At 55.3% G+C, this 57671-nt stretch carries 49 protein-coding genes and 1 riboswitch (2 of these 50 only partly in view); of the genes, 19 read left to right on the top strand and 30 right to left on the bottom strand.

Annotated features, from left to right (window positions below):
- On the bottom strand, positions 1 to 272 hold the beginning of the coding sequence (locus tag ABH899_RS16215; protein ID WP_369998096.1) for a S8 family serine peptidase. Its footprint begins 2959 nt before the window's first position; the window shows 272 of its 3231 coding nt (coding positions 1-272); its start codon is at positions 270 to 272; its stop codon lies off the left edge, out of view.
- Positions 273 to 664: 392 nt separating this feature from the next.
- Positions 665 to 2233, bottom strand: a complete 1569-nt coding sequence (locus ABH899_RS16210; RefSeq protein WP_369998094.1) for an NAD(P)H-hydrate dehydratase — start codon at positions 2231 to 2233, stop codon at positions 665 to 667.
- A 246-nt stretch (positions 2234 to 2479) separates the two neighbouring features.
- Here ABH899_RS16210 and ABH899_RS16205 point away from each other — a divergent pair, with 246 nt between their 5' ends.
- The gene (locus ABH899_RS16205; RefSeq protein WP_369998092.1) at positions 2480 to 3487 is read left to right on the top strand and encodes a methyltransferase domain-containing protein; all 1008 of its coding nucleotides are present in this window, start codon (positions 2480 to 2482) and stop codon (positions 3485 to 3487) included.
- A gap of 403 nt (positions 3488 to 3890) precedes the next feature.
- Positions 3891 to 4589, top strand: coding sequence for a class I SAM-dependent methyltransferase (locus ABH899_RS16200; protein WP_369998091.1), 699 nt, complete (start codon positions 3891 to 3893; stop codon positions 4587 to 4589).
- A 357-nt stretch (positions 4590 to 4946) separates the two neighbouring features.
- Here ABH899_RS16200 and ABH899_RS16195 read toward each other — a convergent pair whose 3' ends face one another.
- Positions 4947 to 6386: an NAD(P)/FAD-dependent oxidoreductase gene (locus tag ABH899_RS16195; RefSeq protein ID WP_369998089.1), complete on the bottom strand. Its 1440-nt coding sequence runs from the start codon at positions 6384 to 6386 to the stop codon at positions 4947 to 4949.
- 77 nt (positions 6387 to 6463) lie between these two features.
- Positions 6464 to 6563, bottom strand: a riboswitch (purine riboswitch).
- A 146-nt stretch (positions 6564 to 6709) separates the two neighbouring features.
- On the bottom strand, positions 6710 to 7339 hold the full coding sequence (locus ABH899_RS16190; RefSeq protein WP_369998087.1) for a LysE/ArgO family amino acid transporter: 630 nt from the start codon (positions 7337 to 7339) through the stop codon (positions 6710 to 6712).
- Positions 7340 to 7533: 194 nt separating this feature from the next.
- Here ABH899_RS16190 and ABH899_RS16185 point away from each other — a divergent pair, with 194 nt between their 5' ends.
- The 4 genes from ABH899_RS16185 (at position 7534) to ABH899_RS16170 (ending at position 11797) form a co-directional block, all read left to right on the top strand.
- Positions 7534 to 8985, top strand: coding sequence for an aminotransferase-like domain-containing protein (locus tag ABH899_RS16185; RefSeq protein WP_369998085.1), 1452 nt, complete (start codon positions 7534 to 7536; stop codon positions 8983 to 8985).
- Positions 8986 to 9096: 111 nt separating this feature from the next.
- Complete coding sequence (locus ABH899_RS16180; protein WP_369998083.1) at positions 9097 to 9726, top strand: DUF3298 and DUF4163 domain-containing protein; 630 nt, start codon at positions 9097 to 9099, stop codon at positions 9724 to 9726.
- A 206-nt stretch (positions 9727 to 9932) separates the two neighbouring features.
- Positions 9933 to 10289: a group I truncated hemoglobin gene (locus ABH899_RS16175; RefSeq protein ID WP_369998081.1), complete on the top strand. Its 357-nt coding sequence runs from the start codon at positions 9933 to 9935 to the stop codon at positions 10287 to 10289.
- 191 nt (positions 10290 to 10480) lie between these two features.
- The gene (locus tag ABH899_RS16170) at positions 10481 to 11797 is read left to right on the top strand and encodes a deoxyguanosinetriphosphate triphosphohydrolase family protein (RefSeq protein ID WP_369998079.1); all 1317 of its coding nucleotides are present in this window, start codon (positions 10481 to 10483) and stop codon (positions 11795 to 11797) included.
- 37 nt (positions 11798 to 11834) lie between these two features.
- On the opposite strand, the gene ABH899_RS16165 is transcribed toward ABH899_RS16170, so the two are convergent.
- On the bottom strand, positions 11835 to 12878 hold the full coding sequence (locus tag ABH899_RS16165) for an EAL domain-containing protein (RefSeq protein WP_369998077.1): 1044 nt from the start codon (positions 12876 to 12878) through the stop codon (positions 11835 to 11837).
- A gap of 132 nt (positions 12879 to 13010) precedes the next feature.
- Positions 13011 to 13949 carry a DUF4846 domain-containing protein gene (locus tag ABH899_RS16160; protein WP_369998075.1) on the bottom strand — a complete coding sequence of 313 codons (939 nt, stop codon included), beginning with the start codon at positions 13947 to 13949 and terminating at the stop codon, positions 13011 to 13013.
- Between the two features lie 287 nt (positions 13950 to 14236).
- On the opposite strand from ABH899_RS16160, the gene ABH899_RS16155 reads away from it, so the two are divergent.
- The 5 genes from ABH899_RS16155 (at position 14237) to ABH899_RS16135 (ending at position 22250) form a co-directional block, all read left to right on the top strand.
- Positions 14237 to 15592 (top strand): dicarboxylate/amino acid:cation symporter, encoded by a 1356-nt coding sequence (locus tag ABH899_RS16155; protein WP_009675975.1) that lies wholly within the window; start codon positions 14237 to 14239, stop codon positions 15590 to 15592.
- A gap of 272 nt (positions 15593 to 15864) precedes the next feature.
- Positions 15865 to 18009 (top strand): YhgE/Pip domain-containing protein, encoded by a 2145-nt coding sequence (locus tag ABH899_RS16150; protein ID WP_369998072.1) that lies wholly within the window; start codon positions 15865 to 15867, stop codon positions 18007 to 18009.
- Between the two features lie 160 nt (positions 18010 to 18169).
- A complete protein-coding gene (locus tag ABH899_RS16145) occupies positions 18170 to 18616 on the top strand; it encodes a MarR family winged helix-turn-helix transcriptional regulator (protein WP_369998070.1) in 447 nt (148 codons plus the stop codon).
- Positions 18617 to 18706: 90 nt separating this feature from the next.
- The gene (locus ABH899_RS16140; protein ID WP_369998253.1) at positions 18707 to 20383 is read left to right on the top strand and encodes an ABC transporter ATP-binding protein; all 1677 of its coding nucleotides are present in this window, start codon (positions 18707 to 18709) and stop codon (positions 20381 to 20383) included.
- Complete coding sequence (locus ABH899_RS16135) at positions 20373 to 22250, top strand: ABC transporter ATP-binding protein (protein WP_369998067.1); 1878 nt, start codon at positions 20373 to 20375, stop codon at positions 22248 to 22250. The genes ABH899_RS16140 and ABH899_RS16135 overlap by 11 nt, the downstream gene beginning before the upstream one ends.
- Before the next feature lie 249 nt (positions 22251 to 22499).
- Here the strand turns inward: ABH899_RS16135 and ABH899_RS16130 are convergent, their stop codons facing one another.
- Positions 22500 to 23801, bottom strand: a complete 1302-nt coding sequence (locus tag ABH899_RS16130; RefSeq protein WP_369998064.1) for a hemolysin family protein — start codon at positions 23799 to 23801, stop codon at positions 22500 to 22502.
- A gap of 209 nt (positions 23802 to 24010) precedes the next feature.
- Here ABH899_RS16130 and ABH899_RS16125 point away from each other — a divergent pair, with 209 nt between their 5' ends.
- Positions 24011 to 24598 carry a hypothetical protein gene (locus ABH899_RS16125; RefSeq protein ID WP_369998061.1) on the top strand — a complete coding sequence of 196 codons (588 nt, stop codon included), beginning with the start codon at positions 24011 to 24013 and terminating at the stop codon, positions 24596 to 24598.
- A 50-nt stretch (positions 24599 to 24648) separates the two neighbouring features.
- Here ABH899_RS16125 and ABH899_RS16120 read toward each other — a convergent pair whose 3' ends face one another.
- The 12 genes from ABH899_RS16120 to ABH899_RS16065 form a co-directional block, all read right to left on the bottom strand.
- The gene (locus tag ABH899_RS16120; protein ID WP_369998058.1) at positions 24649 to 27834 is read right to left on the bottom strand and encodes an efflux RND transporter permease subunit; all 3186 of its coding nucleotides are present in this window, start codon (positions 27832 to 27834) and stop codon (positions 24649 to 24651) included.
- Entirely contained in the window at positions 27831 to 28295 is a 465-nt protein-coding gene (locus ABH899_RS16115; RefSeq protein WP_369998055.1) for a MarR family winged helix-turn-helix transcriptional regulator, read from the bottom strand. Before ABH899_RS16115 ends, ABH899_RS16120 begins: the two co-directional genes overlap by 4 nt.
- A 267-nt stretch (positions 28296 to 28562) precedes the next feature.
- A complete protein-coding gene (locus ABH899_RS16110; protein WP_369998052.1) occupies positions 28563 to 30248 on the bottom strand; it encodes a glycerol-3-phosphate dehydrogenase/oxidase in 1686 nt (561 codons plus the stop codon).
- Positions 30249 to 30413: 165 nt separating this feature from the next.
- Positions 30414 to 30971: a glycerol-3-phosphate responsive antiterminator gene (locus tag ABH899_RS16105; RefSeq protein ID WP_009675896.1), complete on the bottom strand. Its 558-nt coding sequence runs from the start codon at positions 30969 to 30971 to the stop codon at positions 30414 to 30416.
- 24 nt (positions 30972 to 30995) lie between these two features.
- The gene (locus ABH899_RS16100; protein ID WP_218230538.1) at positions 30996 to 31679 is read right to left on the bottom strand and encodes an MgtC/SapB family protein; all 684 of its coding nucleotides are present in this window, start codon (positions 31677 to 31679) and stop codon (positions 30996 to 30998) included.
- A 7-nt stretch (positions 31680 to 31686) separates the two neighbouring features.
- Positions 31687 to 32427, bottom strand: a complete 741-nt coding sequence (locus ABH899_RS16095; RefSeq protein ID WP_369998047.1) for a glycerophosphodiester phosphodiesterase — start codon at positions 32425 to 32427, stop codon at positions 31687 to 31689.
- A gap of 328 nt (positions 32428 to 32755) precedes the next feature.
- Positions 32756 to 34114, bottom strand: a complete 1359-nt coding sequence (locus tag ABH899_RS16090; RefSeq protein ID WP_369998044.1) for an ABC transporter substrate-binding protein — start codon at positions 34112 to 34114, stop codon at positions 32756 to 32758.
- Between the two features lie 102 nt (positions 34115 to 34216).
- Positions 34217 to 35041 carry a carbohydrate ABC transporter permease gene (locus ABH899_RS16085; protein WP_009675994.1) on the bottom strand — a complete coding sequence of 275 codons (825 nt, stop codon included), beginning with the start codon at positions 35039 to 35041 and terminating at the stop codon, positions 34217 to 34219.
- A complete protein-coding gene (locus ABH899_RS16080) occupies positions 35038 to 35943 on the bottom strand; it encodes a carbohydrate ABC transporter permease (protein ID WP_009675964.1) in 906 nt (301 codons plus the stop codon). The genes ABH899_RS16085 and ABH899_RS16080 overlap by 4 nt, the downstream gene beginning before the upstream one ends.
- A gap of 362 nt (positions 35944 to 36305) precedes the next feature.
- Positions 36306 to 36992, bottom strand: a complete 687-nt coding sequence (locus tag ABH899_RS16075; RefSeq protein WP_369998040.1) for a DUF1129 family protein — start codon at positions 36990 to 36992, stop codon at positions 36306 to 36308.
- Positions 36989 to 37336: a PadR family transcriptional regulator gene (locus ABH899_RS16070; RefSeq protein WP_369998037.1), complete on the bottom strand. Its 348-nt coding sequence runs from the start codon at positions 37334 to 37336 to the stop codon at positions 36989 to 36991. Before ABH899_RS16070 ends, ABH899_RS16075 begins: the two co-directional genes overlap by 4 nt.
- Positions 37337 to 37472: 136 nt before the next feature.
- On the bottom strand, positions 37473 to 37883 hold the full coding sequence (locus tag ABH899_RS16065) for a VOC family protein (RefSeq protein WP_369998034.1): 411 nt from the start codon (positions 37881 to 37883) through the stop codon (positions 37473 to 37475).
- Between the two features lie 195 nt (positions 37884 to 38078).
- Between ABH899_RS16065 and ABH899_RS16060 the strand changes: the two genes are divergently transcribed.
- A complete protein-coding gene (locus ABH899_RS16060) occupies positions 38079 to 39368 on the top strand; it encodes a hypothetical protein (protein ID WP_369998032.1) in 1290 nt (429 codons plus the stop codon).
- On the top strand, positions 39365 to 39892 hold the full coding sequence (locus ABH899_RS16055) for a hypothetical protein (RefSeq protein ID WP_369998029.1): 528 nt from the start codon (positions 39365 to 39367) through the stop codon (positions 39890 to 39892). The genes ABH899_RS16060 and ABH899_RS16055 overlap by 4 nt, the downstream gene beginning before the upstream one ends.
- A gap of 300 nt (positions 39893 to 40192) precedes the next feature.
- Here the strand turns inward: ABH899_RS16055 and ABH899_RS16050 are convergent, their stop codons facing one another.
- The gene (locus ABH899_RS16050) at positions 40193 to 40957 is read right to left on the bottom strand and encodes an MBL fold metallo-hydrolase (RefSeq protein ID WP_369998026.1); all 765 of its coding nucleotides are present in this window, start codon (positions 40955 to 40957) and stop codon (positions 40193 to 40195) included.
- Between the two features lie 145 nt (positions 40958 to 41102).
- Between ABH899_RS16050 and ABH899_RS16045 the strand changes: the two genes are divergently transcribed.
- A complete protein-coding gene (locus ABH899_RS16045) occupies positions 41103 to 41525 on the top strand; it encodes an Lrp/AsnC family transcriptional regulator (RefSeq protein ID WP_369998023.1) in 423 nt (140 codons plus the stop codon).
- Between the two features lie 93 nt (positions 41526 to 41618).
- On the opposite strand, the gene ABH899_RS16040 is transcribed toward ABH899_RS16045, so the two are convergent.
- Positions 41619 to 41819: a cold-shock protein gene (locus ABH899_RS16040; RefSeq protein ID WP_016423690.1), complete on the bottom strand. Its 201-nt coding sequence runs from the start codon at positions 41817 to 41819 to the stop codon at positions 41619 to 41621.
- A 310-nt stretch (positions 41820 to 42129) separates the two neighbouring features.
- On the opposite strand from ABH899_RS16040, the gene ABH899_RS16035 reads away from it, so the two are divergent.
- From ABH899_RS16035 to ABH899_RS16025, 3 genes are all read left to right on the top strand, one after another.
- Positions 42130 to 42387, top strand: a complete 258-nt coding sequence (locus tag ABH899_RS16035; RefSeq protein ID WP_009675854.1) for a GlsB/YeaQ/YmgE family stress response membrane protein — start codon at positions 42130 to 42132, stop codon at positions 42385 to 42387.
- Positions 42388 to 42578: 191 nt separating this feature from the next.
- Positions 42579 to 43493: a stalk domain-containing protein gene (locus tag ABH899_RS16030; protein WP_369998018.1), complete on the top strand. Its 915-nt coding sequence runs from the start codon at positions 42579 to 42581 to the stop codon at positions 43491 to 43493.
- 202 nt (positions 43494 to 43695) lie between these two features.
- Positions 43696 to 44166, top strand: coding sequence for a DUF4385 domain-containing protein (locus ABH899_RS16025; protein WP_369998016.1), 471 nt, complete (start codon positions 43696 to 43698; stop codon positions 44164 to 44166).
- A gap of 8 nt (positions 44167 to 44174) precedes the next feature.
- Here the strand turns inward: ABH899_RS16025 and ABH899_RS16020 are convergent, their stop codons facing one another.
- The 5 genes from ABH899_RS16020 to ABH899_RS16000 form a co-directional block, all read right to left on the bottom strand.
- Complete coding sequence (locus tag ABH899_RS16020) at positions 44175 to 46718, bottom strand: ATP-dependent DNA helicase (RefSeq protein WP_369998013.1); 2544 nt, start codon at positions 46716 to 46718, stop codon at positions 44175 to 44177.
- A gap of 228 nt (positions 46719 to 46946) precedes the next feature.
- Positions 46947 to 47423 carry a signal peptidase II gene (gene lspA / locus ABH899_RS16015; RefSeq protein ID WP_369998011.1) on the bottom strand — a complete coding sequence of 159 codons (477 nt, stop codon included), beginning with the start codon at positions 47421 to 47423 and terminating at the stop codon, positions 46947 to 46949.
- A gap of 118 nt (positions 47424 to 47541) precedes the next feature.
- On the bottom strand, positions 47542 to 49416 hold the full coding sequence (locus tag ABH899_RS16010) for an ABC transporter ATP-binding protein (RefSeq protein ID WP_369998007.1): 1875 nt from the start codon (positions 49414 to 49416) through the stop codon (positions 47542 to 47544).
- 1 nt (position 49417) lies between these two features.
- Positions 49418 to 51361 carry an ABC transporter ATP-binding protein gene (locus ABH899_RS16005; protein WP_369998004.1) on the bottom strand — a complete coding sequence of 648 codons (1944 nt, stop codon included), beginning with the start codon at positions 51359 to 51361 and terminating at the stop codon, positions 49418 to 49420.
- A 170-nt stretch (positions 51362 to 51531) separates the two neighbouring features.
- Positions 51532 to 52167, bottom strand: a complete 636-nt coding sequence (locus ABH899_RS16000; protein WP_218230548.1) for an NAD(P)-dependent oxidoreductase — start codon at positions 52165 to 52167, stop codon at positions 51532 to 51534.
- Positions 52168 to 53040: 873 nt separating this feature from the next.
- On the opposite strand from ABH899_RS16000, the gene ABH899_RS15995 reads away from it, so the two are divergent.
- Positions 53041 to 54177 (top strand): stalk domain-containing protein, encoded by a 1137-nt coding sequence (locus ABH899_RS15995; protein WP_369998001.1) that lies wholly within the window; start codon positions 53041 to 53043, stop codon positions 54175 to 54177.
- 208 nt (positions 54178 to 54385) lie between these two features.
- Here the strand turns inward: ABH899_RS15995 and ABH899_RS15990 are convergent, their stop codons facing one another.
- The 4 genes from ABH899_RS15990 to ABH899_RS15975 form a co-directional block, all read right to left on the bottom strand.
- Positions 54386 to 55567 carry an NAD(P)/FAD-dependent oxidoreductase gene (locus ABH899_RS15990; RefSeq protein ID WP_369997998.1) on the bottom strand — a complete coding sequence of 394 codons (1182 nt, stop codon included), beginning with the start codon at positions 55565 to 55567 and terminating at the stop codon, positions 54386 to 54388.
- Positions 55568 to 55604: 37 nt separating this feature from the next.
- Positions 55605 to 56030, bottom strand: a complete 426-nt coding sequence (locus ABH899_RS15985; RefSeq protein ID WP_009676027.1) for a DUF1641 domain-containing protein — start codon at positions 56028 to 56030, stop codon at positions 55605 to 55607.
- 587 nt (positions 56031 to 56617) lie between these two features.
- Positions 56618 to 57043: a threonine/serine exporter family protein gene (locus ABH899_RS15980; protein ID WP_218230550.1), complete on the bottom strand. Its 426-nt coding sequence runs from the start codon at positions 57041 to 57043 to the stop codon at positions 56618 to 56620.
- Between the two features lie 15 nt (positions 57044 to 57058).
- A protein-coding gene (locus ABH899_RS15975; RefSeq protein ID WP_369997994.1) for a threonine/serine exporter family protein crosses the window boundary here: on the bottom strand, positions 57059 to 57671 show its 3' portion. The gene runs 149 nt beyond the window's last position; only the last 613 of its 762 coding nucleotides appear in the window; the start codon falls outside the window, past its right edge; the stop codon is at positions 57059 to 57061.

The raw sequence follows: 57671 nt of genomic DNA, 5'->3' as shown, positions 1-57671 counted from the left end.
CCTACACGCTGTTTGTATTTCGAACTCGGCGGATCGGGAAGGTCCGCTTTCTTCTCGGGACCCATCAGTCCCTGCATACTCATCGTATCCGCTTTTTCTTTGTATTTGACGATAACCTGTCCGGGCAGCGCGTCTTTCAAAGCCTGCGGTCTTTCATATCGGGGAGTCGAACCGTTTTTCTTCAAAGAAAGCGAAGGCTCCGCTCCGAACGCCGGGACAGACAGACTCAAGGCCAATAGCGCGGCCAGCACCAGCAGACTTATTTTTCGCATACAAAAAAACCTCCAAACCTCACATCGCGATCCTTATTAGGCATTCGCTTCCGGTTCCCGAATTCCTGCCGCACACCCACTTTTGTAAATAAACGGAATATTAAAAAAAGAATCCTCCCTGAATCTTGCTGAAAACCATGCAATCTCTCTACAGAGACGTCCATATGGGGATATTCTCCGGAAGTTACGTCCTGTCTTGCATAAAAAGTTCTTCCGCTCTTCCTCAGCCTTTGGTAAACGGCCGGCATGTGCCGGCTATCGCCATACAGCGCCGCACCGCGCGGACAGCTCGCGAAGTGCGGATAACACGGTATGCCGCGTGTCTCAGCCGTCTCATCCGGACCTGGGGCCGACAATCCGCAACAAAGTTTCTGAAAGCTGCGGGATAACGGTTAAAAGAAGCGGCCGTCGGGCTTCGGCGCCTTCCCTTCCGCGCCTCCCTCATCTCCATAAATATGCCGGAATGCCGCCGGGATGCTTTCGATTACGTCGCTGGCCAGAACATCCGCAAGGGAGTGGCGTTCCTCCGTCAGCAGACTTGCAGCCAGGCCATGGATGTACACGGCATTGCTGACCGCCTGCAGAACGTCCTCGTGCTGCAAAAGAAACGCCGCCGCGATGCCTGTCAGCACGTCGCCGGAGCCGCCCTTGGCCAATGCGGCGCTGCCCGTCGTGTTGACGTGCTGCGTGCCGTCCGGGGCCGCGACGATCGTATGCGGCCCCTTCAGGACGACATAGGCGCCGGTCTCGGCCGCAAAGCGGGCGGACACGCCGAACCTGTCGTCCTCTACCGCCGCGGCGGTGCTGCCCGTAAGCCGGGCCATCTCGCCCGGATGCGGCGTCAGCACCGTCGGCTTGCGGCGCTTCCGCAGCAGCGGCAGAAGTTCTGCGGCGTGGAACAAGGCGTCCGCGTCCAGCAGGACGGGCGCATCTTGGCGCAGCACCTGTTCCACGACAGCCCGGCCGCCCGGCGTGCGGCCCAAGCCGGGCCCTGCGGCGATCGCGCCGAAGGAGGCGCCTTCCAGAGGCAGCTCGCCCCGGAAGTGACCGTCCTCCGACGGTGAAGGCAGGTACATCGCCTCCGGGTAATGGCCCGCCGCAATCGCGTGGATGCAGTCCGGCACCGCCGCCGTCACGAGCCCGGCTCCGCTTCGGAGCGCCGCACGGGACGCGAGGACGACGGCTCCGGGCATCCGCAGGGACCCGCCGGCCACCAGCAGCCTGCCGTGCGTCCCCTTGTGCGAGGATGCTTCCCGGCGCGGCAGCGTCCTCCGCACATCCGGCAGCGTCCACAGGGAGCGGCGGGGCAAGCCCGCGGCTGCGGCAGGCGGGATGCCGATATCGGCGACGAGCAGCTCGCCGCAGTAAGAAGCGGCCGGGTGCGTGAACGTACCGAGCTTCGGGTACTGGATCGTCACGGTGACATCCGCCCGGACGGCCGCTTCTACGGGGCCCCCGTCCGCGGGAACTCCGCTCGGAAGATCGATCGCGTAAACGGCCGCACGCTGCCCGTTGATCTTCCCGATCAGGTTCCGGTACGGCTCGCGGAGAGGGCCCTTCACTCCGATGCCGAGAAGCGCATCGACAATCGCGTCCGCCCGCTCAAGCCGGCGTTCCAGCTCAGCCTCCGAACCTATGTAATCGGCGGCGGCATAGCCCGATTTTTCATAGACGGACAACGCGGCCGCGGCGGCGCCCCCGATTTTGTCCCGGGGCGGAATCAGCCACAGCGATACCCGTCGGCCGTGCGCTTTCAGGACTCGAGCGAGCACGATTCCGTCCCCACCGTTGCTTCCCGCACCGGAAAGCACGACAACCTCCGCTTCCGGCGGAATCCGCTCCAGCAGAAGGGATGCGGCCGCCCTCCCCGCGCTTTCCATCAACGTGTCGGCGCTTATTCCGATGAGGTTCACGGTATGACGGTCGATTTCGTACATGTCTTCGCCTGATACGATTCGCATCGTTTGGACCTCCTTAAACGGTGGGTTCTGTTCGGAAGGAAAAACCGGTCTTACTCTCTGATTCTATTTAACCCTCTACTAACCAGTATAAGAGGCTGAACCGCAGAATTAAACTTTTGGACCAGAGCAGCGGACTGCCCGGCAAAAAGAAGGGTTTACCTTCCCGTTACGGAAAGGTTTAAGCTAGAAGCGGAGATAGACGAAATTCCGGCGCGCTGCCGGCTGAATTACGGGAGGAAGACCGCTATGCACATTAAAGAAGCAGCCAAACGGCTGGGAATATCGGCCCGGGCTATCCGCTTTTACGAAGAAAAAGGGCTGATCGCACCGGGTAAGGAACTCTCCAGCGGGTACCGCTCTTTTACCGAACAAGAAATCTGGAGGCTGCGGACGATCGTCGCCCTGCGTGAATCCGGCATGTCCGTCAGCGGTATTCAGGCCGCTCTGGAGCAAGTGGAACGGGGCGAGCACGATGAACTGCTCCATTATCTGGAGCTGCAGCGTTCTGTCCTCTACGCCCGTCTGCTGGAGACCAGGCAAACGCTTCAAACGACCGACCATATGATCGGGCTTTTGCAGGGGAGCCGCGGGCTTCCCTTGGAGGACTTTTACCGGCTTGCGCAGGATTCCAGAGAGGTCCGTGAGCTCCGCAACTGGGAGGACCGCTGGAACTTCGACGAGCTGGCTTCTTCTCATGACGAGCGGGTATGGAGCGGGGATTCGGCTTATCCCGGTTACCGCGAAGCGCTTGAGCGGACCGTGGAGGAAATTAATCCGGCACCCGGGGAAACGGGACTTGATCTGGGCACCGGGACCGGCAATCTCGCCGGTTTGTTTATGGAGCGCGGAGCGGTTATGAACGGAGTCGACCAGTCCAAGGAGATGCTCCGTATCTGCAGGTCCAAATTCCCGGGCATGACGGCCAAAATCGGCAACTTCCTGGCCATTCCCTATACGGACGGACAGTTCGATTTCGTGGTGACCAGCTTTGCGTTTCACCATTTATCCGGCAGGCAGCAAAAATTGGCGCTGAACGAAATGGCACGGGTGCTGAAACCGCAGGGCCGCATCGCGATTGCGGGTTTTATAAACCGGAATGCCGATGGAGGAGCCCCGGTTGACAAGCATCGTTCGGAATCACCGGCCGGCGTGTTGGATTTTTGGGACTGGTTTGGTCCGAACGGGTTTGAAAGCAAGTGCCTCAAGCTTTCGCCCGAGCTTTATCTGGCTGCCGCCCGGCGTGGGCTTCCGTAAAACAGGGGCTTCGCCGGAAACGCTGTGCGATCCAGCATCTTCCCGACCTGTACCGGGCGGGATACCGGTATCTTGCATCAGCATACCTGTCAGAGCAATTAGCGGCATTCGGTTTGCCGAAGCGGAGAAGGTTTTGCCTAGAGAGCTTTGCTTGGAGAGCTTTGCCTGAAATAAATTGCTAGAGAATGAAGCGGACAAGGCATGGACCGGTTTTGCGGAACGGCGGAGAATGCATTGCGTGGACTACGGAACGGACAGGGCTGTTCGCGTGAGAACGCCCGTTGAGTTTTTCGCTCGATCAGGAAACGAAAATCCGCTTGACCTTGCCGCTGCGTGAACGCTTAGGGTATGGAGGGAGAACCGATTCCACATTTTAATTCCGCAAAATGGAGGTAAGATCCGCATGCCCGACCATACCGATATTTACCGCAATCAGACTCATCTGTACGACCGGATGATCTCCAGACAACCCGGTCTGGCGGAAAGGATTGACCGCATCCGCCCGCATGAAGGGCTGGATATCGTGGACCTTGGAGCGGGGACGGGCCGCCTGACGGCCGTTTTGGCGCCGAAGGCCGCATCGGTCACCGCCCTGGACGCCTCGTCCGGCATGCTGGAGGTCACCGCCTCCAAGCTCCGGCAGGCGGGGCTGACGAACTGGCGCTGCACAGCCGCCGACCACCGCAGCCTCCCTCTGGCGGATGACTCCGCCGATCTTCTCGTCTGCGGCTGGAGCCTCTGCTACCTCGCCGGCTCGGACGTCCCGGGCTGGGAAGCCAATGTGGCGCAAGCTCTTGCCGAGATGAGACGGGTTCTGCGCCCCGGCGGAACTCTCATCCTGCTGGAAACGATGGGCACCGGCACGGAGGTTCCGGACCCTCCCGCGTTCCTGAAGTCTTACTACGCGCTGCTGACGCAAAAATATGGCTTTGCCCACGAGACGTTCCGCCTGGATTACACCTTCGCGTCGCTGAAGGAAGCCGAGGAAATGGCACGCTTCTTCTTCGGAAAAGATCTGGCTGCGAAAACAACGCGGAACAACTGGGTCACCCTGCCGGAGTGCGCCGGGGTCTGGTGGCTGCATATGCCGGCGGGAGCATAACGGGAACGTGGACTGTCGCGTTCCACGCTTGAAGCTGTCTCCCTCCGCTTATTCCCCGGGAACCGGCGGTTTTCGGCGGTGCGTCCAGTGTGCGGGGCGTTGCCGGCGGCAGCCATCCCCGGACCAATAGCCCGGCAGCGGGCGCACCAAAAAGCCCTGCAGACGATATTCCGTCTGCAGGGCTTCCTTCATTAAACACAGAAAGCCGCACAATCTGGAGAACGCACGCGCCGAGTCCAGCCCCGGATCGTGCGATTCGCGCGTCGTGCGCCCCAGCAATTTAGCGGAGCTCGATGCTTCCCGTTTGAAGCGGCTCGATTACGGCAGGCTCAGCAGCTTCGCTCGCCTAAAGCTCGGTTAACCTTGAACCCGTTCCGCCACAGCGCGGGCGATCCATACGCCCGCCGCCCCCGCCTGGGCCAGTCCACGCGTTACGCCGGCGCCGTCCCCGCCGCAGTACAGGCCGGCGATTTCGGTTTCGAGCTGCTCGGTGAGCTTCGGACGGGCGGAGTAGAACTTCGCTTCCACGCCGTAAAACAGCGTGTGCTCGGAAGCGATGCCCGGTGTTACTTTTTCCAGCGCCTCCACCATCTCCACCAGGCTCTTCATCGTGTTGTAAGGGAGAACGAGCCCCAGATCGCCGGGAACGGCCTCTTTCAATGTAGGCTCAAGAAATCCTTCCTTGATCCGGCCTTCCGTAGAGCGGCGGCCGCGGATGATGTCGCCGTATTTCTGAACGATGACGCCGCCGTTGGAGAGATCGTTGGCGCGTTTGCAAATCTCGCGGGCGTATTCGTTCGGTTTATCGAACGGCTCCGTAAACTGGTGCGAGACAAGCAGGGCGAAGTTCGTGTTCCGCGAACCGAGCGCCGGGTCTTTGTACGCATGGCCGTTGGCCGCCATGACGCCGCTGTGATTTTCCACGACAACATGTCCCGAAGGATTGCTGCAGAAGGTGCGGACGCGGGTGCCGACCGACGTGTTGAAAATAAACTTGCCTTCATACAGATGCTTGTTGATTTCCTGCATCACGACATCGGATGTTTCCACACGGACGCCGACGTCGACCTGGTTGTTGTACATTTTCAGGCGGCGTTTGCGCAGAACGCTCGTCAGCCAAGCGGAACCGTCGCGGCCGGGAGCCACGATTACGGAATCGGCTTCGATCTCTTCCCCGCTGTTTAGCACAATGCCCCGGATTTTATGGCCATCGGCCGTTTTGCTTGTCAGCAGGTCGGCTACTTCCGTTTTGAAACGCATGTCCACTTTCGTTTTCAGGTACGTGTTGATCGAGCGGAGAATTTCAAGATTCTGCTCCGTCCCCAGATGGCGGACCTGCGCCCTTAATAGCTTGAGTCCCGCCGCGTAAGCGCGGTTTTCAATGGAGGACACGACGTCCGTAAGCGGATCCGTCAGCGTCTGCTGGGCACCGTGCTTCAAGTTGATGTCATCCACATACCGGATGAGATCCAGCACGCGCGAAGGCGGCAGATAGTCCGTCAGCCAGCCTCCGAATTCCGTCGTGATGTTGAACTTGCCGTCACTGTAAGCCCCCGCTCCGCCGAAACCGGCGGTAATCGAGCAGGCGGGCAGGCAGCCCGCAAATTCCTTGCGTCCCGCGGCAGGCGGACACAGCTTGATTTTCTCTTCCAGAATCGGACAGCGGCGGCTGTCGATGTCATGCCCTTTATCTACAAGCAGCACTTTAAGGTGCGGTGATTTTAACGAAAATTCATAGGCAGCGAATATCCCGGCCGGTCCGGCCCCCACAATAATGACATCGTAACGGTTGCTCATGATCGTATCCCCCAGTCAGTTATGAAAGGTATCAGGCTTAAGCCGGGCACGCAAAAAAATCCCGGCCTTCGAATGGTACGGTAAAACCGTCCATTCGTAGCCAGGAATTTTCGGTTCCTTGTAGAGACCTCTGGCCCGTATTGCCAAAGATATACGAATAGGTAAAACGCAAATTTAGTTGGTAACGGAGACGTTTGCCCCTTAAACAGGTTAACGAAAATTATGTTCGAAGTCAACCTAAATCCTATTAAACATTCGGTTTATTTTTTCTAAAAGAACAATTTACATAGAAATCAAGCGATTTATCCACCAAAACACGAACATTAAAAGGAAAGCGCGATGTAGCCCGCCGACAGCCACATCACAATCGCCGACACCTTGCCCAGAACCGCCGTAAACCGGGCGGACCCGCTTATCCGGCCCGTCAGCCAGCCCAGCGCGGCCAAACCGAAGAACCAAAGCCAGGAAACAAGGATGCACGCCAGGGCGAACACCCATTTATGCGTTCCGGTGTACTGCAAGGAGCTCGTGCCGATGACACCGACCGTATCCAGGATGGCATGAGGATTCAGCAGGGAAACCGAAGCGGCGAATGCGATTTGTTTGCGTGCGGGGTAACGTGTTTCATCACCCGCTGCGGGTTCGTCCGTGTCCTTGCGTGAAGCGCTCTTCCATGTTGTCCAGCCCATATAAGCGAGAAAAATCACGCCTGCCGTCATAAGCGCGGTTTTGATCCACCAGATTTTCAGTACGAGAACGGAAACGCCGAAAACCGCCAAACCGATCAGAAGCGTGTCGCAAAACGAAGCCGTCAGAACGGCCGGAAGCGCCCGGGTATATGTTTTGTGCAAAGCTCCCTGATTGAAAATAAATACGTTCTGCACCCCGAGAGGCAAAATAAGCCCCATAGCCAGAATTAGGCCGTGCAGGGCGGCCGCAGCCGTTAACATCATGCCGGTTCCTCCATCTCTGCCGTTAGTCTCTTTTCTTACTTCCTCATGATATAGAAAGATAACCGTTTGTCTCCATCCATTTGGATGGATCGCGGGCCAACCAAACGTTATACTGGAACAAGCGATCCAGGACCGGCTACATGCAGAGGACCGTTCAGAAAGCCGGACATACTCCAAGAAAGCAGGAACCCTTCATGCAGGACAGCAGCTGGAAACCCGACAAGGCTTCTTCCATCCCCTTATCCGTTCAAATCAAACAGTATATTAAAAGCAAAATCGAAAACGGCGAGTGGCCCGTAGGCACGAAAATCCCTCCTCAGCGCGCTATGGCCGCCGTCTTCGAAGTCAACCGCAGCACCGTCGTAGCCGCCGTTGACGAGCTGATCGCCGACGGAATCCTGGAAGGCCGCAGCGGAAGCGGCACACGGGTCGTCAACAATTCCTGGACGCTGCTCACGCCGTCGGCCGTTCCGGACTGGACCTCTTACGTGCAGTCGGGCGTCCACCGGCCCAACCGGGCGATGATCCAGGAGATCAACCGGGCGGAGTTCACCCCGGGCATGATCAGGCTGGGAACCGGCGAGCTTTCTCCCGCTCTCCACCCCCACGAAATGACGAGAAAAGTGCTCGAGAGGCTGCCGGGCCGCATGACTTCGCTCGGCTACGAGGAGCCGAAGGGGCTTCTCTCTCTCCGGGAGAGGATTAGCGCTTATCTGAGCACAAGCGGCATCCATGCCTCACCTTCGTCCATTATGATCGTCTCGGGAGCGCTGCAGGCGCTCCAGCTCATTTCCCTCGGCCTGGCACAGCCCGGCTCCACCCTGCTGCTGGAGAAGCCGTCTTACTTGTTCTCGCTCCATATGTTCCAATCCGCCGGGGTCCGCCTGTGCGGTCTTCCGATGGATGAGCGCGGAGTGGTGACCGGACGCATTCCGGAGCTGGCCAAGCGCGCCAAGGGAGCCATGCTCTACACGATCCCCTCTTTTCATAACCCGACCGGCATCCTGATGCCGGAGGACCGGAGAAAAGAGCTGCTGGAGGTGTGCGAGACAGCGCAGCTTCCCGTCATCGAGGATGACGTGTACCGCGAGTTGTGGCTCGACGAGCCCCCGCCTCCGCCGCTGAAAGCGATGGACAAGAACGGGCTTGTCCTGCACCTCGGAAGCTTGTCCAAGACATGGAGCCCCGGCCTGCGCATCGGCTGGGTGGTCGGACCCGAAGCCGTCATCGACCGGCTGGCCGACCTCAAGATGCAGACGGATTACGGCTCCAGCTCGCTGTCGCAGTGGGCGGCCGCCGAACTTCTCTCCGGCGGGTTGTACCTGCGGCATCTGGAGACGGTCCGTGCGGAGATGCGGAGGCGCCGCGACCGGACCCTGGAGCTGCTGGACAGCGGGTTCAAGGATATCGCCTCCTGGAAAGTCCCGTCCGGGGGCTTTTACATCTGGCTGAAACTAACCCGTTCTCTCTCCATGAGAGAATTGTTTGAGAAAGGGCTCCAGGCAGGCATCCTTCTGAATCCGGGAAGCCTGTACGACCCTCTCCCCGGCCCTTATCTCAGACTTTCGTACTCCTACGCTTCGCTTGAGGATCTGGAAAAGGGGCTGCTGAAGCTCTCCGCTCTTATCCGCCGGCTTGCCCGCTGACACGAATGCCGGGATGCCGAACTTTGGAGCCGGTTTGCCGGACCGGACGTCTAAAAACCTTTTTCCCGCAATAGGTTAAGCATGAGACGGCATCCGGAAAGGAAGAAGAGCATGACCTCCTTATTTCAGCTTCCCGTGCAGGTGGAAACCGAAACCGTCACATCTCCGGGTGTGACGATCTATACGCCGAGACTTTCGGGCCTTCAAAGCCCTGCGGTTCAGAAAAAGCTAAACGCAGCATTCTCCGGCCTTACGGCTTCGCTCGTTAACGAACAGAAGAAATACCAGACCGGCACTCTCCGTGAGATGACGGGTCATTATGAGGTGAAAACGAACCAAAGAGGGCTGCTCAGTCTGATCGCCACCAACTATGCCTATTCGGCCCCCATGGCCCACGGGTATACCGTTGCGGAATCTCTAACATGCGATGTGAATTCCGGGAATTTTTTCACCCTTTCACAGCTTTTCAAGCCCGGAAGCGGCTACGTGGAACTGCTTTCGCAGCACGTAAGGGTACAGCTTCAGCGGCGGAAACTGCCCCTGCTGAACCCTCCGTTCAAATCCGTCTGGCCCGATCAAAACTTCTATCTGGCGGACAAAGCGCTCGTGTTGTATTTCGATCTGCTTGAAATCACTCCCTATTACGTCGGATTTCCCATGTTTCCGATCTCGGTGTACGATCTGCTTCCCATCGCGGCAGAAGGAGGTCCCCTGGACATCCTCGCGGTAGACGTCAGCTAGTAAAATCCCCGGCCGGTTATCGGACGAAGCGGCAGCCTCTCAAATGGAGGCTGCTTTTTCTCTGTTTCCGTTACAATCGGGAAGGAAGCCGAATCTGCACGACTTTAATCCCTGTCCCTGATTGACGGACAGGGATTTTTTGAGATTTTAGCGCTCCGAAGGGTAATATAAAGAGCAGGATCCCATACCTAGGAGGCGGATAACCAATGGAAACCAACTTATACGAAAAGCTTGGCGAAAAAGACGCAATCGGAAAAGTCGTAGAGGAGTTTTACAAGCGTGTCATAGAGGACGAATCGGTCAATCATTTCTTCCGGGATACGGATATGGCGAAACAGCTGCGTCATCAGACGGCTTTCATCAGCTATGCGCTCGGCGGCGCTCCCTACACCGGCAGGTCTATGGCTGCGGCCCATACGGGACTGAACCTGCAGCCCGAGCATTTCGACAGCATCGTCAACCATTTGGAAGCCTCCTTGACGCATTTCGGAGTCACGGGAGACGATATCCGTCAAATCACGGAGAAGGTGGAATCCCTAAGGGGCGATATCCTTTACAAATAAAACGGATACGGGCATCACCCGCCGGAACTCCCGTCGATAACTGCCTCTACCCCGCCCGCTGCGGTCTGGACGAAGGTCCTCCTGAATCTTTGTCCTCTTTTCTCGCGGGGACCGAATGTGCTACAATTTGCAAAACGTCTTCACGTGTTAGGATTATTCACATATAGAGAAGGTAGAAAGGGGGGAAACGGATGGATATGCGCAAGTACCGTTTGGATGAACCCGCACTGGGTACATTCAGCGAGGAACGGGACGAATACGAGCGCGATTACGCCCGTCTTATTCAGTCTCCGGTGTTCCGCCGGCTGCAGGGCAAATCGCAGGTATTCGGTGCGGGGACCGGGGACTATTACCGGACGCGGCTTACCCATTCCATAGAGGTTTCGCAGATTGCCCGCGAGGTTGCCCGGCGTATGAGAAAACAGTACGCGTTTTGCATCGGCGGGGAGCATCCCGGCTTGATGATCGACCCTGCCGTCGTGGAGTGCGCATCGCTCGCGCATGATTTGGGACATCCTCCGTTCGGCCACAAAGGCGAGGAAGTGCTCAATCATCTTCTCGGGGAAGAGCACGGCCTCTCCTACGAAGGAAACGCCCAGAATTTCAGGATTCTGACGTTTCTGGAGAAGCGCGCCGGCAGCGACAGCGGCCTGGATTTGACGGCCGCCGTGCTTCTGGCCATCAACAAATACCCGTACAGCCTCGAAGAGCCGGGACGGCTCAAAGGCGTGTACGGGATGGAATGGGAGGGCATCCGGCAGCTCCGGGACATGTGGAACATGCCGGAAGGCTGTCCGACGCTGGAAGCCCAGCTGATGGATTTGTGCGACGACATCGCCTACTCCACGCACGATATCGAGGACGGCATCCGTGCCGGCAAAATCCAGATGAACCGCTCCTTCTTCGAAGACGACCGGCTGATCGGGCACCTCGTTCAGGAAATCGTGAACGATCAGGGCAACCTCGAGGTCGGCTGGGAGCAGGTGGACATCGCCGCGATGGTGAAGCAGGTGCTTGCCTCTTACCTCGAGCAGTGGGAGCTCATCTACGCCCAGTGCGACCGGGAAGCCTCGCGCACGCGCAGAGAGATGAAAGCCCGCTGGGTCAGTTCCTTCGCCGGCAAAGTCGGCATCATCGACGACCCGGACAAAGGCTGGAAGCGCGTCACGTTCGTGCGTGAAGGCCGCCAGGACCTGGATCTTCTCCGTACGATGGAGATTATCAAGAAGCTGGCCTGGGTCACGCTCGTCAAGGACTTCCGCGTCCAGAGGCTTCAAAAGCGCAGCGAAATCATCATCCGCCGGTTGTGGGACAGCTTTAAAGTGCCGGATCACGGACAGCTCATTATTCCGCCGGACTGGATCGAGAACTACGAGCTGCATCGCTCCGTATGGTCTTGGCCCCGGCTGGTCGCCGATTATATCTCCGGCATGACCGATGCGTACGCGGAGAAAGTCGCCGCCGAGCTTTACGCGAGCAAGTCCGGCTCGATTTACGAGATGGACTAAGGCGGGATGCCTGTTTTTTAGAAGAAAGCCTGTATATTTATGCAGGCCAAGACGGCAGAACCCTCAGCGGCTGCGGCTCCGGCTTGCCGAAGTAGTAGCCCTGAAACCATTCATAACCGAGATCCCGGAGACATTCCAGATCGTCGCGGTCTTCGATTCCTTCCGCGAGCGCACGGGAATTGAGCTCCTGGGTCATTCTTGCCACAGCGCGTGCCACGCGCTGTTTTCCTTTGTCCTTACTGACGCCCCGGCAAAATTCAAGCGCCAGTTTCACGACGTCGGGCTCCAGCTCGGAAAGAACCTGCAAGCTGTTAAAACCCGTTCCGACATCATCCAGTGCATAGCGGAAGCCATGTTTTTTGTAAAAAGCCAAGATGCTTCTCAGATGGTCCATATTGTTGATTTCTTCGCTCTCCACCACTTCGAAAACGATCGATTCGGGGTTTACCCCCGTTCTCTCCACCATCTCAACCGTCGATTTAAGACAATGAACGGGATTATAGATGGAAGTCGGGAGGAAGTTGATGAAAATCAGCCCGTCATCCAGACCGCCGGCGTTCCGGACAGCTTCCAGACGGCATGTGCGGTCCAGTGCGAACAGACGGTCTCTCGCTTTAGCGGCCTGAAACAGCTGCACCGGCGGAATCAGCCCGCCGTCCCGCCCGGCTCCCCGCGACAGCAGCTCGTAACCGATAATGGAACTATCCACGCCGTCAAAAGAAACGATCGGCTGGTAAAAAGTCCGGATAGAGCGGTTCGTAATGACATCGTCAATCCAATGGGCGTCTCGTTCTTCCTTGAAAAATTGGACGGGCTTGAGCTTGTCCAGCCCCTGCAAGGGATCATGCTTGTCCGCCCGCACGGCCCGGATATTGGCATATTCCAGATGCGCGGTCACATAATCGAGCATGGCGTTGAACAGAGATTCGTGCATCCAGTACAGCCGTGAATCGATTTTATCCCACTGATCCGCCGGGTATTCCGGCAAATAGGCATCCAGAAACGAGGAAGTTTCGCTTCCGCCAAAATAGACCGTGTAGCCGCGCTCCCCAACGAAGCATTTCGAACAAAAGTTTTGCATGAAAAGCGCTCCCTATGTCACATAATGGATGGATTTACGTCTATCTTACTTAATAAAGGTTCTAATTTACAACCTTTAAGGATAAAATTTCATTTTATCGAGCAATTCAGACTTGAAAACGGTTTTTACTTCCTAATTCTCCTGAAATCTCCTCAAGCTATTTTCACCGAATTCCCACTCCGGCGTTTTCAGACCGCCTCCTTCTTTAAGCGTGTACCACGGGCTTTGAGCGGAATTTGCCGGATTCGCCAAAATTTGCGTCTCCTGGGCGGGCGTGTAGCTTTGCGCCAACATAAACAAGGTCTCCCCCGTCGACTTATTCACCGCTGTATCCACGACAATGACCGCATGTCCCGGCGATCCTCCGATAATGAACACATCTCCCGGCTTCACTTCGCTTTTTTGTACCGGCACCAGCTCTTTTTCCAACGACAACGTTCCCGCATAGGCGAAAACCACATCCATAAACTTGCGGAATCCCTCCTGGCTGTTATCGGCTCCAGCATTTTTTACCCACGATGCCTGATTTCCATTCATCTTAATTCGATATCCGTTCATCCATTTTGAATATTCGGCCTTGAACCCGTTCACAAAGTTAAAATGAATTTTCCCGTACTGCTTCCGGTCGAATAAATATTGGGCCCGCAGCAGCATAACCGCATCGGCGCACTGATGAAGATCGCGGCTGCCGATCGGGATATCGACCACCGCCTCGTAGACCCCCGGCTTGTTTTTCTCACGCCCGTCGAACAAATGAACGACCGAACCGGCCGGCTTCAGCTTCAGCCCCCGTAAAAACGCCGCAAAGCTTCCCGGCTCGGCCGCCGTGCGTTCAAACCCCTTCGGCGCTTTGAACCGTTCCTGCAAAGTAACGCCTTCGGGCGTCACGATGGCGGCGTTCTTTGCGGCCTTCTGTCCGGCTGCGGATTTCTCGCTCCCAGCCACTTTCTCCGCCTGCTTGGCAGCCGGATCGGAAGAACCGGTCGACTCACACCCGGACACTCCCAACGAAAGAACCAGCAGGCCCAGCAGCGCGCTTTGTCTCCATTTATCGCTATATAAGAAGGACATGTTCGCGGTCTCCTTTGAACTCTTTTCTTCATTATAATGGATATTAGAATTTATTTACAAAAGATGAAATGAAATCTAGTCTTTTTTGGCGTTGGCTCCGCATTACCTTAAACCCCGCAAAATATTTTCCCCCGCCCGCCGCTCTCTACCCTCTTCTATTCCGATGAACCCTTACATAGATTTGAAAACAACTTGAAAATTGACGCTTGACGTTTAGGAGATCCGGTAGTACGATACATATCATTAATCCCGACTAAACTTATGAGCATTGAGGGGGAACAGGCTCCATGAATAACAACTTGATCAAAGCTTTCGAGACCAACTGGATTTCCCTGGTTGTTTCTCTGGTTATTATCGGCTTTCTTTATTTCTTAGCCAAAAAACGCGTCAGCTTCGGCTACCGCGTCCTGATCGGTCTTGGTATCGGTCTTATCGTAGGGTTCATCTTCAATACCTACAAAATCGACGCGAAAAGCGTCAGCACGATCGGTACGATCTACGTCAATCTCATCAAAATGATGGTGATTCCGCTCGTAGTCGTGCTCGTCATCAACAGCATCGCCGGTCTTTCCAACCTCGGACAGCTCCGCAAAATCGGGCTGAAAACGATCGGACTGTTCCTCGCGACCACCGGTATCGCCGCCTTGATCGGGCTGCTTGTCGCACTCGTGTTCGATCCGGGTTCCGGCATTCCGCAAGGCACGCTTAAAGATTTCAAACCGAAAGAAATCCCGACGTTCTCCCAGGTTATCCTGGATCTCGTCCCGTCGAATCCTTTCAATGAAATGGCGACCGGCAAAGTCGTTCCGGTTCTGGTCTTCGCGATCTTCGTCGCCGTTGCCATCGTCCATATCGGTTCCAAGAAACCCGACGCAGTCAAGCCCGTGAAGGACCTGATCGCTTCGCTGGCTCAAGTGCTTCACCAAGTGATCAAGTACGTCATCCGCCTGACTCCATACGGCGTATATGCGCTGATCGCAGCTATGGCCGCCAAATACGGCGTGGATACCTTGAAGCCGCTGATCATGCTCATTCTGGCCACGTACACGGCCCTTCTGCTTCACTTCATCATTACGTTCGGCGGTCTGGTTACGTTCGTAGCCAAGGTCAACCCGTTCAAGTTCTTCCGCAAGGCTTACCCGACGATCGCCGTTGCTTTCACGACCCGCAGCAGCTACGCGACACTCCCGGTTAACCTGGAAGTCCTGACGAAAAGACTGCGCGTATCTCCGCGTATCGCCAGCTTCGTGGCTCCGCTCGGCGCGACGATCAACATGAACGGCTGCGGCGGCGTATGGCCCGCTGTCGTTGCGATCTTCGTCGCAGGCGTCTACCACATTCCGCTGACCGTGTCCGATTACATTCTGATCGTGCTCGTCAGCATGATCTCCTCCGTCGGCGTTGCCGGCGTACCCGGACCGGCTGCCATCTCGACGACGGTCGTTCTGACCGCTCTCGGTCTGCCGCTCGAAGGTCTGGGCCTGACCCTGGCTATCGACGCCATCGTCGACATGGGCCGCACGGCGGTAAACGCGACGGGTACTACGGTATCCACGCTGATCGTCGCCAACTCCGAAGGCGAATTCGACCGCGCGTCCTTTGACCGCGACGAAGAAGACGAATTGGAACTGAACCCGGCTTAAGCGGGACGTTAATGAAGGGCAGACTCCGGTCTGCTCTTTTTTTTTTGCCCCTTTCGCATCAAATCGAGAGAGGACGCCCTCCGCCCGGTTCTTTTTTGTCCCCCTATGTTCCTCTTGGCCGCTTGCAAAACCCGCCCGGTGTTGTTAACATCGTAATTCCCTGTTTAAATATACAAAAGAGGGAGCCTTCGACCGATAATGGGTATGTCTGGGAGGCAGCTAAGCAATACTAACATCAACTCTGTATAGAGACAGGAGACACAGAACCGCTTATGAGAAAAATTGGGTCCATCTACGCCCGTGACATCCGAAACATCGCGACCAATTGGGTGGCCGCTGTCATTATTTTGGGACTTGTATTTCTGCCCTCGCTTTACGCGTGGTTTAATATCGAAGCTTCTTGGGATCCGTACGGTCAGACCGGGGGCATTGCCATCGCGGTCGCCAATAACGACGAGGGGGCCACGCTGCGCGGCAAGCAGTTGAATCTGGGGAACGAAATCGTAGCCTCGCTCAAAAAAAACGAAAAGATCGGCTGGACCTTCGTCGACGAGAAAGAAGCGATGAAAGGCGTCAACCACGGGGAGTATTACGCCAGCATTATCATTCCCGCCGATTTTTCCGCCAAAATCGCTACCGTGCTGACCGATGATCCGCAAAAAGCGGACATTCTCTACTACGTGAACGAGAAAATCAACGCCGTCTCGCCGAAAATCACGTCCAAAGGGGCCACGGGCGTCATTGACGAGGTCAGCCGCAACTTTATCAAAGTGGCAAACGGAACGATCTTTCAGATCTTCAATGAGATCGGCGTCGAGCTCCAAAATGAATTGCCGACAATCGAGAAAGTGAAAACGCTCGTTTTCAAACTCGAAACGATGTTCCCGGAGCTCAATCAGGCTGTCGGCGTTGCACTTGAAGATGTACATAAGTCGAATGACATTGTAAAAAAAGCGCAGGATAACCTGCCGATCGTGACCCAGCTTGCCAAGGACGGAGAAGCATTCACCAACAAGCTGGGCGACTTCCTCGGCAAAGGCTCGGAAGCCGTCGAAGCGCTCGGTCCGAACATCAAGCAGGACCTCCTGCTGCTCCAGCAGACGGCAACGGCCACGCAGGAGCTGACCGGCATTCTGAAGGACGCCAACTTCGACCCAGCCGTCGCCAAGGCCGCGATCGACCGGGTTTCGCAGCGTCTCACGGTTGCGGTCGATGTGACGGACCGGATGATCGGCTTGTTCGAACAGCTGAACAAGTACACCGGCGGCAAAGTGATGCCGCTGGTGATCGACCGGCTGAAGTCGGTCAAGGACCGCTTCCAGCAGCAGCTGACCACGGTCGGCAAGATCAGGGACGCGATCGACAAAGGCGAGAAACCGGCGCAGGAGCTGGTCGACAACCTGAACCGTCTCTCGAAGGAAGCGGCCGGCTTCATCGGCGACATTCTGGGCCGGTACGACAGCGAAATCCAGCCGCAGATTCTCCAGGGAATCTCCAAGGCGAAGAAGACCGCCCAGAACGCCCATACCGTGCTGAGCGAAGCCGTCAAAAGCATCCCCGATCTGCAGAAAATTCTCGGGGATGCGGCGAAAGGACTGGCTGTCGGGGACAAGGAGCTCAAAGAGATCCAGGCCCGTCTGCCGGAGGTAGAGACGAGAATCAAGGATCTGGCCGATAAAATCCGCGCCTTCGAGAAGGAAGGTAGCCTGACGGAACTGATCGACCTTCTGAAAAACAACTTTGAGAAGGAAAGCGAGTTCTTCTCGGAGCCGGTACAGCTCAAAGAAAACAAGCTCTTCCCGATTCCCAATTACGGTTCGGCCATGTCGCCGTTCTTTACGACGCTTTCCCTGTGGGTAGGCGCTCTGCTTCTCGTGTCGCTGCTGACGGTAGACGTGCACGAGCCGGGCTACAAGAGCTACCAGGTATTTTTCGGCCGCTATTTGACGTTCGGTACGCTGGCCGTTATGCAGTCGCTGATGGTCACGCTGGGTGATATGTTCATCCTGAAAACCTATGTTGTCGACAAACTGTGGTTTGTCCTGTTCGGAATGGTGCTCAGCGCGGTCTTTATGCTCATTGTGTACACGCTCGTCTCCGTATTCGGCAATGTCGGCAAAGCGATGGCCATCGTGCTTCTCGTGCTGCAGTTGGCAGGTTCCGGGGGGACGTTCCCGATCCAGGTGACCCCTCCGTTCTTCCAGGCGATCCACCCTTATCTGCCCTTCACGTACGGGATCAGCATGATGCGGGAAGCCGTCGGAGGCATCCTTTGGGACATCATTATGGAAGACCTGGTCATGATGGCTATCTACATCGGAATTACCCTGTTGATCGGACTTGCGCTTAAAAAAGTGATCAACAAATCCAGCGCCAAATTCGTGAGCCGCGCCAAAGAAAGCAAGCTTATTCATTAGAAGCGGGACCTGCCTTCGGGCAGGTCTTTTTTTTCACATTTTTTCACATGTATACCCGCGACAGTTCATTTTCAAGGATTCTGTCCATTGACCCGTTTCGGAAATGGTCGTACACTAATCATTAGTCGACTAACTAATAAAGGAAGGAACGGAAGCCATCATGGATATTTACCAATCGGATTCCATCATGCAGATCTTGTCTCGGGTATTCAAGCTTCACCGCCGTCACCTGCACGAGCTGCTGCAGAATTACGAGGTTTACCCGGGGCAGCCGCCTCTGCTGATCCGCTTGTCCGAGAGAGACGGCCAGAGCCAGCACGAACTGGCCGCTCAAATGCGCGTAAAGCCCGCCACGCTTACCGTCATGATTACCCGGATGGAGAAAACCGGACTTCTCCGGCGCGGAGCCGACAGCAAGGACCAGCGGGTATCGCGTGTCTATCTGACCGATAAAGGGCATCAGGCAACGACCGCCGTGAAACAAGCCCTCCGCGAAATCGAGGAAACGTGCCTGAAGGGCTTTCTGACGGAAGAGAAGCTTCTTTTCCGCCGCCTCTTGCTCCAAATGTATGAAAACCTGAAAGATATCGAGGAACAAATCGATTAGCCGGCAAATTAAAAGGAGGTGACCGCTCTGTTAGCTTTGAGCCGATATTTAAAACCTTACTGGAAAGCGGCCGTTCTCGCTCCGCTTCTGATGCTTCTTGAAGTCTACATGGACCTGCTCCAGCCCAGGCTGATGGCCGACATCGTCAATCAAGGCGTAGCGGCCGGGGATCTCGCCACGATAAGAAACACCGGGCTGCTTATGCTCGGCGTGGCTTTGGTCGGTCTGATCGGCGGGGCCGGATGCACCGTATACTCCAGCATCGCTTCGCAAAATTTCGGCGCCGATCTGCGGGACGATCTTTTCCGGAAAACCCAGACATTTTCTTTCCGGAATCTGGACAAGTTCAAATCGGGGTCGCTCATTACGCGGCTGACCGGAGACATCGTACAGGTCCAGACTCTGGTTCAGATGACCCTGCGGGTCCTCGTCAGGGCGCCTTTTCTCGCCATAGGCGGCGTCATTATGTCGTTTATGCTGAATCCGCGGCTTGCTTTGATCCTGGCCGCGGCCATTCCCGTTCTTTTTCTCGTGCTGTATTTGCTCATCCGCGTGTCCCAACCCCTCTTCTTAAAGGTTCAGGAAAAACTCGATCGGGTGAATACGGTCCTTCAGGAAAATCTGAGCGGAATCCGTGTGGTGAAGGCTTTCGTACGTTCCGATTTCGAGCGCAAACGCTTCGGCGAAGCAAACCGGGATTTCACGGATATCGCCCTGAAGGCGGCGCGGACGATCGCTTTGAACGCCCCCATTATGACGTTCATCATGAACGTCAGTCTGGTAGCCGTGCTCTGGTACGGCGGCGCCCAGACTTGGAATCTTTCTTTTCCCGTGGGAGATCTTATCGCCTTTCTCAACTATGTAACCCAGGTTCTCACTTCCCTGCTTACCGTAGGCATGATGATGATGTTTGTTACGAGAGCGAGAGCTTCCGCCGGGCGTATCAATGAAGTGCTCGAAGCAGAGCCGGAAATCGCGGACAAACCGGGCGCTTCCGCTAATGCCATCGGTGCGGGCCATATCGTCTTCGACCGCGTTTCTTTCGCTTACGACGAAGACGGCAAAGAGCTCGCCCTGAGAGACATCAGCTTCACGGTCGAACCGGGCCAAACGCTGGCCATTCTGGGCGCGACGGGTTCCGGCAAAACCTCCCTCGTCCATCTCATTCCGCGGTTGTACGACCCGGCGGCCGGACGTGTCCTTATTGACGGAACGGACGTGAAGGACATCGCTCTGGCGCACCTGCGCAGCCGTGTAGGCATGGTCCTCCAACAGGCTATTCTGTTCAGCGGCACCATCCGCGAAAATATTTCCTACGGCAAGCCGGACGCCACGCAGGAGGAAATCGAAGCGGCAGCCCGCGCAGCCGAGATTCATGCGTTTATCGCCGGTCTGCCGGAAGGCTATGACACCCTGCTCGGCCAGAGAGGCGTCAATCTCTCCGGAGGACAGAAGCAGCGCATCTCGATCGCCCGCGCCCTGCTGGTCCGGCCGGCGGTTCTCATCCTCGACGATTCCACGAGCGCGGTGGACCTGGCGACCGAAGCCCGCATCCAGCAGGCGCTGAAAGAGCGGATGGCGCACAGTACGTGCCTGCTTATCGCACAGCGCATCTCGTCGGTCGTCGACGCCGATCAGATTCTTGTGCTGGAAGACGGCCGTATCGCCGCCAGGGGCACGCACGCCGAGCTGCTGGCGGGAAGCCCCGTTTACCGGGACATTTACAAATCCCAACAGGGAAGGGAGGAAGTCATCCATGGCGCATAAACCCCAAGACAACGGTTCCTCCGCACCGGAACCCCCGATGGGCCTAGGCGGTCCTGCCGGCCGGGGTCCGGGTCCCGGGGGCCCGCGCATGACGCAGAAAGTACGCGCCAAGAACACGGGCGCTACGCTCGGCAGGCTGAGCCGGTATCTCGGACGCCAGCGCAAGGGACTGGCCGCGGTCGTCCTGCTGACCGTGCTCAGTGCCGGTGCCGGGCTGATCGCCCCTTACCTGCTCGGACGGGCCGTCGATGACTACATTCTCCCGCGGGATTACAGTGGCCTTCTGAAACTCTGCCTTCTTCTGCTCGGCATTTATCTGTTCAGCTCCGTGATGACCTGGTTTCAGACGTACGTTATGGCCGCCGTCTCTCAACGCACGGTGCAGAATCTGCGCCATGACTTATTCTCCCATCTGCAGAAGCTGCCGCTGAATTTCTTCGATAGCCGGACGCACGGAGAGCTGATGAGCCGCACGACCAACGATATCGAGAACGTCTCGAACACGTTAAATCAAAGTGTCATTCAGCTCATGACCAGCGTGATTACGATTGCAGGCTCGCTTGTGCTTATGCTGACCATGAACATCTGGCTCACGCTGGTCACGCTTCTTTCCGTGCCGGTGACCATTTATTTAACCGGACAGATCTCCCGGCGGACCCGTACCCATTTCAAGGGCCAGCAGAAAAGCCTGGGCGAGCTGAACGGATTTATCCAGGAAACGATATCGGGCCAGAAAGTGGTTCAAGTGCTGCGCCGGGAACGCCAGACAGCCGCCCGTTTCAAGGAGATCAACGACGAGCTGCGGGAAGCCGGGACGAAGGCTCAGATCTATTCGGGCATGGTAGGCCCCTTCAACAACGTGGTCAACAACTTCAGCTTCGCTCTTATCGCCGCAATCGGCGGATGGCTCGTGATCAGCGGCTGGACGACTCTCGGGGTCATTGTCAGCTTCCTGAATTATTCCAAGCAGTTCACGCGCCCGATCAACGATCTGGCGAATCAGTACAATCTGATCCAGTCCGGGATTGCCGGCGCCGAGCGGGTATTCGAAGTGCTCGATGCGACAACGGAGTATCCGGACACCCCGCAGCAGAAAAAGGGCAGCTCCGCTGAGGGCCGTCCTTTGAATGTGGCGGGTGAAGTTGTTTTTGAGGATGTCTCCTTCTCTTACAAGCCGGGTTCCCCTATTCTTACGGATATCTCCTTTACCGCGAAGCCGGGGGATACGATTGCTCTTGTAGGACCGACCGGAGCCGGCAAAACGACTATCGTCAACCTGCTCACCCGGTTCTATGAGATTGACGGAGGGGAGATCCGGATCGACGGAACCGATATCCGGGAGCTCGACAAGGACAGCCTCCGCGGCCAGCTCGGTATCGTTCTCCAGGACGCCTACCTGTTCTCGGATACACTCCGCGAGAACATCCGGTACGGGCGGCTGGACGCCACCGACGAGGAAGTAGAGGCTGCGGCCAGACTGGCGAACGCCGACAGCTTCATCCGCAAGCTTCCTCAAGGCTACGGCACGCTGATGTCCTCCGAAGGCGGCAATCTCAGCCACGGCCAGCGGCAGCTGATCACGATTGCCCGCGCCATTCTCGCCGATCCGGCCGTCCTCGTTCTGGACGAAGCTACCAGCAGCGTCGATACCCGGACGGAGATGCATATCCAGGAGGCGATGAACCTGCTGATGAAAGGGCGGACCAGCTTCGTCATTGCGCACCGTCTCAGTACGATACGCGACGCCGATCTTATCCTCGTCTTGAACGGAGGAAAGATTCTCGAGCGCGGAACGCACGAAGAGCTTTTGGCCGCCGGAGGGTTCTATTACGAGCTGTACAGCAGCCAATTCCGCGACGTGGTGTAACCCGCAAGCACGACAAACAAACCTCCGGCTCACTTATGGAAGTGAGACCGGAGGTTTTTTCGCGGGGCCAAGTTAACAATAAAAAGCCCCCGCAGCCGCGGTCATTCTCGTCCCCTCATGGGGTTACTTGAATGATGGCGGCCGTGGAGGCCGGTTTAAGCTTCCATGCAGCAATCGAACTCTTTACGCAAGCCCTTAATCGGCAGCTGAATGCTTTCAGACATGTATCGGTTAAGGTCTGACTTGCCGTTAATCGTCTATACGCACCACTTCGAGCTTCAGGTAACGGTTCTTCTCCCGCTCCAGCACCGTAAATTTCACGTTCTCATAGGTCAGGGATTCTCCTTCGGCGAGGTCGTCGCGATGACCGTACAGCCATCCGCCGATGGTATCCCATCTTTCGGTTTCAAGCTCCACAAGCAGTCGGTCGTTCACGATAGGAACGGACACTTTACCGTCCAATACGAGGTGCCCCTCGCCTTTTACCAGAATCTCCGGCTCTTCCTTCATATCGAATTCGTCACGGATTTCGCCGACGATTTCCTCCAGAATGTCCTCGATGGTAACCATACCCGAGGTGCCGCCGTATTCATCGATAAGAATCGCGATATGCGTGCCTTCTTTCTGCATCCTTTTCAAGAGCGCATTGACGGGAATCACCTCGGAAACCGCCATAACCGGCTGAATCAGCGTAGTGACATCAAGCTCCTCGTCATCCTCGTAAGCCAGGAAGAATTTCTTCGTATTCACAATCCCGATGACGTTATCCTTGCTCTCTTCGACAACGGGAAAACGGGTATACTGCTGTTCTTTGATAATCGCCAGGTTCTCTTCCCGGGTCTTATTCGCGTACAGACAGATCATATCGGTGCGGGGCACCATAATATCTTTGGCAAGCATATTGTCAAAAGCAAAGATCCGGCTGACGTAGCCGTACTCGGCCTGGTTAATTTTACCGCTTTCAAAACTTTCGTTAATAATAATCTGAAGTTCTTCTTCCGAGTGCGCTTCTTCATGCTCCGTTGCCGGCTTAATGCCGAATAGCTTGACAAGCTGGTTGGCGGAACCGTTCAGCACCCAGATAAAAGGATACATGACTTTGTTAAACCAGATGATCGGACGTGCGGTAAGCAGCGCCACAGCCTCTGTTTTGCGGATAGCGATCGTTTTCGGAGCCAACTCGCCGATTACGACGTGAAGGAAGGTGATCATAATGAAGGCGATAAGAAACGAAAGCAGTCCGGTTAACGATTCGTGCAGATGCAAGGATTCGAAAACGGGATGCAAAATTTTCTCGACCGTCGGTTCACCCAACCAGCCTAAACCCAGAGACGTAATGGTAATGCCGAGCTGACACGCGGACAAATATCCGTCCAGATTGGTAAGCACCTGCTTCACGGCCCTCGCGTTGCTTTTGCCTTCGGCGATCAACTGATCCACCCGGCTGCCCCGGAGCCGTACGACGGCGAATTCCACTGCCACGAAAAACGCGGAGAGTCCAATCAATAAGGCAATCATAAAAAGGTTTAACAAATAACTGTCACTTTCCATTTCGGTAATCTACTCCCTTAATATAAAGATAACCATTCCTTACGTGGACTCCAGGCTTATGGTTTCATTTCTCGGACCTAAAAAAACGGATTTTTTCCGCCAATATATTGAAGTCCGGAAGCTGGACAAAACCTTCTGGAAAGTTATAGGATGAATAGGAATGACTTCAAGATAGAGAAACGTTATTTCGATAAAGGATTGGTTTAAAGATGAAAAAACAGGTTTTTATGCTGACCTCTGCGCTTATTCTGCTTGCGGGCTGCGATAGTACGGGCACGGGAGAGAAAATTGAAACCGCGGGGACTCCGGTTTCTACGGCCGTAACGCCCTCGCCCGGGACGGGCGAAACGTCTGCACCCGTTACGCCATCATCCCGCATTGCAGGCACTACTGCGCCCACCCCAAAGCCTGTGGAGCTTCCATTCGTCACCCCGGTGTCTTCCATCCCGGCGAAACCTCCGACTCAAGAGGAAAAGGGCAAGTCCGGAACACTTGCGGACGCCAGCGGATCTATAGGCGGCGATGGTATGGCGGCCTTCGATTTTAAAGCCGGGGACGGCTTTCAGTTTTATCTGGAGAACAAAGGCACCCAACGCCTGTTTTATCGCGTGAACTATCCGAACGGGCAAAATCAGGTAGAGAGGACGATTCTTCAACCCGGAGAGTCCCATTCTTTTACTTATCAGAAAAGCAGCCCGGACCTGCCTGGAGTACACGGAGTCTATACGGTGTACATGTACAATGATGACGGATCAACCATCGACTACGCGCTGGTCGTGCGTATTTTAAATCTATAAAAAGAACCTCCGGACCGCTTGAAGAAAGCGAATTCGGAGGTTCTTTGCGATTAATGCAAGCTGTGTGAAGCCGAATCGGCGCTATAAGAAGCGTCTTCTCCGCGTTCTTTGCGGCCCATAAACGGCCACCAGTTGGCCGGACCGAACATCCGCACCATGACCGGAATAAACAGCGGCAGCATGATGAGCGCGTACAGGAACAGTCCGCACAGCACAATCGTGGCGATCTGCAGCAGGGACATAACGCCCGAAGGCAGCATCGCCGCAAACGTTCCGCCCAGAATGAGGGCGGCGGACATAATGACCGTCCCCATGTTTCTCATCGCTTCCAGAATCGCCTGCTGCGGAGACAGATGGCGGTATTCTTTGAACCGGTCCATGAGGAAAATGCTGTAGTCGATTCCGAGCGCCATTAGCATCACGAAACCGAAGAACGGAACGGCCCAGGAAATCCCGGAGTATCCGAGCATCCGTACGAAAATCACTTCCGTAATCGCCATAGACGTATAATACGTCAGCAGGAGCGAAAGAATCAGATAGATCGGAATGACAATCGAACGGAACAAGACGATCAATATAAGCGCAATCCCGATCAGCATGAGCATCGCGGTACGCGAGTAATCCGCTGCGGAGATGTTTTTCAAGTCGTTGTTCATGCTCGTGACGCCGTCTACGGCATAAGCCGCATTCTGGAGCGGAGTGCCTTTGACGGCGCGTTCCACGGCTGCCGTAAGCTCGCCGGACTGCTCCAGCGTCTCGACTTCGTATGGGTTGCCTTCGAAGATGACTTCGAACTTCGCGATCTTGCGGTCCTTGGACATGTACGCATCCAGCGAAGGCTGGAAGTCCGCTCCGGAGATGACGTCCTGCGGCATAAACCAGCCGCTGATCTGCTTGTTCGGCGCGGCCGACAGCTCCTTCAGGTAGTCCTGAGCGGATTTCAGGCCGCCGGATACCTGCGACAAGCCGTTTACGCTCTTGTCGAGGCCGCCCGTCAGCTCGCCGAGCTGGCCGTTCAGTTGGGCGAAGCCCTGCTGAAGCTCTTTCTGCCCGCTGCTCAGCTTGTCGAAGCCCTTGGTCAGCTCGGGCAGCTTCGCGACGATCCGGCCCTGGCCGTCGGCCGCCTGATCAATGCCGGCCTGCAGCTTGGCGATGCCGTCGGAGAGCTGAGCCAGCCCCTGCGCCAGCGCGGCCTGGCCGCCTGCGGCTTTCTCGAAGCCGGCGTTGGCCTGCTGAAGGCCCTGGCTGGCACCGGCAAGCTGCTGGTTCAGCTGCTTCAGCCCTTCGTCGAGCTGCGCCGCGCCCGTCTGAAGCTGGGTCACCGCGCCCTGCGTCTTGAGGAAGTCGGGGTCCGACTTCAGCTCGGGGTACTTCTGCGCGAGGCCGCCCAGCCCCTGGCCGACATCGCCGAGCCCTTGGGCCAGGCCGGAAGCCTGCGAGGCGACGTCGCCGTAAGCTTGGGTCAGCTGGCCGAGACCGCCGCCGACCTGCTTGTAACCGGCAAGCAGGTCACTGCTCGCCGCGGCGAGCTGATCCGCGCTTGCCTTGGCCTGCGCGAGCCCCGCGCGGAGCTCGCCCGCACCGGCGGAACCGCTGCGCAGGCCCGCCTCGAGACGCTCCAGCCCGTCGCCGAGCTGCACAACGCCCGTCTTGAGTGCGTTCGTGCCGTCCACGAGCTGCTTCGCGCCGCTCACGGCCTCGTTGAGCTTAGGCGCATTGGCGCTTAGCGCGCCGCTCGCTTCGGAGAGGCCTTTGCCGATCTCTCCGAGGCCGTCGCCGCTTTGGCCGAGGCCGCCCTCAAGCTTGTCGACCTGGGTGGCTACCTGCAGATCGTCAAGCGCTTCTCCCGTCGGGCGGGTTACGCTGCGGACGTTCTTGACGCCGTCTACCTTCGCCAGCTCGCGCGTGATCTGTTCGACGGCCGCCAGCCCTTCCGAGTTGTCGAGCGGCTTGTCGGTTTTCACGACGACGGTCGAAGGAAGCGTATCTCCGGGGCCGAAGCTGGAGGAGATCAGGTTAAACGCTTTGACCGAATCGTATTTCTCCCCGATTTCATCCAGGGAGTTAAAGGAAGTCGATCCCTTGTACGCGACCAAGAAAGGAACGATAATGACCGCGAGAATCACTAGGGACCAAAGCGGTTTTTTTAACGAAAAAGAACCTACGGCACCCCACAGGCGGCTCGGTTTATGCTCCAGGGAGCCTTTAGCCGGCCAGAAAATCACTTTGCCCAGAACGGCCATAAAGAACGGCACGAGCGTGACCAGCGCAAGCAGCATCACGGCCACGCCGACCGCCACGGCAACCGCCGATCGGTACAGGACGAAGGTCGAGAAGCCGATGGAAGCGAACCCGACCAGGACCGCCAGACCCGAGAAAAATACAGTCCGTCCCGCCGTCCGGTACGTGGCGAGAATCGCCTCCGTTTTATCTCCCGAATGGGCAAGCTCTTCCTTAAACCGGGAAATGAGCAGAATGCAGTAGTCCGTCCCGATCCCGAATAAGACGGCGACCAGGAATATCTGCGTAAAGTTCGACAGCGGAAAATCCGCAACCTTCACAAGAAAAGCCACGACGGATTGCGAGACCAGATAGCTGAAGCCCACCGTCAAAAGCGGAATAAAAGGCGCTACCGCCGAGCGGAATACGACAAAGAGGATGGCCAGAATGAAAATAACGGTGATGTACTCCGTTTTCTTAAGCCCATCCTGCGAGCTTGCCATGACATCCTCTTGGATCAGCCAGTTCCCGGTGAAATAGTGCTCCACCTTAACGTCGGAAACCGTGCCGTACAGCGCATTGCGGATTTCTTTGGCTTCCCGGCCGTCTTTGGCCGTATTCACCAGCACGAGCACGGTTTTCCCGTCCGCGGATACCATCTGCTTTTCCAGTTCCTTCTTGTCAAAATGCGTCATCACGCTTGTAACGCCGGCGGAATCCTTGGCGTTCTTGAGCTTGTCGACTCCCCGCTTGACTTCGTCAAGCTGAGCTTGCGTCAGTTTCTCCGTGCCGTGAAAGACCAGCACCGACGATTGCTCACCCTCGGCTTCCGGAGAGCCTTTCTTCATTTCCTCGATCAATTTGGACGCCTTCGTGGAAGAATACCCTTCCGGTACGGTAATCTGGCCTTTCTCCCGGACCAGCGATTCCATGTTCGGCGCAGTGAGCATCAGCCCCGCCGCTACGGCGATCCACAGCACCAATACGAGCCATCTGAGCTTCAATACGGTTCTCATCCCTTGTGTCTGCTCCCCTCATCCGTCTGCATTAAGACGTTCGCAAGTTTTTCAAAGGTCTCTATAAAAGCTATTGCTTCCTGCCCGTCAAAATGTTTGATAACGCCGGCCAGCAGCTCCTGAATGCGGAGCCGCATTTCGTTCACGGCCGCGGTTCCCTTGTCCGTCAGCGCCAAATAAGTCACTCTGCGGTCCTTGTCGTCCGGCAGCCGGGTAATAAGTTCCTTGTCGACAAGACGGGTGATAATCGCCGTAATGGAGCTTTTGCCCACGCAAAAAATTTCCGCCAGCTCAGAGGAGGTGCATTGGCCCCGTCTCTGCAAATAACGGAGGGTGGCGTACTGCTCCTGCGTCAGCTCCTCCGGCATCCGGTCCTTGATCATGGCGTTGAGCCGCCGGTTCACCGTAAAAATCGTGCTTTCGTAACGGTCGATAATCTGTGACAGTAAGGTTTCGTCCATAATAACCCCTTTCGATGTTCATGCTGTGCCTTCTATATAGTTCTATTATCATATAGTTCTACTATAGAATTATTCGATGAAAGAACTATAACAAATATTGCCTGCTCCGTCAACAAAAGCCGGTGAAAGGACGGCCCCGGGTGTCTCCTTTATTTTAGCCAAGCAAAAAAAGACTCCTCACCCGTAAGGCAGCTATCGTTCGATAGGCCCTTTCGTCAAGGAGTCTCTTCTGCTTTTATTTGATAAGATCAATCCGTTTCCGTTCTATCAACGTACAAGCTCGGGAGTTTTCTCGTCAATCGGCACAGTCGCGTCATGCAGATCCCGCTCCAGCTCCGCCGTATAAGCGGCGCGCTGCTCTTCCGTCCAGTTGAACCGGGATGCCATGTAATGGATCACCGGTTCTTTCCAAGCTCTCACCCACTTGATGTTGAAAAACACCGCGCCCGTCCGGCGGACGAAGAAGTCGGAAGGCTTGACGGTCATCTCCTGCTCGATGGAATACACGAGCGAACCGAACAGCGAGGCCGGCATCCGGAACGTCTCCGCTTCTCCCCGCTTCGTTTCGATCAGACGATACACCTTGTCGATGTTGGAGCCGTAGCGCTGGGCAAGCAGACGGGCTTCCATCACCGTCAGGCCGATCTTCTGCCCGTCCGCGACTTTCTGCTCCACGAACTGCGGGTAGCGGGCGGACCCGCCTACATCGCCTCCCGAGATGGGGAGCGTTCTCGTCTGGCATTCGGACACCTGAATGCCGCCCTCTTCCTGAAGCTGGCGGACGACCAGGTCCACGACGGTTTCGGCCATTTTCCGGTATCCGGTCAGTTTACCGCCCGCAATGGAGATCAAGCCGGAGTCCGAAACGAAAATTTCGTCCTTGCGCGAGATCTCCGACGGGTCCTTGCCCTCCTGGTGAATGAGCGGACGGAGACCGGCCCAGCTGGATTCGACGTCCTGCTCGGTCAGCCGGAGGCTCGGGAACATCTCGTTAGCCGCACGGATGATATACGTCCGGTCTTCCGTGGTCATGACCGGATGAGCGATATCCTCCTTATAGTTCGTATCGGTCGTGCCGATGTAGGTTTTGCCGTCTCTCGGAATGGCGAACAGCATACGGCCGTCCGGCGTGTCAAAGTAAATCGCCTGCCGCAGCGGGAACCGCTCCCCGTCGAAGACAAGGTGGACGCCTTTCGTCAGACGGAGCGTCTTCCCTTTCTTCGAGCCGTCGCGCTCGCGGAGAGTGTCCACCCACGGTCCGGCCGCATTGACGATCCGCTTCGCCCGGATCAGGTGCGTTTCGCCGGACAGCTGGTCGGCCACGCGTACGCCGGTCACCCGTCCGTTCTCGTACTCGAAAGCTTCCACTTTCGCATAGGACACGGCCTGCACGCCGAAATCGACGGCTTTCTTCATCACTTCGATCGTCAGACGCGCATCGTCCGTGCGGTATTCGACGTAGTAGCCGCCGCCTTTCAGATGCTTCTCCTTGAGCAGCGGCTCTTTATCCAGCGTTTCCTGCGGGCTCAGCATGCTGCGGCGCTCGCTCTTCTTCACGCCGGCCAGGAAATCGTACACCCGCAGGCCGATGGATGTCGAGAAAGCCCCAAACGTTCCGCCCTGATAGAAGGGCAGCAGCATCCATTCGGGCGTCGTTACATGCGGGCCGTTCTCGTATACGATGGCCCGCTCCTTGCCGACTTCCGCCACAACCTTGACTTCCAGCTGCTTCAGGTAACGCAGCCCTCCGTGGACAAGCTTGGTCGAGCGGCTCGACGTGCCCTGCGCGAAGTCCTGCATATCGACCAGCGCCGTTTTCAGTCCCCGGGACTGGGCATCGAGTGCAATCCCTGCGCCCGTAATGCCTCCGCCGATCACGAGCACGTCAAATATCCGGTCTTCCATTCTCCATAGGCTTTCTTTTCTTGTATCTCCCGAAAAAGCTGTTTCCATGTTGCTCTCCCCTCTGAGATATACAAAAAAACCACAAACATGCCGGCTACGTCCTGGACGTAACGGCTGTCGTGGTTTCTCCTGATCTCCAACCAAATGTATGAACTTATGTGATCATTTTACCATATTCCATCCGAACTTGAAAGCAATACGGCCAAAACGGGCTCACGCCTGATAGTGTTTCCAGAGCGAGCTGTCCGAGGTCGTCACGGCCGTGGCGCCCGCCTCCAGCGCGTTCTCGACATCGCTTACGGTCCGGATCAAGCCTCCGGCAACGATAGGGATGCCGGTAGCTTCGCCGACCTCCTTGATGATGTGGGGCATGACCCCCGGGAGGACTTCGATGTAATCCGGCTTCGTCCTCTCCAGAAGCGTGTAGCTTTTGCGAAGGGCGCTGGAGTCGAGGAGAAAGAGCCGCTGGATCGCCAGCAGTCCGTTCTCCTTCGTCTTCATGATGACGCTCGCACGCGTCGAAATCAGCCCGGTGGGCTTGATGTATTGGCAGAGGTACTCCGTCGCGTACTCGTCGTTCTTCAGCCCTTCCACAAGATCCACATGCAGAAGCGGCTTTTTGCCGTGGGATTTCGCCAGGTCCACAAGGCTTTTCAGCATGCCGATATGGCAGTCGAGCAGCACGATGTACTGGAACGGAGACGTCAGCAGCTTCTCCAGATCCTTGATTTTGCGAACAGCGGGCAGAACCCTCTGGTTGTTAAACGACATGGGCTTAACTCCTTTACTGCGGACTTACGAGCTGATCGTTTCGACCTCAACGGCCACCACGTCCGTGATGTGTTTGATCTTGGAATAAATGACCGTGGTCCGGTGCTTCTCCGGCGCGGAGACGACCAGTTGGATTTGCCTCAGTTCATCCTTCAAGTCCTTGATTTTGATGTGCTTCACTTTCAGGAACTCCTGATGAAGCTCGTCGATGACGTAGGACAGGTCGGCGTTGGGACTTACAATGATGAGAATGGCCAGGTTCCGCTCGCTCAGCTTGCGGGGCCCGAACCATTTGAAGAAGAGCGGAATCAGGTTGATCGCCATAATGATCAGCACGACCGCCGTAGCCGCTTCCTTGTAAAAACCCGCGCCCGCGGCGATGCCGAGCGCCGAAGCCGCCCATACCATCGCCGCGGTGGTCAGGCCGGAAATGATCTCGTTGCTGCGCCGCAGAATAACCCCGGCGCCGATAAAACCGACGCCGCTGATGATCTGCGCGGCCAGACGCATCGGGTCCATATTCGTCGTCCCGGGAATGGCATACTTATGCACGGATTCGATGGACACGATGGTGATAAGACAGCTGGCCACCGAGATGACCATGCTCGTTTTGAGGCCAAGCGGTTTATGCTTGAGCTGGCGATCGATCCCGATAAAGGCACCGAGGATGAGCGCCATAAAAAGCTTTTGAAGAAAAATGTAACTCATGCTGTACTCACTCCGCCGCTCCGCCTTGGAGCCATTCTTTCAACCGTCCGGGAAAATCGGTGATGATCCCCGATACCCCTTTCCCGTTCAATTCCTTAAAATCATGAACCTCGTTCGCTGTGTACGGATAGACTTTCAGCCCGTTCTCCACCGCTTTCGCGACGTCTTCCGCGTCAATCGCACGGAAGTGCGGATGCAGGGAATAAACCTCTACATCGAAGCTTCGCGCGTATGCGGTCGGGTCCAGCAGGTTGTTGGCATACAGCAGGCCGATTTTCGCCTTGGGCTCGATCAGCTTGAGCCGTCTGACGCTTTTGTGATCGAAGGAAGAAGTCACAACGTTGTCGATCCGCCCGCGTTCGCTCAGAAAGTCCGCCAGCTTCTGTTCCATGCCGTTGCCGGGCGCCTTAATTTCGATGTTGATCATGACCGAGGCGGGCACCAGGTCGAAGACTTCCGCCAGTGTAGGCACTTTTTCCCCTTTGTAAGCTTCCGAGTACCAGGAGCCGGCGTCGGCTTCTTTAATCTCGGCCAGTGTTTTCTCCGCGACGGCTCCCTTTCTGTCCGTGGTCCGGTCCAACGTATGGTCGTGGATAACGATCAGTTCCCCGTCGGCAGACAGATGGACGTCAAGCTCAATACCTTCACAGCCCTGCTCAAGTCCCAGCTTGAAAGCGCCGAGCGTATTTTCGGGCGACATGCCTTTGGCCCCGCGATGCGCGATAATCATCGGTTTGTTTGCTGTCATGATAATTCCCTACTCCCTCCGAAGCGTCGTTGTGATGGAATCTGTGGACGTAATCCGCCGTCTTCCTAAGTGTACTTCTCTTTCCCGGATAAAATATCCTCTCGCGGGCAATTCCATACGGCTTTACAAAATCGTTAAGCTGCCTGCGGCGAATAGAAAAAACACATAAGCCACCTGTCGCTAGACAAGCAACTTATGTGAGTCTCCTGTTCTCCGTCACATAGTATTAACTTGTACCCTATCATAGTTCGGTCCGCTTCATCTGTCAACGGATTTCCGGCCTATTTTTAACAAAGAAATGGAAATCCAGCAGGCTGTATCCGGTCTTTTATTTGACGGTTTTGTTGTACTTCTCGATCTTCGACGTGATGTCCTTCGCGGCCGCATCCAAGGCGTCCTTCGGAGACTTTTTGTTGTTCAGCACTTCCTCGATCGCTCCCTCGACAATCTGTCTGGCTTCCGGGAATACGCCCATGACGGCGCCCTGGGTAGCCGTGTTCAGCTTCGTCTGGTGCAGCTGGTCGACAGCGGTCTGGAACTGCGGGAAGCTTTTCATGTTGTCTTTGACGCTCTGCTCGTCGTACGCCTTCTTCGTGATCGGGAAGTAGCCGGTGTTGATGTGCCAGTACGCCTGCTCTTTAGGCGAAGTCAGGAACTTGATGAAGTCCCAGGTCGCTTTCTGCTCGTCGTCCGCACGGTCGTTCATGATCCACAGGCTCGCCCCGCCTACAACGACGCCTCCGTCTTTGGCGTTGGCCGGTTTCGGCAGGAAGCCGGTTCCGACTTCGAACTTGCCTTTGGAGCTGTCCACAAGGCCCTTCAGGGCTGCCGTGGAATCGAGAATCATGCCGACTTGGCCGGCGGAGAAAGCTTTCTTGGAGTCGTCCGTTTTACGGCCCAGGTTGTTCATCGCTTTGCTGTCCACCATGTTCTTCCACCAGGTCAGCGTCTGGACGCCCGCTTCGGAATTGACGAGCGACTGGGTCGCCAGCTCTTTGCGGCCGTTGTCGTTGTTGATATATTCCGCTCCCTGATTGGCGAAAAATTGCTCCATAAACCAGCCGTAAATCGCGAAGTTACCGCCGGTCGCCTTGCCCGTTTTCGAAATGGCTTCGGCCGCTTTCTGGAACTCTTCGTAGGTGGCCGGCGGCTTTTCCGGGTCGAGTCCGGCCGCTTTAAACAAGTCCTTATTATAGTAGAGAACCGGATTGGACGTGTTGAACGGCATGGAGAACAGCTTGTCGTTAAACGTGTAGTAGCCGGTAATGTTCGGCTCCAGCTGCGTCAGATCGTATTTGTCCGCATCTATGAAATTTTGCATAGGGGTAACCATCTTGGAGTCGATCATGAATCGGCTTCCGATTTCGTACATTTGTACGACGGATGGGCCTTCTTTCGTACCCATCGAAGCTTTCAGCTTGCTGAGCAGGTCGTCATAGGAGCCCTGGAATATCGCTTCCACTTTAATTTTGTCTTGGGAAGCGTTGTAATCGGCCACGAGCTGGTCGACGACTTTCGTGTTGGCTCCGCCCATGGCGTGCCAGAAAACGACTTTCTTCGGTCCGCTGCCGGAGCCGCTGTCCGCGCCTCCTTTGTCGCCCGTACCGGCGGTGTCCGATCCGCCGCAGCCGGCGGAGATGAGCATAACAGCCGTCAATAAAGAAGCAGCCATCCCTTTTTTATTCATAGCTATTTCTTCCCCCTAGTTAAACAAGATTGGTTTGGTTTATTTATGAATCATCCGCCGCCGGAAGACCGGCGGCAGATCAGACATCAGAATGAAGCTCCATCAGCCTTTGACCGCACCCGCCGTAATCCCTCTTACGAGCTGCTTGACGCCCAGCGCGAGCAGCAGGAAGGACGGCAGGAGGACGATGGTGATTCCCGCGAGAATCATGTTCCACGACATGACTTCCGCATGCTGGAGCATGGCGACGCCGATTTGAACGGTCCGCATGGACACCTTGTTCGTGATGAGCAAAGGCCAGAGGTAGCTGTTCCAGTGCGTCAGGAACTCATAGACGGCAAGCGTGGACAAAGCCGGCTTGGAGAGCGGCAGCACGATAGAGAAGAAGTTCCGCCAGTGTCCGCATCCGTCGATCTTCGCCGCATCGAACAATTCGTGCGGCAGTTGGAGGAAGAACTGGCGGAGCAGGAACACGCCGAAGGCCGCCGCCATGAAAGGCACGATCAGGCCCGGATAGCTGTCCATCCATCCCCAAGACTTGATCGTCAGGTAGTTCGGAATGATGGTGACTTCCCACGGGATCATCATGGTGGCCAGGAAAACCATGAACAGGGCATTTTTTCCGGTGAAATTCAGAAAAGAGAACGCGTAAGCCGCCATGGCGGACGTAATAACCTGGCTGACCATAATCGCGGACGACACGATAAAACTGTTCAGAATGAACTGAAAGACCGGAACGTTGTCGATAGCGGCTTTAAAATTCCCCCAGTAAAGCTGGCTCGGCACAATTGCCGGCGGGAACTTGGAAACTTCCTGCTCCGTCATAAACGAAGAGAGCACCGTGAACAGGAGCGGGTACAAGACCACCAGGGCCAGCACGATAAGAAGCAGGTAAAGCAGCGTGTTGTTCAGTCTCCGTGCGATCATTGATAATGCACCTTCTTTTCCAGAACCGTAAACTGCAGAACGGTCAATATCAGAATGATAAAGAAGAGAATGAGCGCCTCGGCGCTACCCGTTCCGAAACGGAAGTTGACGAAGGCTTCCTGGTAGATGGAGTATACGACCACATTCGTCGAGTCCATCGGTCCGCCTTTAGTCAGAATGTTGATTTGTCCGAACGCCTGGAATGCTCCGATCACCGATATGATAAGAGCGAAGAACAGAGTCGGGGACAGCAGCGGCAGAACGATCTGGATGAAGGTGCGCACCGGACCCGATCCGTCGATTTTGGCGCTCTCGTAAATTTCTTCCGGCACCCCCTGCATGCCGCTGGACAGGACGATAAACAGGAAGCCCATGTTCATCCAGACGGTCATGAGGGAAACGGAGATCAGCGCCCACGCGGGATCGGTCAGCCACGGAATGGCCTGAATGTGAACCAGGCTCAGGAAGTAGTTGAGCATGCCGGCCGTAGGGTGAAACAGCAGCAGCCAGATAATCGAGCCCGTACCTACCGAAATGACGAGGGGCAGGGAAAACACGAACTGGAAAATCTTCATCCCTTTCAGCTTGTTGTGTGTAATGGCCGCCAGGAGCAGAGCCCAGATGATACTAGTCGGCACGGTATATAAAATAAAGAGCAGCGTCACTTTCAGATCCGAATAAAACTGGCCCGACTGAAACAAATCGACGAAGTTATCAAACCATACAAATTCAGCGACACGCCCCCTCGGATCGGTGAGCGTCATGCTCAGGTAAACCGATCTCAACATCGGGTAGAACAAAAAGGTGGCGAAAATAATCAGGGACGGCGCCAGAAAGAAATACGCAAGCGCGTTTTCCCGCCATCTTTTCTTTTTTGATAAAACGCTTTCATGACTTGGCAAGCGGCATACCCCTCTCTCTCAATCGTGCTCTGTACCCTACCCGTCCGGAGGTTCATCTGCAGCTTGAACCGGTTCCCGGCTTCACCGATGGGAGTTCTCTTTGAAGGAGCGCATCAGGTAAAACGACGGATAGCCGTTATAATCCGACAGAAAAAAGATTCACATAAATTGCAAGGCCGCCTGGACCTTGCAACTTACGTGAATCTCCACTTCTCCGTCACAAATTATTAACTTATTTCATATCATAAGCGGTAAAATCGGTTATGTCAACGCTTACAGACCATTTTTTTACTAAGAAAAAAACGGAATCATCCTTTAAATAGATAATTCCGTTGCGGTTTATTTCATCATCGGAACGAAATCTATCCCGCAGCCCCCGCTCCTCCCCGTTTCCCGCTACCCCCAAACATCACTTTCTGTCCGGCATATCCGCCCGCAAAAATCAGCAAAGAAATCCAGGGCGATACGGTAAAGACAGGCAGGTAAGGCTTTAACAGCATCCCGGCAGCAGTCACCACTCCGATACTTACGATGTACAGCAGCAGAAAAAGCAGACGAAATTTACGCTCGCTCCCATTAAAGGCGGTTTTATTCATCAGAGCAAGAACCACCTTCACCACAAGGATGGAGTCAACGGCGGCAATAAACAGAAAAGCCGGGCTGACTTCGTTCATTCGCCCGACCCCGGCACCCGCCATTATCGTTAAAAAGCCGGTAACGGCGTAGGCCAGGAACATCCAGGTAAGGGTGATCCAGGGGATCATAACAACCATGCGGAACCGCTCCGCTCGGCCCCGAGAAGGCAGCTGGGAAACAAGATCCTTACAGTATTCGAGAGGATCGGTTCCGAATACGACGCGGGCGCTGCGTCCTTCCTTCTGCGCCTGCAGCAAGTGCTGGAGCATTTCAAGGAGCAGTTCTTCCCCCTGTCTCTCATCGATATCGCTCGTGCGGATATAAACAAGCATGCCTCCGTAGTACTTTTTATTTTCCTCATTGAGCTGCTGCTGCAGCTTGGCATTTTCAGCACTCATTTGACTTGTATTCATCGGGATTGCCCTCCTTCTAAAATGTGATCCACACTCCGCTTCATTGCGCTCCAGTTGTCATGGAACTGAGCCAGCACCTCCCCGCCCGCTTTCGTAAGCCGGTAATATTTCCTTGGAGGGCCTCCGGAACGCGTGTCGGCCTTCATATAGCCCTCAATCCATTTCTCCTTCTGCATGCGGAGCAGTAGCGGATAAATGCTTCCTTCGCTGACATAGTCGAATCCGCTTTCCTGAAGCTTCCGGGACAGTTCGTAACCGTAGACTTCATTCTGCGAGATGATTGCGAGAATACACCCCTCCAGGATCCCCTTTAACATCTGTGTGTACGTAGAAATGTAAATCATCCCCTCAATCCGCACTTATTCATTGCGCATCTAACTAACTTGCATTACAATATAGTAACCCAGAAAGAAAACAAGGAGTCTTTATTCGATAACTACCTTGTTATATAAGTTAGTCTAGCTGACTTTGGTTTTCCTGTCAAGCCTCCACCTGATTAATCGCAGACTCCGTCGCAATCTGCCAACGGACACCGTAGGCATCCTCGATCCTGCCGAACATCGTGCCCCAGAACATCCTCTGCAGAGGCATCAGGACTTTGCCGCCCTCCGAAAGTGTGCCGAAGACCTGCTCCGCTTCGGCATCGGTGCCGAATTCAAGCGTAAGGTCCAGTCCGCTGCCCCTTTCTATCCGATCGCTGTCCGCCATGTAGAACGTTAACCCGCACGCCTTCAGCACCAGATGCATCACCCGATCGCGATCCTGCCCGTATTGGGCGGGCGCATCCCCGAAGGTTTGAATGCTCACAATTTCCCCTTGGAGAGCCCGGGCATAAAACTCTCCCTGCTCCCTCGCATTTTCACTGTACAAATACGGTCGTAAAACAGCCATCGGAATTTCTCCTTCGCGGTTTATTCGAGCAAAACTTCACAAATTTTCTTGTTTCAATATTTCTTGGAAAGGGTATGGCAATCCAAGAGTCTATGCGCCGGAATATTTTTCAATTGAAACTGCCTGAAACCCTTCCTCGCACTAGAACTTTTACATGACTTCATTCCATCCCTGCAATCGAGGAGGTTTGTACTTGTGCCAATGGACGAAAATCTTTCAGATCCATCTTTGATTCATGAACGCTCCGGCCGGCGGATGGAGCCTTTTTACTGGATTCTCGCTTTCGAGGCTCTGACTCTGCTTCTACTGCTGGGCCTTGCCCTCGCGACCGGTCCGGTGTACCTGGCCGTCACTTTCCGTCATTTCTGGTCCTACCTGTCGCTTCTTCTTATTATCCCGGGTCTCTGGCTCATTCGGTTTTCCATCCTCACGTTAAAGGCTTATATCTGGAAAAACCGTCACCTGGACCACTTCAGCCTATACGAGAACGAAATCCGCTACCTGCATTATGAGCATGGGGAAAAAGAGGAAGGCTCCGTCCGTTTGGATGAAGTGGACCGGGTATACATAGCGTACTATGTCGCCCAATACCACTACGCTTACAAAAAGAAGAAGTGGTTCGAAAGCCAGTCCGTCTTCCACTTGCTTCCCATGCTGTATGTCCGTTACCGGAGAGATGCAGAGGAGCGGATCCTGAAAGTTCCTTTCTACGAACTGCCGGATTTGAAAAAATGGCTGAAGCACCTCAAACAGCGGGGTTCTATCGAAATTTGGGTGACGGATCTTCTGCTGGAGCAGAAGACGGAAGCCGAGCAGCTCTCCGCCCTGCGGGAGCCCCTCGACACCGCTCCTTTCGACATCGAAAGAAAGGGCTTCAAGAAGCGGCTCGACAACCTGCTCTACGAGCTCGGCCGCAAGCGCAGCGAGCGGGAACGCGCGGTTAAGGCTTCCGTGGCCGGAAGCCCCGGAAGCTCCAAAGCTCTGCGGACTGCAAGCACCCGGTCTCAGCCTCAGCGGCCGTTTTATCGCGGAGGGGCGGCAGCAACGACCGGCAGAGAGAACGGCTCCGGTCAAGGGTCAGATCAGGAAAGCTCAAGGAAGCCGCGCCTGTCTACCGTCGTGATCTTCGCGCTGCTCTTCGCCACCTTGTATGTGCTGACCGGTTTCGTTGTCGACGGCCGGGTATCCCAGGATAACATGTGGCTTTGCATCGGTTGTTTCCTGGCCGCTGCCGCCGCCTACTTCGTCATGGCGGACCGCTTGACCTTCTGGCACGCCGTCCGGTTTACGATCATCTCCTTTATCGGGTGGTTGTTCATCGGAGCTATCATGCCTTTGACGGATACCGGGGCCGGAGGAGAGTTTTACAGCACGGCTATCGGCGCGACGATCCTGCTGCCTCTGACGATCTGGCTCCCTTTCGCGATGGTCTGGTGGATCCGAAGACAGTTCGGTCTTAACGAAGAAGAGGAGGTCACGTTATGAGCCTGTATGCCGATATGTTTATTTCGAAGTGGCATCTGATTACGCTCGGTCTTATCCTCATCGCCTGGATTGCCCTTATCGCGGGCGGTTACGACAAGCGGACGATCCTGCGCAGCGGCGGCGGCGCCGTGCTCCTTTTGTACATCGTTTCCACCATTCCGATCGCCGCCATCACCCACGGAGCGCATAAAATCGACGAGTCGATGCGTTCGGAGCTCGATAGCCACTACCGGGAGCGGGTGGACAAGTCCGAGGTCCGGGAAGATATCGACCGTCTGGCCGTTGCCGCGGGCGCTTTCTCCGATGACGACTCTTACGATATCCGGGTATACGTCGGAAATTACAGCTCCTCGTATACATTCCAGGGCAGCCTGACCTTCACTACCTATGATGCCCAAGGACAAGTCGTTCATGAAAAATCGTATGACAACGTCACAATCGCACCCGGCGAGAAAAAAAAGCTCGACAACTACTACACGTCGAACACATTCGTTACATACCGCTATACCTTTACGGCCAGGTAGCGGGCCCTAAGGAATGGGATGAACACCCGGTTCTTCAGTCCTTGAATAATGACTCCTCCTGCTGCCCCGGTTTGGATTATGACCTGATAGACACCGCAATACACGGTTCACGTCTCGGCTTTTCCTGCTTATCGATTTTTCTGCCTCCTTTTAAAAAAGGCATCGCCGGAAAAGAAAAACGCGCATGATGCCGACAGTGACGAATGTCACCACGTCACAGCTGTCGCATGCCGCTCGCTTTGTTCGCGAAAGCGGCAAAAACCAAAGAAGGTTCCGGCATATAGACCAGAACCTTCTTTTTTAGTGCGCCGCCGCGGCCTCGAGCCACTGCCCGTCCGCCGGAACGTCGGTCCGTTCCGACAGCCCCTCCTCCTCCAGGCGCGCGAGAAGAGCCTCGCGCGTCAGGAGGCAGTGATTGATCGCCTCCATGTGCACGGCGATCACCCGCGTTTGCGGCGCTTTGCGGCAAACGGCGACCACATCGTCGGCCGTCATCGTGATCGGATCGCCGACCTTGAAAACGGCGCCGCCTGCGTTCACCACCGTTACCGCAGGCTGATGCCTCTCCAGCGCCTCCGCCACTTCGGCGCAGTAGATCGTATCGCCCGCGATATACACCGCCGGCTCCCCTTCCGCGCGGAGCACAAAGCCCGACACCGGACCCATGGCTGCGCCGATGTCGCCGGTTCCGTGCTGTCCGGATGTACGCGCGATGCGCAGACCGCGCCAGGCCGTCTCCTCCTCTACGGCCGATACGGCCGTGAAGCCCTGCTCCGCAAGCGGCTCCGTGTCCCCCGGCTGGCACAGGACGGGCGTCCCCTTGGGCAGCCTTCCGGCGGCCTCCGCGTCCCAGTGATCAGGGTGCAGATGCGTGATCAGCACCAGGTCCGGCTCCAGCAGCTCTTCCGCGGGTACCGGAAGCGGCACGAGCGGGTTGCGCCGGTCGTTAGCCGTGTTCGGGATCGGCGGGTTGGCCCCGGCTCCGCTCAGCATCGGATCCACGAGAATGCGCCGGCCTCCGTATTCCAGCCACAGCGTTGCGTTGCGTATCAAACGGATTTTCATAGAAGCGCCTCCATAAGTACCAATATCTTTTTAAAAAAGGATTTGATACAATTTTATAAAAAGAGGAGCGGCTCCGGAAAGGACCCCGTGAAAGATCTGAGGTTGTCCCTCTTTCACCATGAAAGTATTCGGAAGGCGGATGGACATGTTCAGCATTGATGAGACGGATCACAAGATTTTGCAGTGCCTTCTGGAGGATGCGACCCGCTCGAATAAAGAGATCGGCCTCAAGGTTCATTTGACCGGCCAGGCGGTAGGAGCAAGAATACGGAAGCTGGAAGACTGGGGCATTATCGAGGGACGGACCCTCAAGTGGAATCCGGAAAAGCTCGGCCTTACGGTGCACGCCATGGTCACGGTATTTCTGAAATCCCAGAACGCCCACGGTGATCTGCAAACGTTCGCCTCCCGCGACTCCCGTATTCTGGAAGCCCACCGTGTCAGCGGAGAGGGCTGCTACTGGCTGCGTGTGCAGGTCGGAAGCAACGAGGATCTCAATGCCTTCCTCGACGATTTATTGAAGTACGGCAATTATAAAGTCAGTTTATCCATCGGCAAAATCAAATAAGGTCTCCATCAATTCCCGGGATAAAACCAAGGATAAAACAAAGAAGCTGTCCACAACATAAGGTTGTGAACAGCTTCTCTCGTTTAGCTGAAATTACAGCTTAACAACGTTCTCAGCTTGCGGTCCGCGGTTGCCTTGAACTACGTTGAACTCAACGCGTTGGCCTTCGTCCAGGGACTTGAAGCCTTCGCCTTGGATTGCGGAGAAGTGTACGAATACATCGTTGCCGCCTTCAACTTCGATAAAACCAAAGCCTTTTTCAGCGTTGAACCATTTAACTGTACCAGTTTGCATGTGTGGTACCTCCTAGAAATTAAATTTAACATGTTCTTTTTACTCTTGAAGCAAATAAAAATTCACATATTATAAAAGGCTCCATCTCACAAATGATAACCCTTTATAATAAGTGAATTCCAGGTTTCAAATACTCGATTGACTTCATCTTACCATAGGCAATTTCCAAGTGCAAGTTATTTTCCAATTCTTTTAGAAAAACAATTTTCGTGGTAACTTTTGCAAACCTGATTAAAGAAAAAGCAATGAGGTTAATACTAAGCAACCAGGTAACACAAACTAAAACATAAACATTTAGGAGGTAATCTAGATGAGTTTCTTATGGTCATTAATTATCGGTGGTATCATCGGTTGGTTAGCCGGCATGATTATCGGTAAAGATATTCCCGGCGGCATTATCGGCAACATTATCGCAGGTTTCTTGGGCGCATGGCTGGGCGGTCTGCTGCTTGGCAACTGGGGTCCAGAAGTCGGAGGATTCTACTTCTTCCCTGCTCTGATCGGTGGTATCGTACTGGTATTCATCGTCAGCCTGATCCTGCGTTCTATGGGAAGCAAACGGGCATAACCCTAAGCTAACCTGACTTACAGGATAAAAAAGACTGCGCGAGACACTCGCGTGGTCTTTTTTTTGTGCTTTTACCTCACTTTGTTTGCAGCTTTACAGCGTATTTCCGGCTGATTGCAACTTTTGGAATTATTTGTACGTTTTAATACACAGGAATCTTCCAAATTAATACACAAGGAGAGCTGACTGTCATGAAAAAATACGTCATCGGTTTTGCCGTCGGAGCGATTGTCTCCGCCTCTACGGTGGCTTACGCGGGCAACACGATACAAGCCGTACTCTTTCCCGCAAAATATCAGGTAAACGGCGAGTCGAAAACGTTACCTGACGACTATAAAACATTAAACGTGGACGGACACGCTTACGTACCGATCCGCTTCGCGGCGGAAAGCCTTGGCGCCGTAGTGGCTTACGAAGGCAAAAGAAACACCATTTCCATCGATAACGGGTTCAACGTGACCACTATGGACAGCACCATCCGCACCGGCCATTTGAAAGTATCCGACGCCGCCAACAGCACGGTGGAAGGACAGCTTTACATAGGCCAGGACCACTGGGATCGCATGGCGCAAGCGCGGAACAGCATTGAGCCGGGCTCGGAAGTGGACGTGAAGGGTACCCTCCTGTTTTTTGATGCTCAAGGAAAACCGCTGGGCCAAGCCCCGCTTGAGACCAAGTTTACGGCTGAAGGCGATCAAATCAAACCCTTTAAAGCGGTTGCCGACCACAACGTAAGCGGCTATGCCTTCGCTTCTCTTCAAGCCGGCCCCGTACCGCATCCGCTGCCCGTTCCTCCCAATTTGTCGATCTCCGACGAGAGCGGCACACTTGGAATCGGCACGCTGAAGCTGATCAAACAGAACGATTTCACCAAAGTCAGCGGCTGGATCAGCGTGAAGAAACCGGGCACGCTCCGCTTCGACGCGACCCTCCTGTTTTATGATGCGGAAGGCCGGGAGCTGGGCACTGCCGCTGTAAACGGCACGAGCACAGGAGCCACCGGAGACGGCGTCTCTGCAACTACGTTCGAAACGGCCGGCAAAGGCGATCTCGCCGGTTACAAATCCGTAAAGGTAAAGCTGAATTCCGCCGATCTCGTCCAATAGCTCCGAGCTTCGCGTTTCAAGGCTTACGAATTAATCCGTAAGCTGGCCAATAATTGAATTCACTCCCCTTTAAGTAGACAGTGCCGAGCAACCTTCGCACTAAACGTTTACTCGGAGGGGATTTTTTTCGCGGCATTATGCGGCAGTTCGGGTAAGGAGAGACATATCCCCAGTCTGTCCAAAATGAAGGAGGCTGTTTCCCATGGCTAAAAAATTCGACTATTCGCTGGATTACGAGCATCTGGACCTTCGTAAAAAACCGGAGCTGTACACCGTAGGCCGCGGAGAACAAGGAGTCCTGCTCGTCGAGCCCTATAAAAGCGAGATTTTGCCGCACTGGCGGTTTAAAACGCCGGAAATCGCGAAGGAATCTTCCGGGAAAATCTATGACCTGTTTCTGGATTATAAAAAATCAGGTGATTTTATCGGAATGGACATGGCGAGAAAATTTCTCCAGATGGGCTATACGCGCGCCAGGCGTTACACGAACCACAAGGGTGGCCGGAAATATTCCCAAGAAGACGGTTCGATCCTGCCCTACCAGAACGATCCCGTAAAAGCGGAGTCCGCCGCTATTTTTAAAGCTCAATGGGAAATCGCGAAGAAGGACGAAGACTATATCCGCATGAAGAAAGAACACCAGGATAAATACGAGAAGGGGGATAAAAAATAGTGTGAAAGTTAATGAGTCCGTTCTTTATCCTGGCCGGGGATCGTAAAATGCCGCCATTCCGGCGGGAGCAGTGACTGGTAGCGTCTTTGCAGGAACCGGTCGTCGATAAGGACCAGCGTTCCGTAATCGTTTTCCGTCCGGATCAGGCGGCCACCGGCCTGCATGACTTTATTTATGCCGGGAAATACATACGCGTAATCGAAGCCGCTGCGACCGTCCCGGTCAAAATGCTCTTTGATGATATTCCGCTCTGGCCCTACCTGGGGCAGCCCTACACCTACCACGACCACACCCGTAAGCCGGTCGCCCCTTAGGTCGATGCCTTCGGAGAAAATCCCTCCCATGACGGCAAAGCCGATCAGAGTGCGGGAAGAGTCCGCCCGGAAGGATGCGAGAAAGGATTCCCGCTCCTCCTCCGGCATCGATGGCTGCTGGACCAGGATGCGCAGCATGCGGCTGCCGTGGTCCCCGCTCACGGCTTCATCGCCGGAGCGGCCGGAACTCGCTTGCTCCGCCAGGATAGACCCGCCGCGGCTCTCATCCGAAGCGGGCAGCCGGTCTTGAAGCAAGACTTCCACCGCTTCGAAAAGGCCAATGCCGTCTCCGGAAGCAGTCCCCGAAGCCGCTTCTGTGCCGCCCGCTTCTCCGTTAACCGCGTCGCCGGATTGCGGCCCTCTCTCTTGTTCCAGGAAAAGAGCGGCCACCTCCCGCATGTATTCGTAAGAAGGAAAAAAGACGAGATAATTGCCCGGTTTCTCGCGGACGAGCTTTCCCAAAAGCCGCGAGATCGGGAGCTTGGTCTTGTCCCGGTCCTTGTAGCGGGTGGAAAGCGGCTCGATCCATACATCGAGCTGCTCCTGCCGGAACGGCCACGGAATCGCCACCGTGTAATCGTCTTCTCCGCCGCCCAGCATATCCATGTAATAGGAAAAAGGCGAAAGCGTGGCGGAGAAGAACACATGCGCCCGATACCCTTTCCCCATCTGCGCCAGCAGCGCGGAAGGGTCCAGGCAGAGCAGCTTGAGCCGCACATCGCTGCGCTGCACCTCGGCGAGAGTCACATACCGCTCGTCGTAGTACTTCGCCGTGCGCAGAAAGCTCTGCACCGCGAAGTAGGTGTCGAGCAGAAGCTCCTGCGCCTCGCCGCCCTGCCCGGGAGCCGAGAGCTCCCGCTCCGCCTGCTGCGCGAACGCTTCCAGCAGGACCGGCAGCTCTTCCGACACTTCCCGGAGCACGAAGCTGCCGCCGCTTCCCTGTTCCTTACGGAAGGCGATGAAATAGTCGTTCACGGCCTTGGCCGCGGCTTCCACGGCGGAGTTCCGTCCCTTGAAATCCCTTTTCAGCTGCAGAAAAGGCGCTTTCGTCAACTCGGCGGAAAACATCTCTCTGCCGCGGTCCACAAGATTGTGCGCCTCGTCGATCAGAAGCGCCGTCTGCTTTTTCACTTCCTCCGGAAGCCGCTTGAGATATACTTTAGGATCGAAAATATAATTGTAGTCGCAGATAACCGCGTCGGCCGCATAAGCCGCATCAAGCGAAAACTCGAACGGACACACTTTGTGCTTGCGAGCGTATGTCTCGATGACACTCCGGTTCATCAGCTTTTCATGGGACAGCATGTCCAGAACAGCCCCGTTCACCCGGTCATAATACCCGTCCGCAAACTCGCACATTTCCTTCCTGCAATCCACTTCTTCACGGAAACAAATCTTGTCTTTCGCCGTCAGCGTGACGGTACGCATATCAAGCCCCCGTTCGATCATGAGGGAAAAAGCTTCCTCCGCGGCCGTACGCGTCAGCGTCTTCGCCGTCAGATAAAAAATCCGCTGAAGCAGTCCTTCACCCACCGCTTTAACGGACGGAAACAGGGTCGAAATGGTTTTGCCCGTGCCGGTAGGCGCATTCGCGAACAGCTTGTGGCCGTCTTTGATCGTTTTGTAAACCGATCCGGCGAACTGCCGCTGTCCTTCCCGGTAGGCCGGATAAGGAAACGGCAGTTCTCTGATGCTGGCGTCCCGTTCCCGGCGGTTCTGCAGTTGCATGGCCGCGTAAGGAGCATAAAGACGCACGGCTTCCAGCACGGCGGCCTCCATTTCGTTATAGGAACATTCCCTGACGTACCGCTGCTGTTCCTCCGTCCCGACCTGGACATACGTCAGCTGGACTTTCATGTGGTCCCTTCCGTGCTGCCGCGCATACATATAGGCGTAACAGACCGCCTGGGCCCAGTGAACGGGATGGCGGTTTTCCTCCACAAGCCGGGGATCGCCCGTCGAAGATTTGATCTCGTCAATCGTAACCTCACCGCCGTCATCATCGAAAAGCAGCCCGTCGCAGCGGCCTTCCAGCACAAATACCATCTCATCCAAGAGGATTTCCGTTTGCAGGAAAACCTCCTTCCGGTCGCTGTCTCCGTAAGTTTTCTGCACCTTCTGATGGGCCTTGGTTCCTTCGGTTAATGCCGTGGCGGTCCGGAATCCGGATTCAATGCTTCCGCTCCGGTAAGCATATTCCACCAGAGTACGGACTGAAATTCTTACTTCACCGCTCATTCCCTCACCGCCCTTTTTATAAATACCCGTTCCGCGAACGTTCGTTCTATCTGCCGATTATATCATCCTCCGGATTATTTCCCAACCATAGGAAACCGGGAGGAACTGAGCGATGAACATTGTCTGATTCAAGACCTTTAGACAAGATACCAAACCTTGTTCGTAAAAAAAGACTCCTCCGCAGACGGAAAAGTCTTTATACAGAAATCAAACGAAAAGCAGAACGGGTCACCCCTGCTCTTCCCCGGCGGCCAGCGGATTCTTTCTTTTATGGTAATAGTCCAGAACTCCCCCGATAAGGAAAAGAACGACACCGATGTTAATCGCGATATCGGCCAGATTCAGAATGCCCCCGCCGGGACGGAATTCAAGAAAATCCGTCACTTTGCCGAACCGGAAACGGTCGATCGCATTTCCCGCTGCGCCTCCCGTCAGAAATCCCATGCTCGCATCCATCAGCGGGCCCTGAATTTCCCCTTTGCGGCGATAGTAAAGCACAATGGCGATGAACACTACCGCCAGCACGGCGAATACGCGCGCGTATCCCTGAAACCTGCTTCCGGCCATCCCGCTGTTCTCATAATGCGTAAGCGCCATGCTCCCCCAGAACGGAACGGACTCCCCGACCGCCATCGTGGCGCGGATCAAAGCTTTCGCAAACTGGTCGACAGCTGCAACCAAGGCGGCAGTGAAATAAAACAGCATAACAGCTCTCTCCTTCCGATTGGCAAGCTTTCGATCCTTAACGGCGTAAATTGTTCCACAAGGAACATTTTCGCTATCTCCCGGATCGTTTTCAGACCATGTACCCGGGCATCGTTTTTTAGACGGCGCCTTCTATATTTTTGAACTGGTTGTAAAACATCCGGGAATACACGCCCTGCTGTCCGATCAGCGAGTCGTGCGCGCCTTTTTCCACAATTTCTCCGTGGTCGATGACCATAATGGTATCCGCATCCCGGATTGTATTCAGCCTGTGCGCGATAATAAAGCTGGTCCGGTCCTGCATAACCTTGAGCAGCGCATCCTGGATATGAAGTTCCGTACGCGTGTCGATGCTGCTGGTCGCTTCGTCCAGGATGAGGATAGAAGGCTTCGCCAGAATGACCCGGGCAATCGCCAGAAGCTGCCGCTGGCCTTGGCTTAAATTCCCGCCGTTCTCCGACAGGAGGGTTTCGTATTTCGCGGGAAGCCGGTTAATGAACACGTCCGCGTTAGCCATGGCGGCTGCGGCTTCAACCTCGGCATCCGTGGCATCCGGCCTGCCGTACTTGATATTTTCCTTGATCGTCCCCGAGAAAAGGTACGTATCCTGAAGCACGATACCGAACGTCCTCCGCAGGCTGTCCCGCGTATACTCGCGGATATCCCGCCCGTCGATCAGGATGCGGCCCCCGGTAACATCGTAAAACCTTGTCAACAGGTTGACGATAGTCGTCTTGCCCGCCCCCGTCGGGCCGACAAGCGCCGTGGAGCTGCCTTGGGCGGAATCGAAGCTTACGTTTTTCAGAATGGGCACATCCGGGCGGTAGCCGAAGCTTACATTTTCAAAAACGACGTGTCCCTTCGGATGAAGAAGCTCGACAGCCTCCGCGGAATCGGAGGGCTCCTCTTTCTCGTCTATGACCTCGAACACCCGCTCCGCCCCCGCCACACCGGACTGGAGAATATTGAAAATATTGGCGAGATCGTTCAACGGCCGGACAAACTGCCGCGAATAGCTTAAAAAACTCGCGATAACCCCGACGGTAATATCCCCGCGCACGGCGAGAATCCCCCCGACCAGGGCTACAGCGGCAAAGCCGATATTATTAATGACGTTAAGCAGAGGCATCAGGAATCCGGAGCGGATTTGCGCCTTGAGCCCTACCTCGCACAACTCCGCATTAACCTGTTCGAACTCCGCAATCGCCTTTTCTTCGTGATTAAACGCTTTGACGATCTGGAGACCGGATACGGTCTCTTCGATATGTCCGTTCAGTTTGCCGAGCTGGATCTGCTGGTTTTTGAACAGGACGCTCGTTTTCTTCGTAATGGTCCGGGTCAGCACGAACAGGATCGGCACGGTAACCAGGCTGGCCAGCGTCAGCGTCGGACTGAGCACGAGCATCATCGCCAGAGAGCCGGCAATCGCGATGACGCCGCTCATGAGCTGCGTGGTGGACTGCGAAATCGTGCTGCTCACATTGTCTATATCGTTGGACAAGCGGCTCATCAATTCCCCGTGAGGCCGGGTATCGAAGTAAGCGACCGGAAGCTTCTGAAGCTTGGCGAAAAGAGCTCCCCGCAGCCGCATCACAATCCGCTGCGACACGCCTGCCATAAGCCAGCTCTGGAGGAAGGTGAACACCGCGTCGATGAGGTAAGCCAGTAAAAGGACCAGCACCATCGTCTTCAGGATGCCGAAATCGACGCCTTGTTCCGGATGAGACATCGCATCCACGGAGACCCCGATCAGATAAGGCCCCACCAGGGTCAACGCCGCTCCGATCAGAATCAGGGCGAAAATGACCGTCAGCAGCTTCCGCTCGCTGCCGAAATAAGCCCACAGCCTGCGCAAAGTTCCCTTGAAGTTCTTCGGCTTCACGACAGGTCCGCGGCCGCGCATTCCCCCGTGCCCCGGCCCTCCTCTGGGCGAGACTGTCACGAGGCTGCCGGGAGGGTTCTGGCCGCCCGGCCGTTCTTGGGAAGCTGCCATGTCAACCGACCTCCTTTCCCATTTGCGACTGGAAGATTTCCCGGTAGACCCGGCAGCTTCCGAGCAGCTCGTCATGCGTGCCGGAGCCTACAATCTCGCCGCGGTCCAGCACGACGATTTTGTCCGCGTCCATGACGGACGTGATCCGCTGGGCGATCAGCAGGCAGGTGAGCCCCTCGGCGTATTTCTTCAGCGCGTCCTTGATCCGCGCTTCCGTAGCGGCATCGACGGCGCTGGTGCAGTCGTCGAGGATAAGAATCTCCGGCTTCCTCACGATGGCGCGCGCAATCGAAAGCCGCTGTTTCTGGCCGCCGGAGAAGTTCACGCCTCCCTGCCCGAGCCTGGTTTCATAGCCTTCGGGCGAAGCGGCTATGAACTCGTGGGCCTCGGCCATCCGGGCCGCATGCTCCATCTCCTCCGGAGAGGCGTTTTCTTTGCCCCAGCGGAGATTGTCGGCCACCGTGCCGGTGAACAGCACGGTTTTCTGGGGCACGACGGCGATCTTCTCGCGCAGGCGGCTCGGCTCCAGTTCTCTGACATCGGTACCGTTCACTTTGACGGTTCCGGACACCGCATCATAGAACCGGGGAATGAGGCTGACGAGCGTGCTTTTGCCGGAGCCCGTGGAGCCGATGATGCCGACGGTCTGTCCCGGCTCGCAGGAGAAGGTGATCCGCCTCAGCACCGGCTCGCCGGATGTCCCCTCGTACGAGAACGTGACGTTCTCGAACTCGACCCTTCCGCCGGTCTGCGGGGCGGATGGAGCCGCAGCATCCGGGTTTCGGCCGCCGGCCGTTAAGCCGCCCGGATAGGCCGGGTTAGCCAAGGCCCCGGGCTGTGCGGCTGTCTGTCCGGCCGTTATCCCGCCGGGCTGCGAGCCGGGCCGCGCCTCCGAATGCGCACCGGTCCGCATTCCCGGCTGTGTGCCTGATGCCGGCTGATCCACGGAGCTTGCCGCGCCTTCGCCGGCTGCCGCGGTGGCCGGCGAAGGCGCGGCCATCGTACTCTCCTCCGCGAAAATTTCGCTGATCCGGCCCGCGGAAGCCCGCGCGCGCACAAACATGTTGAACACCATGGAAATCAGCATGAGCGAGAACAAAATCTGCGTCATGTAATTGACGAAAGCAATAATGTGCCCGGCCTGCATCTCCCCCTGATCTACTCGAAGACCGCCTAGCCATAAGACAGCCACAATCCCGAAATTAACGGTCAGCGTAATCCCCGGGTTAAAGGCCGACATGACCCGCATGGCTGTAACCGACCGGGAACGGTACTCTTCGTTCGCTCCGCCGAATTTGCCGACTTCGTAATCGAACCGGTTGAAAGCTTTGACGACCCGGACACCGGACAAATACTCCCGCATAATCCCGTTAACCCGGTCGAGCGCCTGCTGCACCTTGATAAAGTAAGGAAAGCCCACCTTCATATTGATTGCGATCAGGATGCCGACCACGGGAACGACAACAGCCAGAATGACGGAGAGCGGCGGATTCAGACGTGCCGCCATAATCAAGCTTCCGATGCAGAGCAGCGGCGCTTTGACGAACACGCGCATCAGGCCGTTCACGAACATTTGAACCTGCGTAACGTCGTTGGTCAACCGGGTGACCAGTGACGCCCGGTCAAACCGGTCGATATTTTCAAAAGACAGGGACTGAATTTTGCGGAATAAATCCGACCGCAGCTCGGCCCCGAACTTCTGCGAGACATGACTCGAGATCACATTGCGGATCGACGCCGAAATGGCCCCCAGCGCGGTTACCAGCAGCATAATGCCGCCCATCCGCCATACGTAATCCATCTGTTTGCCCGCTACGCCTACATCGATGATTTTGGACATCAGCGTCGGCAGCGTGAGATCGCACAAGGCTTCCAGTGTCAGAAAAGCGACCGCGGCGCTAAAGGGCTTCCAGTACTTGCTTATATATTTTCGTGAAATGGGCATTCTGTCTCACCTGTCCGTCCTCGTAAACGATAAGTAAACCCCTATGGAATAGTTCTATTATCCACCATACTCCCCTCCTTTTCAAAAGTCACGAGCTTCTCTTTTTTACGTGTTCCCGGCAAAAGCAAAAAACCGCCGGTGCGTAGTGCACGGGCGGTTCTGACATTTCATTAAGATTCGGATACGACAGTAAAACGCTCATTTTCATGCTTCGGCTGTTCAATCTCATCCAAAACAGCGGCCGCATAATCTTCATAACTCACATAGCTTTCGCCTTTGGAGTTAACGAGCAGGTTATCCTTGCCCGTACGGTACTGCCCTGTTCTCTTGCCGAGTGCGAAGATAGCGGACGGGCTGACGAACGTCCATTTGATTCCCTTGGTGTTTTGCAGAATCTCCAGGTTTTTGCCCTGATTCGAAGCCGTCGCAAAATAGGCGGACGGGAAATCCGGCGTTTCCAGCACGCGCGTCGTTTTCGCTTCGTCCACGAACAGGCTGCCCGCTCCCCCGACGACGATCAATTTCGTCTCCGGCGCGCCTTTCAGTGCTTCGATCAGCACGTTGCCCGCGTCAACATGGAGATGTTCCTGGCCCGGCGCCGCTCCGAAAGCGTTAACGACGATATCGAATGCTTTCAGATCGGACGCGGTCAGATCGAACAGGTCCTTTTCCAGAAGGGCTGCGCCTTCCGCGCTTACTTTAGCCGCGTCTCTCACGATTGCGGTAACCTCATGCCCTCTGTCCTGCGCTTCTTTCAAAATACGGCTGCCGGCTTTGCCGCTTGCGCCGATAATAGCTATTTTCATACGAAATTCCTCCCGAATAATGATTTCGTAGTACATTGCCTCTTACATGTAACTATTATAGTTACAGGTTATCGGTTTTGTCAACTGCGGCTTGAATAGCCTATTTTTCAAAATCGACAATGGAGGGGGATATTATACTTCTCGTTCAAGTCAATTTATGCCCGCAACAAAGGGATTTTTTATATGAACTGCACATTCAACCAACTTTTCTCTTTCCAAAAATTATGCTATACTGTGTGTAACACTGCGTTTAACGTAGGATTCAATTAACGTATGAAGTTTCTTCTTGCTATCTATACTAAAAAAGAGCCTTCACCGCGCCAACGGTGAAAACTCTTTAGGACCCGAAAGGCTGTGGAACACCACGGCGCGCAAGCACAACTAAATGTAATGCAAGCGAAAACCACCGTTTAGGCGCCTAACCTACTAGCGGTGGTTTTTTCGCTTGTTCCGGAATTTATGTCGTACCCAGCGATAGAGCTTACGGATACCGAGCACAAGGCTCAGTAACGTTACGATCCAGCGCAGTACGTCATAAAACGCCACAAGTGCGACCATCGGCCTCACCCCCTTTCGGGAAGCTGCGCCGTGGTCTTAAAAATCCACCGTTATTCAAAGTCCATAAAACCGATTATAGCATGTCCTTTCCAGATTGCTCCATTGAACTTTTGTTTCCGAATGTTGAAACTTTCAGGAGAAAGACACCGGAAATCATCTAACGACCGATCATCCCGGAACCCTTCGTCCGTATCCTCAAAAAGTTAAAATCCGGTTACAGTTTGGCTCCAGATGGGTAATGTTACCTCTCTGTAACCCACCTTGATGCAAGGGGTGCCTATAATAAAACCGGACAACCTAGGAGGGATACTTATTATGAAAAAATCATTCAAGCTTCTGACACTCGGCCTGGCAGGCTCCTGTCTGCTGGCGGCATCAGCCGGAACTTCTTACGCGGACAGCCCGGTACAAGCGCCTGCGGCCGCTTCCGTGTCCGCTGCGGCGGAACCCGTATCCGCACCAGCTTCAGTTAAAAATGGAGCTGTACAGGTGACAACCAAAGAAATAATGGAAGAATCCCCCGAACTGAGCGTCAATCTTCAGATTCCCGTTATACAGGGAATGAAAGATACGCAGTATCAGGACGAGCTTAACGATATTATTTACCGTCATGCCATGAAAGACGTGGAGGCAGTGCGCAAACAGGCTCAAGGTGACTTGGCTGCCGCCAACGGTTCCGCAAGCGAGCTGGCAATGCCTTATTCGGTCGATTCGGTAGTTGAAGTAAGCGCATCGGGCGGTCAGGAAGATGCGAACCGGCTGTCGATGCGAGTGGTAACCTCCGTTTATACGGGGGGCGCTCACGGAATGCCCCGTGTGGACACCTATAACGTCCTGAATGCGGAGGAAGCTCAGAAAATTGAGCTGAAAGATTTATTCGGGGAGAATTATAAAGCGATTATCGACAAGCAGATCAGTCAGGAAATCGCCAAGCATCCGGATGATTTCTTCGAGGACGCGTTCTCCGGCATTACCGACACGCAGTCCTTCCAGATCAAGGACGGTAAAGCGGTGATCGTGTTCTCGCCTTACGAGATTGCCCCTTATGCGGCAGGCATCCAGGAGTTCTCCGTCCCCATCGCTCAGGGAGGAAATGCCTCCGCACCCTCACGTCTCGTAGTGGGCGGTGAAGCACTATCGGAGAAGCAGGGCTCTATCTACACCACAACGGCAGGCACCACCATGGTTCCCCTGCGCGTTACGGCCGAGAAGCTGGGCTTCCAGCTTAAGTGGAACCAGGAGCAGTGGGCCGCCGAGCTGTCCAAAGGCGCGGTATGGACAAGCGTTTACAAGGGAAAAGATGCGTACACCATCAACAAGATGGCTCCGTTCTCCCTTGGCGAAGCGGCCGTCATTAAAGAAGACGGCAATATGTATGTGCCCGCCGCCTTCTTCTCCAAGGTGCTGAAGGCCGACGTCACCGTAACCGGCGATCAGCTCGTGATTAAATAAAAACAGCCCTTCACAGCGGCCGGACTATACCCCCTTACATAACCCGTTTAAAGAAGCGTTTCCGCTCTTTAAGCGGGCTTTTTTTTACGGAAACGGACAAGTCTTCTGCCCTCAAATAAGCATGAAAAAAAGCCCCGCCACTCCCCCGAAGGAGAATGCCGGGACTTATGTTCAGACCGGTTGATTCCGGAAAGATTCCGGACCGCTCTTAGTAAGCCAGTGCAAACAGGCCATGAATGTGAGACAGGTAACGGATGTTACTTGCTTCCTTCATGAGCGATGCAGGTAGACCTTTCAGGCGGGTTTGGTTGCCGCCGATCGAACCGATTGCGTCCTTGCGGCCCAGACTTCCGAGTGTACCGGAGAATACAGGCGTGAAGACGTCCATCGGTGCGCCTTTCTGTGCTGCGAAGAGGTTGTATCCGACCACTTCGCCCATCTGCCAAGCCAGTTGTGCGGTTGGCGGATAAGGACGCTCGGCGCCGGCCGGGAAGACCACGGCGCAGTCGCCTGCAAGGAATACGTCCGGGTGGGACGTGGACTGCATGAACTCGTTGACCGTCGCGCGGCCGCGGTTCACTTCGATGCCGGAGTTAGCGACAACCGGAGTGCCTTGTACGCCGCCTGTCCAGACGAGCGTGCTGGTTTCGATTGTGCTTCCGTCTTTCAGGGAAACGACGGATTCCTGCATTTCGGTGATCGCAACGCCCGTCAGGAACGTTACGCCGCGCTTCTGCAGGCTTGTCGTAGCGCGCTCGATCAGTTCCGGATGGAAGCCCATCAGGATGGAAGGAGCCGCCTCTACGCAGTACAGGGAGACGTCGTTGAAATCGACGCCTTTGCTGCGGCACAGGCCAGGCAGCATGTCGGCGAGTTCGCCCACAAGCTCGATACCGGTCAGACCGCCGCCGCCGACTACGAATGTCGCCTCCGCTTTGTTCTTGGTCTGGCTGTAAGCTTCGATGCGTGCTTCCACGTGCTCGCGGATACGGTTGGCGTCGTTGACGGATTTCAGCGTGAAGCTGTGTTCCTGGAGGCCAGGAATGCCGAAGAACGCCGTTTCGCTGCCCAGGGCAACGACGAGCTTATCGTAATCGAACGATTTGCCGTTCGACAGGATGACGCGCTTGCTGTCCGCGGAAATCGTTTCGACCGTGCCGATTTCCAGGTTGATGTCTTTGCCGCGCAGGAGCTTTTCCAAAGGCAGGGCAACTGCTTTCTCATGCAGATTACCTACAGCCAGGCGGTGCAGCTCGGTAATGATTTGATGCGTAGGAAAACGGTTAACAACCGTAATCGTAGCTTCTTCCGCAGTCAAGTGTTGACGGGCTGTCAGTGCGCTGAGCAAGCCGCCGTAACCGCCACCTAAGATCAAAATATGCTTGGACATACTCATCCTCCATTCTTGTTTCAGCTTACCTTATGATTTAACGCTGTTGCTGCCGTTCGGCTTGAACATCCAAGAATGCCTGTACGAAACGGAATGTCTTTTGTACTTGCGGGTCTTTCAGCATTTTGAGAAGTCCGAACAGACCGATCGAGGAATGTTCCGCTTGAGCGCGGTCGCTTGCTTCGATTGCGGCGGCAGCTACGCCTTTGGCTTTCTCGGTGATCGGCTTAACAAACTCGTTCATACCGCCTTTGAGGTCGTCGATCAGAACTTGGTCGCTCGCAACGCTTTGAGCCAAATCGTAAGCTTTGGTAAGAATCGTAACCATTTCCGCCAATTTCGGCAGATTCTCCACGAGAACGGTTAAAGACTCCTGAACCTCTGGCTTCATCAACTGATCAAGGACATCCTGCGTTTCCCTTTTTTCGGTAGTGCTTGGGGTTTGATTGGATGTTTCTGACATAAGCTAACGTCCTCCTTTGCTTTGAAATAGAAGCCCGTTTATTTTTCGATCCCTGCCTAGCCATCGAGACGTCTTCTGTCTTCGCATAAGTTTCCCTATTCGTGATAAATGAACCCACGCGGCCTGATAAGATTGTAACATTTTTCACATAAAAGGAAGAAGGTTTTTCTTGGCTGCGAGTCCATTACTTGCAAGATCGGGAAAAATGTCGAACAGGTCGAAACGGAACCCTATGTACTCCTATTATACCTCCGTCTTGCTAACAAGAGAAAAACAATTTTTTACACATGTGAATAATTTGTGACAAAAATCACTTCTTTCTGCGCCCCCGCTCCTTAAGCAGGTATACATGCTTGTTTATTCCAATAATTCCTCGGATTTTATTGCCAGAAGGGACAGGTCTTCGAGAAAGAATTTCATCAAAACGGGCCTCCGCCGGACCGCGAAAGGGTGATAAGTAAAAGCTGCGGGCAGGCCCAACACCGTATGCCAGCCGCCCCTTCAGATGAAAAAACCACCCGCGTGAATTCAACGGATGGTCTCGGTTGCGGCAGCTTTAGCGGCAATCCTTCATTTTCTTGCCCGAGCTAGGCCTTCGGCCTTTTAAAAAGCTGGTTCATCACCTCGGAAAAAATAAGACCGGCGGCAATCGAACCGGAAATCATAAACGCTTTGGCGGCGAGCTGAACGGCAAGATTATAATCGTTTTCCACGAAAGAACGCATCGCGTCATAGGCCATGCCTCCCGGAACGAGAGGAATGATCCCCGCCACGCTGAAAACGATAATGGGGGTCTTGTAGAGACGGGCGAAAACCCGGGATATCACCGTCACGAAGAACGCCGCGGCCAAGGTGGCGACAATGGCGTTGGTATCGCTCCGCACAAGAACGACGTATACGAGCCAGCCCATCATCCCGACGAAACCGCACTGGATCAAGGTATTCCGGGGAACGTTAAAAATAATGCCGAAGGCGGCGGAGGCGATATAACTCGTCACGAGTTGTGCAATCATTGAGGGATTCCTCCGTTAATAAAATGAAAAGACGACCGCGATACCGGCTCCGATGGCAAACGCCGTCAAGAAAGCCTCCGCGCCCTTGGACAAGCCGGACACGAGATGGCCCGCCATCAAATCCCTCACGGCGTTCGTGATCAGCAGGCCCGGAACAAGCGGCATGACGGAGCCGATGATGATTTTGTCCAGCTCCTGTCCGAGCCCGGTCCATATAAACAGAGAGGCCAGCATGCCGATAATGAAGGAAGCCAGAAACTCGGCTACGAACTTGATCAGCACATACTGGTGAAAAATAAGGAACCCGATAAAACCCAGACCGCCTGTGACGACGGCCGGAAGAAAATCGGGCCACCCGCCGTTGAACATGATCGTAAAACAGCCGCTGGACACGGCCGCCGCCGCAATCTGGAGAGCAACGGGGTAGGCCAGATTGGCCTTGTCCACCTTGAGAAGCAGCCTGTGAGCTTCCTGAAGGTCAAGCTGTCCGTCGCTTATTTTGCGGGAGAGCCCGTTGACCAGCGTCACCTTGTGCAAATCGGTTGACCGCGTGGAGATCCGGACCAGCTTGGTCGGATCGCTGCCGTCCACGGAGAAGATAATGCCCGTCGGGGTCACGAAGCTGTGG

This window comes from Paenibacillus sp. RC84, from assembly GCF_041260495.1.
Classification (GTDB): domain Bacteria; phylum Bacillota; class Bacilli; order Paenibacillales; family NBRC-103111; genus Paenibacillus_F.
The sequence above is the reverse complement of the archived record's forward strand: the minus strand, read 5'-3'. Positions and strand labels throughout refer to the sequence as shown.

What these genes read in the sequence shown, in the direction of transcription:
- ABH899_RS16165 (WP_369998077.1), bottom strand. Translation starts at nt 12,878, where the DNA reads ATGCAAAACTTTTGTTCGAAATGCTTCGTTGGGGAGCGCGGCTACACG.
- ABH899_RS16095 (WP_369998047.1), bottom strand. Translation starts at nt 32,427, where the DNA reads ATGACAGCAAACAAACCGATGATTATCGCGCATCGCGGGGCCAAAGGC.
- ABH899_RS16200 (WP_369998091.1), top strand. Translation starts at nt 3,891, where the DNA reads ATGCCCGACCATACCGATATTTACCGCAATCAGACTCATCTGTACGAC.
- ABH899_RS16135 (WP_369998067.1), top strand. Translation starts at nt 20,373, where the DNA reads ATGGCGCATAAACCCCAAGACAACGGTTCCTCCGCACCGGAACCCCCG.
- ABH899_RS16100 (WP_218230538.1), bottom strand. Translation starts at nt 31,679, where the DNA reads ATGAGTTACATTTTTCTTCAAAAGCTTTTTATGGCGCTCATCCTCGGT.
- ABH899_RS16070 (WP_369998037.1), bottom strand. Translation starts at nt 37,336, where the DNA reads ATGATTTACATTTCTACGTACACACAGATGTTAAAGGGGATCCTGGAG.
- ABH899_RS16140 (WP_369998253.1), top strand. Translation starts at nt 18,707, where the DNA reads ATGCTTCTTGAAGTCTACATGGACCTGCTCCAGCCCAGGCTGATGGCC.
- ABH899_RS16125 (WP_369998061.1), top strand. Translation starts at nt 24,011, where the DNA reads ATGAAAAAACAGGTTTTTATGCTGACCTCTGCGCTTATTCTGCTTGCG.
- ABH899_RS16030 (WP_369998018.1), top strand. Translation starts at nt 42,579, where the DNA reads ATGAAAAAATACGTCATCGGTTTTGCCGTCGGAGCGATTGTCTCCGCC.
- ABH899_RS15995 (WP_369998001.1), top strand. Translation starts at nt 53,041, where the DNA reads ATGAAAAAATCATTCAAGCTTCTGACACTCGGCCTGGCAGGCTCCTGT.
- ABH899_RS16025 (WP_369998016.1), top strand. Translation starts at nt 43,696, where the DNA reads ATGGCTAAAAAATTCGACTATTCGCTGGATTACGAGCATCTGGACCTT.
- ABH899_RS16160 (WP_369998075.1), bottom strand. Translation starts at nt 13,949, where the DNA reads ATGTCCTTCTTATATAGCGATAAATGGAGACAAAGCGCGCTGCTGGGC.
- ABH899_RS16040 (WP_016423690.1), bottom strand. Translation starts at nt 41,819, where the DNA reads ATGCAAACTGGTACAGTTAAATGGTTCAACGCTGAAAAAGGCTTTGGT.
- ABH899_RS16055 (WP_369998029.1), top strand. Translation starts at nt 39,365, where the DNA reads ATGAGCCTGTATGCCGATATGTTTATTTCGAAGTGGCATCTGATTACG.
- ABH899_RS16005 (WP_369998004.1), bottom strand. Translation starts at nt 51,361, where the DNA reads ATGCCCATTTCACGAAAATATATAAGCAAGTACTGGAAGCCCTTTAGC.
- ABH899_RS15990 (WP_369997998.1), bottom strand. Translation starts at nt 55,567, where the DNA reads ATGTCCAAGCATATTTTGATCTTAGGTGGCGGTTACGGCGGCTTGCTC.
- ABH899_RS16195 (WP_369998089.1), bottom strand. Translation starts at nt 6,386, where the DNA reads ATGAGCAACCGTTACGATGTCATTATTGTGGGGGCCGGACCGGCCGGG.
- ABH899_RS16155 (WP_009675975.1), top strand. Translation starts at nt 14,237, where the DNA reads ATGAATAACAACTTGATCAAAGCTTTCGAGACCAACTGGATTTCCCTG.
- ABH899_RS15980 (WP_218230550.1), bottom strand. Translation starts at nt 57,043, where the DNA reads ATGATTGCACAACTCGTGACGAGTTATATCGCCTCCGCCGCCTTCGGC.
- ABH899_RS16045 (WP_369998023.1), top strand. Translation starts at nt 41,103, where the DNA reads ATGTTCAGCATTGATGAGACGGATCACAAGATTTTGCAGTGCCTTCTG.
- ABH899_RS16150 (WP_369998072.1), top strand. Translation starts at nt 15,865, where the DNA reads ATGAGAAAAATTGGGTCCATCTACGCCCGTGACATCCGAAACATCGCG.
- ABH899_RS16145 (WP_369998070.1), top strand. Translation starts at nt 18,170, where the DNA reads ATGGATATTTACCAATCGGATTCCATCATGCAGATCTTGTCTCGGGTA.
- ABH899_RS16075 (WP_369998040.1), bottom strand. Translation starts at nt 36,992, where the DNA reads ATGAATACAAGTCAAATGAGTGCTGAAAATGCCAAGCTGCAGCAGCAG.
- ABH899_RS16120 (WP_369998058.1), bottom strand. Translation starts at nt 27,834, where the DNA reads ATGAGAACCGTATTGAAGCTCAGATGGCTCGTATTGGTGCTGTGGATC.
- ABH899_RS16105 (WP_009675896.1), bottom strand. Translation starts at nt 30,971, where the DNA reads ATGTCGTTTAACAACCAGAGGGTTCTGCCCGCTGTTCGCAAAATCAAG.
- ABH899_RS16170 (WP_369998079.1), top strand. Translation starts at nt 10,481, where the DNA reads ATGGATATGCGCAAGTACCGTTTGGATGAACCCGCACTGGGTACATTC.
- ABH899_RS16130 (WP_369998064.1), bottom strand. Translation starts at nt 23,801, where the DNA reads ATGGAAAGTGACAGTTATTTGTTAAACCTTTTTATGATTGCCTTATTG.
- ABH899_RS16190 (WP_369998087.1), bottom strand. Translation starts at nt 7,339, where the DNA reads ATGATGTTAACGGCTGCGGCCGCCCTGCACGGCCTAATTCTGGCTATG.
- ABH899_RS16175 (WP_369998081.1), top strand. Translation starts at nt 9,933, where the DNA reads ATGGAAACCAACTTATACGAAAAGCTTGGCGAAAAAGACGCAATCGGA.
- ABH899_RS16115 (WP_369998055.1), bottom strand. Translation starts at nt 28,295, where the DNA reads ATGGACGAAACCTTACTGTCACAGATTATCGACCGTTACGAAAGCACG.
- ABH899_RS16000 (WP_218230548.1), bottom strand. Translation starts at nt 52,167, where the DNA reads ATGAAAATAGCTATTATCGGCGCAAGCGGCAAAGCCGGCAGCCGTATT.
- ABH899_RS16065 (WP_369998034.1), bottom strand. Translation starts at nt 37,883, where the DNA reads ATGGCTGTTTTACGACCGTATTTGTACAGTGAAAATGCGAGGGAGCAG.
- ABH899_RS16110 (WP_369998052.1), bottom strand. Translation starts at nt 30,248, where the DNA reads ATGGAAACAGCTTTTTCGGGAGATACAAGAAAAGAAAGCCTATGGAGA.
- ABH899_RS16205 (WP_369998092.1), top strand. Translation starts at nt 2,480, where the DNA reads ATGCACATTAAAGAAGCAGCCAAACGGCTGGGAATATCGGCCCGGGCT.
- ABH899_RS16090 (WP_369998044.1), bottom strand. Translation starts at nt 34,114, where the DNA reads ATGAATAAAAAAGGGATGGCTGCTTCTTTATTGACGGCTGTTATGCTC.
- lspA (WP_369998011.1), bottom strand. Translation starts at nt 47,423, where the DNA reads ATGCTGTTTTATTTCACTGCCGCCTTGGTTGCAGCTGTCGACCAGTTT.
- ABH899_RS16210 (WP_369998094.1), bottom strand. Translation starts at nt 2,233, where the DNA reads ATGCGAATCGTATCAGGCGAAGACATGTACGAAATCGACCGTCATACC.
- ABH899_RS16020 (WP_369998013.1), bottom strand. Translation starts at nt 46,718, where the DNA reads ATGAGCGGTGAAGTAAGAATTTCAGTCCGTACTCTGGTGGAATATGCT.
- ABH899_RS16035 (WP_009675854.1), top strand. Translation starts at nt 42,130, where the DNA reads ATGAGTTTCTTATGGTCATTAATTATCGGTGGTATCATCGGTTGGTTA.
- ABH899_RS16185 (WP_369998085.1), top strand. Translation starts at nt 7,534, where the DNA reads ATGCAGGACAGCAGCTGGAAACCCGACAAGGCTTCTTCCATCCCCTTA.
- ABH899_RS15985 (WP_009676027.1), bottom strand. Translation starts at nt 56,030, where the DNA reads ATGTCAGAAACATCCAATCAAACCCCAAGCACTACCGAAAAAAGGGAA.
- ABH899_RS16050 (WP_369998026.1), bottom strand. Translation starts at nt 40,957, where the DNA reads ATGAAAATCCGTTTGATACGCAACGCAACGCTGTGGCTGGAATACGGA.
- ABH899_RS16010 (WP_369998007.1), bottom strand. Translation starts at nt 49,416, where the DNA reads ATGGCAGCTTCCCAAGAACGGCCGGGCGGCCAGAACCCTCCCGGCAGC.
- ABH899_RS16085 (WP_009675994.1), bottom strand. Translation starts at nt 35,041, where the DNA reads ATGATCGCACGGAGACTGAACAACACGCTGCTTTACCTGCTTCTTATC.
- ABH899_RS16180 (WP_369998083.1), top strand. Translation starts at nt 9,097, where the DNA reads ATGACCTCCTTATTTCAGCTTCCCGTGCAGGTGGAAACCGAAACCGTC.